Consider the following 56,983-nt stretch of genomic DNA (forward strand, 5'->3'; position numbering starts at 1 on the left):
GGCCTGGCCGCGGCGTTCGCGGATCAGGTTGCCGTAGGCGTCGTAGTCGTAATGCCGGTCGGCGTGGCGCAGCAGGCGGTTGCCCTTGAGGTGCCAGGGGCCGGGGCGGTCGTGGATCAGCAGGTTGCCGGCCGGGTCGTGGCTGAAGTTTTCCGGGTCTTGATCGCGGGCGTGGCGAACGCCGGTCAGGCGGTCGAGCGGGTCGTACTGGTAGTGGCGCTCGCCGTGACGGGTGTCGTTGACTTGTGCGAGGTTGCCGTTGGCGCTGTAGGCATAATCGCGGCGGTACAGCGGACGCTCGGCTTGCCGGACGGCGTAGGCGTGCAAACGGCCCTGCTCGTCGTAGGCAAAGTCGCTGTGCAGCAGGCCTTGTTGGCGCTGGCGTTCCCTTCCGAACTCAAATTGATGACTGCTCAGCCGCGAACCGTTGAGGTCAATGGCCGTCAACGCCCCGCCTTGCGCGCGGTGATATTCAAGACGACTGTTGTCCGGCAGCCGCAAGTGCTGGAGCTGGCCGCAGGCGTCATAGCCGTACCGCAACGTGCCCCAGCCCTGGTGCTCGGTGATCAGCCGGTCATGGGCGTCGTATTCGAACTCTAGCGGGTGATCCTGTCCGTCGTCGACGCTGACCAGTCGCCCCAGCCCGTCGTAGCGGTAGTCGACCTTGCAGCCGTCGGGCAGGGTCTTGACCAACAGGCGTCCGGCCGCATCACGCAGGTAAGCGGTGATGCGCTGCGAGCCGTCATCACCGAACTCGGTTTTTTCCAGCAACTGGCCGTTGAGGTCGTAGGCGTACGCCGTGCGCCGGCCGTCGAACCCCACCTCTTGGCGGATCAAGCCGGTGGGCGTGTAGTCCAGCCGATAGCGCTCGCCGACTTCGTTTTCAATCTCGGTGAGCAACAGTTGAGCGTGGTCGTAGCGGTACTTCAGCTCGCTGCCGTCGGGGTTGATCCGCCGGCTGACCAGGTGCAGATCGTCGGCGTACTCAAAACGCGTGACCCGCCCCAGTTCATCGGTTTCGGCGGTGACCTGGCCGTAGGCGTTGTAGCTGAAACGGCGACGGCCCCCCGTCGGAAAGGTCGTCTGCAGCAGTCGGCCAAGCGCATCCCACTCATAACCCGTGACCGCGCCGTGTTCGTCCTGAACCGTCGTCCGTCGCCCCAACGCATCGTAGGAAAACTGCCGCCGTCCGCCGTCGGGCAAGGTTTCCGCGAGCAGTTGGCCGTGGCTATTCCACTCGAACAGATGGCGGCTGTGATCCGGATAACGAATCGCCAGCAGCCGACCTTGGGCGTCGTACTCGTGATAGGTGCTCTGGCCATCCGGGTCGATCAGCCAGGTGACGTCGCCCTGGGCATTGCGCCGATACGTCCACTTGGCCTGACCGCGATAGCGGGCGTGCAGGAAACCGTTGCGGTACTCGTAGGACGTTGGCTCGCCTTCCGGCGGAATCAGCGCGATCAGCCGTCCGAGCTCGTCGTAGCGGTATTCGGTGACGGCGCCGAGGGCGTCCTGCTCGGCGAGCAAGCGGCCCTGATCGTCATAGGTTTTGCGCTGCTCGCCGCCGTCGGCCGCTATCCGGCACACCAATCGCGCGCGGTCGTCGTGGACGTAGGTTTCCTCGCTGCCGTCGGCATGCTTGAGCACCACACCGCCGTCGTCGTCCCAGGTGTAGCGCGTGTCCATCTGCGCAAACGACGCCCAATGCCGCAGGCAGCGCACCGCTTTACCCGACCGTTCCCACTCCCAGTAAAAACTCGCGCCACCGGCCAGTTGCCGCTGCAGGATGACGTGCTGTTCGTCGTAGTCGTAGCGCTCGCTTTCATCCGCCGCATTACTCGCTTCGATCAGCCGCCAGCGGGCGTCGTAGCGGTAGCTGACCAGCGTCTGCTCGGTGCGCCAGCCCTCGTCGGTCGGGTGAAAACGCTGATAGTCGACAGCGATCAGGTGCTGACGGTCGTAGCGCAACAACAAGCAGCGACCGGCGCCGTTATCGAGCCGTTGAATGCGTCCGGACACGTCGCGCTGTACGCCCAGACGATTGCCGTAGGCATCGCTGATCGCGCTGAGGCCGCCATCACGAAAGTGATAAAACCGCGCCGACTCACCCGCCAGCGCGACGATCAGTTCGTCCGGCTCATCCCCCAGATAAATCGCCGCCCGCGACAAACTGTTGTGGATCGCCGGCCGCGCCACGCTCGGCAACGGAAACGGCGTGCGCCGGTTTTCCGCGTCGATCCACACCACGGATTCGCCATCGATTTCCAGGCGCTGGGCCAGTGAATGGCTCCAGCCAAAGCCGAGGCCGCTGTCGAGTTCAACGGCGCTGGTGCGATACAGGCGGGTGAATTCGAATGGCAGCACACCATCCAGAACACCATCGGTCAGGGTCAGCAGTTCTTCGCCGGTGACCAGCGACACCGGGCAGCCGTGGGTGGCGGTGCGCTCGGCGGAATCGGCGCTGTCGCCGTTGGGGTTTTTTGCCTGGGCCGGGGCGTCATCGAAAGGCTCGTGTTTTTTCAGCGAGGTGTTGTTACGGCCCTTCCAGCGCAACTCCATCCGGCCTTTCTTCAGGCCTGCCGCGACACCCCGTGCGGCCACTTTTTTGTAGCGATCGACATGCCCCATGAAGGTATTGATGATCGCGACCATCGCCTTCACAAAACCCATGACGGCCTGACACAGCTGCGCGCCGTACTTCATCAGGCGCACACTCAGCCATGCGATACCGATGCCCACCATGCTCAGCACGATGCCGATCAGCAGGTCGATGACCACGCCGACCACAACCCTGGAAATGGCCTCCGCCGAGGAGCCTGCGATGTAGGTTGGCGGCAACGCCTCGAGCCACAACGTCGCGGTACGCAACAACAGGCACAACGCCGCTTCATCGCTGGCCAGCAACATGGCCTTTTCGATCAGGTCGGGGGCGCTGTCGGCCAGCGCCGCCAACTCGCCTGCGCTGGCGCCGAGTTTGTCGGCGTAAGCCCGGGGATTTTTCAGAATGTCGCTCAGCTCGCCGAGGCCATCCCAGACAGCCTCGATTGCCGCCCAGCTCCCGGCCAACATGCCATTGCCCACGGCTGCCAATGACGCCGAGGCCGACTGTTGCGACCACTGCGGCTTGAACCTTTGCCACTCGCTGCGCAGCCAGTGCTCCAGCGTCTGCGTCAGCCCGTCGTAGGATTGAAAAAGCTCATCAACCTGCTGCGGCGTGACCTCGCTCTGCACTCGCACGCGGTAGAACTTGCCGGCCTCGCCCTTGAACTGGCCTCGGCCGTTTTCATCCAGCGTGAGCGTCTTCGTTTCACCGCCATCAACGGCGATCACATCGACCTGAATGTTCCCCAGCGGAATGTCATGGACCGACTCGAACTTGCTCTCGATGTGCAGAATCCCGCCCTGCGGACACTGCGCAACCGACGAAAAAAAGTCGTCATCAGCGCTGCTGACTACGGTGCTGGTGTTACCCAGCTTGATCACCCGCTCCATGCCCATCAGCGAAGGCATGTCGGTGGCGTGGCTGACCTTGTCGGCGGTCTCGGCAAACCAGCGTGCCAGCTGCTGGCGATAGAGCGTCAGGGTGTCCGGGAAGCTGTCGAGCTCGTGCTCAATGCGGGCGATGTGATCCATCAGCCCACCGAAACATCAGGAGCCACATAAAAAACCGGGTCGAACATAAGCAATCCTTCGCGCAGGAAATTGGGCGCGATGGACTTTGCGTGGGTTAAGCGGGGAAAGAAGTCAGGGAAGGATGAGGTTGCTGTAGGGCGATTCGCTAAAACGAAAACGCGGCGTAGGGATCAGCCCCTACGTCGCCTGCGGGATCTTCAGGTATATCCCACCACACGTTGTTCATACAGCTGCCGCAACAACGCCAAACCGTTATCGAAAAACTCCGCTGAGCCGGTCATCCCCGCCTCCACCGCCACCCCCTGCAGCTGCGCTCGCCCGGTCAGCCCGGGAATCTCCTCGATACGCTGCAACAACCGAAACGCCAACGGGCTCAAGCCGGAAAATTTCACACTGAAATCCAGGTCACGACGCACCAGTAACAACGTCGGCTGATCCGGGGCCACGTCGGGCTGAAAATCCCGCCCCAGCAATTGCACCGGCCAGGCATAGGCCAACGGCCACGCCAAGGGTGAAACCTGCAACGGACGATCCAGCAACGACGCGCTATCGCCAGGGGGCAACGGCTCGGCCTCGGACTGTTGCAGGGCCATTTCCACCCACTCGTAGTGCGCCAGTTCGACCATGAACGGCGGCCACGATCCATCGACCAGCCCCGCAGGTTCAGACGCAAGAAACTCGACGAACTCCTCGGCGATTTCACCGAATTTTGGCGTGTGGGCGCGGTAGTCGCGCAGGAAGATTCGCACCAGTGCCCGCCACTGTTGGTCGCCGAGAATGCTCACCAGCACCGGAAAAGTCCCACTGATCAACGACGACAGGTTGGCGAACACCAGGTCGCGGTAAACCTGCGCCCGCGCCGGGTCCATCTCGGGCGGCGGCGCGCAGTGGTCGGGATCGCGCAGGTACAGGCCCATGCTGTTTTGCTGTTCGTGCAACGAGCGCTTAGCCACGGTTCACCCCCTCGTTCTGCAACCGGCGGATGGTGTCCAGTTCGGCAACCAGTTCGGAAAACGCCGGAAAATTGAAATCCCGCTCCAGCAGGGTCGGTTGCGCGCCGAAACGGGCGTAGGCCTCACTCAGCAACGACCACACCGCCGGTTTGACCGATGCACCGTGGGTGTCGATCTTCAAGGTATCGGACTCATCGAAATGCCCGGCGATGTGCATCGCCACCACGCGGTTCGAATCGATGCCAGCGAGGAACGTCTGCGGGTCAAAACCATGGTTGATCGAATTGACGTAGACGTTGTTGACGTCCAGCAACAGGTCGCAATCGGCCTCGCGCAGTACCGCGTTGGTGAACGTTACTTCGTCCATGTCCTGCTGTGGCGCGGCGTAGTAGGAGACGTTTTCCACCGCCAGGCGTCGACCGAGGATGTCCTGAGCCTGGCGGATGCGCGCGGCGACGTGATGCACCGCCTCTTCGGTGAAGGGCAACGGCAACAGGTCGTAGAGATGACCGTCATCGCTGCAGTAACTCAGGTGCTCGCTGTACAGCGGCACGTTGTAGTGATCGAGGAAACCCCGCACCTCTTGCAGAAATCCGACGTCCAGCGGCGACGGCCCGCCCAGGGACAGCGACAGGCCGTGACAGGACAACGGATAACGCTCGGCAAGGGTTCGCAACGCCGCGCCGTGGGCGCCGCCAATGCCGATCCAGTTCTCGGGCGCGACTTCGAGAAAGTCGAAATGGCCGGTCGGGGCGGCCAGCAGGTCCTTCATTAAACCGCGACGCAAGCCTAGCCCGGCGCTGGCCTTGGCGTATGTGGTGGGGGTTTTCATGATGTCGGTCTCAAAGGTTGTCAGTGCGTCATCACAGTTAATCGAAGTGGTGTATCGGGACTGTGTTGCGCACTGACGGAAAACGGCACAGCGTGTATCGCCAGCGGGTCTGTACACGTTCGAATACAAACCCGCCGGGCAGGGTTACGCCAGGTCGTACTTTTCGCGCACCAGATGGCCTATGCCGATGCGATCCAGCACGTCCATCGGGCACAGGAACGTCACACGCACGGTGCCCGGCAGGCGACTGATGTCGATGGAACCGGTGATAGTGGCGCGGTTGAGCACTTCGTCGTACGGCAGACCGGTGACGGAAGCGGCGCGTTGCAGGCCGTTCTCTACCGCCAGGTTGAGGTTTTCGCCGCTGCCGAGGAAGGTGATCGGGCCGCTCTGCTCGATCTCATGCTGCCCCCACCGCTCGCCCAGCTCGCGGACTTTGGCCCGTTGTTCGGCATTCATCGGGCGCGCCATCGGTGGCAGGTCATCGAGGTTTTGCAGGAGGATCGGCCCTTCCAGTGTCAGGTTTTTCACCACCTGCACCACCACTTCGGTTTCCCCGGAGCAATCGGTGGCGTGCCCGGCGATTTCGCCGTTGCCCTGCTGGGCGTGCATGTCGCCCATGTACACCCCGGCACCCGGTACTTTCACCGGGCAGATCAATACGCAGCCTTCGCGGATCGAATTGGTGTCCATGTGGCCGTCGGTCTTGGCCGCGTGCAGTTCTTCGCGGGACATGCCGAAACGGTGTGGTGCGTTGATCAGGTATTGGCCGAAATCAGCGCAGTTGTGCGAATCGGGAAGGTCACGGGACGGCAAAGTGCCGATGTTGCCGAGGAACGGCCGCATGTGCGCCGCGACGCCGGGAATATCGGCACGGGCCAGGGAAAGGATCGAGTGCTGCGCGGCGAACGCCGGCAGGGCCGACATTTGCGAGGCGTTGCCGGCCAGTTGATTGGCGATGTCCTGGTTGACCGTCAGGCTGACCTGGTGCTGCGCATCGAACACGATCACATAGCCGTGACTGAAGCGAAACGCGCTGACTTCGGCATTGCAGTTGTTGCAGCGAATGGCGTCTTCGCCAATGCCTTCGACATGGCTGGCCGGATGCTCGGTGCCGCATTTGGAACAAAATTTGGCGACGAACGGATCGCCGTTGTAGCGCCCTTCAACGAACTTCATCACGCCGGAGGACGTTGCCAGTGACGTCACGCGCATGCTTTTGATCTTGATCGCCACGGCATCGCCGATTTCCGCGCCGACGATGGCTACCGGTTGCGTCACTTCATGGCCACCTTCAAACGCTGGCGTGATCATCGGCCCCCAACAGCCCGGCGGTGTACCGGTTATCAGGGTACCGCCGTCGGCCAGTGGCCCAAGCATCGGCTGACTCGGGCCGATGATGCCGTTGGTGTAGTGATCGACCCGCAGGCGATTGACCGGCGTAGCGTTGAGAGTGGATTCAGGCGCAAGTGTTGTCATTGTGGTCCCCTACAGGGTCAGGAGCGAACGGCCGCCTGATGCGACGACCTGGAAGTGGCGTTGACGCGCGTTTGCAGGCGTCTGCGGTCTTCACAGTTCAGCGCAGGTTTGTATCTGGTCTGTGTTCGGCGGTGGCCATGAATTGCGGGGGACTGTATCGAGAGGCCGGTTAGATACAGTGGGATACAGGCGCAGGTCCTGCTTACCAAAAACCTGTGGGAGCTGGCTTGCCAGCGATAGCGGTATGTCAGACAAAAAATGTGCTGGATCTGCCGACCTTATCGCGGGCAAGCCCGCTCCCACAGGGTTGCGTGTCGAACTAAACTTAATCCACACAGGGCATCCCGATGTCCTGTCCATTCCCACGACCACCGCCCAGAGGCGTATGCCCAGGCAAACGAAGCCTCTGGACCGTGATCCTTTCTGAAGGAGCACACGTGATGGACGAGGCCAGACTCAACGACTTCATGGGCAAACTGGTGAATGACATGGGCGGCGCGGCGATGCTCGCCAACGTCATCCTCGGCGAAGAACTCGGCCTGTACCGGGCCATGGCCGACAGCCAGCCGATCAGCCCTGAAACACTCGCCGGCAAAACCGGCTGCAACCCCCGCCTGGTGCGCGAATGGCTCAGCGCCCACGCCGCTTCCGGCTACATGGAACACCGCGACGGCCAGTTCCGCCTGCCTGAAGAACAAGCCCTGGCATTGGCCATCGAAGACTCACCGGTGTACATCGCCGGCGGTATCGGGGTGGTTGCTTCGTTCTTCCACGACAAGGACAAACTGGTCAACGCCATGCGCGGCGACGGCGCCCTGCCCTGGGGCGATCACCATCCGTGCATGTTCAGTGGCACCGAACGGTTCTTCCGCCCCGGCTACAAAGCTCACCTGATCGCCGAGTGGCTGCCGGCCCTCAGCGGCGTAGTGGCCAAACTGGAGGAAGGCGCCAAGGTCGCGGACATCGGCTGCGGCCATGGCGCGTCGACGGTGATCATGGCTCAGGCGTTTCCCAATTCGCAGTTCGTCGGTTTCGATTACCACGCGCCCTCCGTCACCGTGGCCACCCAACGCGCTGAAGAAGGTGGCGTGTCCAGCCGTGCGCGGTTTTTCCAGGGCACGGCGAAAGGCTACCCCGGCGATGACTACGACCTGATCTGCTACTTCGACTGCCTGCACGACATGGGCGACCCGGTAGGCGCGGCGAAACACGCATACGCGTCATTGAAAGCGGATGGCTCGGTGCTGCTGGTGGAACCGTTCGCCAATGACGCGCTCGATGACAACATCACCCCGGTCGGCCGGTTGTTCTACGCCGCCTCGACCTTTATCTGCACACCCAATTCGCTGTCCCAGGAAGTGGGCCTCGGTCTCGGTGCGCAAGCGGGTGAGGCGCGGTTGCGCAAGGTATTCACCGAGGCGGGGTTCAGCACCTTCCGGCGGGCGACCGAAACCCCATTCAACCTGATACTCGAAGCACGCAAGTAAGCACCAAACCCGCAGGAGCCGGCTTGCTGGCGATGGCGTCCGCAAGATCGCCATCGCCAGCAGGCCGGCTCCTACAGGGGCTAGCGGCAAAATGCTAATCTGCTTGCACTCGTTGCCCATGCGGAGTGCCGAACATGCTCGACAGCCTTATCCACGAACAACTCGACCGGCTCCAGCACCTGATGGCCGACAAGCCGTTCGTCGTCCTGACCGGCGCCGGCATCAGCACTCCGTCGGGCATTCCGGACTATCGCGACAACCAGGGTGTGCGACGTGGCCGGCAACCGATGATGTATCAGGAATTTCTCTCCACCCCGGAGTCCCGTCGACGTTATTGGGCTCGGGCGATGCTCGGCTGGCCGCGGGTGCGTCAGGCGCAGCCGAACGTGGCCCACGAGACACTGGCCTGTTTGCAGAACACCCGGCAGATCAGCGAGCTGATCACCCAGAACGTCGACACCCTGCACGATCAGGCCGGCAGCCACGACGTCATTGAACTGCACGGCAGCCTGCACCGGGTGCTGTGCCTGGACTGCGGAAAGCGCAGCGAACGGGATTCGATCCAGCGTCTGATGGAATGCCAAAATCCATACCTCGCGGGCGTGGACGCGGTGCAGGCGCCGGACGGTGACACCCTGCTCGACCCGGCGTTCGAGGCTCGCTTTCAAGTGCCGCATTGCCCGCATTGCGCCGGCGAGCGGATGAAGCCGGATGTGGTGTTCTTTGGCGAGAACGTCGCCCAGGAAACAGCCGCCAAAGCAATGGCATCGGTAAAAAAAGCAGCGGGTTTGTTGGTGGTTGGCTCTTCGCTGATGGCGTACTCGGCCTTCCGCCTGTGTCGGGCGGTAGTGGATCAGGGCAAACCGCTGCTGGCGATCAACCTGGGCAAGACGCGGGCGGATGACATTCTGGATATGAAGATCGAGATGTCCTGCGAGCAGCTTTTGCCCCTGTTGGCCCAACGCCTCTGCTCCTGATTAACCACCCTGCAGGATTGGGGTCATCCGCAAGGTTGTCGCGGGCTCCAAACGTGGACCCAGGCTTTCTTCCTTGAGAATATCGAACAGCGCCTGCGCCGCCGCCGACAGTTCCCCCCCAGGATTGGTCAGCACGCCCAGCGCCCGCTCCACCACCGGATCACCCAACGTGATGCAATGCGCACCCAACTCGCGCATCTGTCCGGCACACAACGCCGGCACCGCGCTCACGCCCAACCCGCTGGCGACCATCCGCCCGACCGTCGCCAGTTGATGGCTCTCGAACTCCACCGGCAGCTTCATGCCCCGTGCCTGCAAGTGTTCCTCCAGCATCACCCGCACCGTCGATGGGCGTTGCAAGGTGATGAACGGCTCCTTGAGCAACGTCTGCCAGTCGATTTCATCCCGCTCCACCAGCGGCGAATCATGGGGCACCACCGCGACAAAACGGTCGATGTACAACGGCGTGAATTGCAGCGACGAACTCTGGGTCGGCTCGAATGCCACGCCCAATTCCACCTGGCGGTCCCGGACCATTTCCAGCACTTGCTCATTGATCACATCGTTGACCGTGACGTTGACTTTCGGATACCGGGCGCGGAATGTCTTGAGGATCGGCGGCAGCAGGTTGCCGGCAAACGATGGCATGGCGGCCAGGGTCACGCGACCGCGCTGAAGGGTAAACCGTTGGCGCAATTCGTCCTCGGCATTGTCCCAATCGGCAATCAAGCGGCGCGCCAGCGGCACCAGGGACTCACCCTCGGCAGTCAACGCCACGTTACGTGTGTTGCGCGTGAACAGCCGACCGCCCAGCCCCTCCTCCAACGCCTTGATCGTCAGGCTCAAGGCCGATTGCGAAAGGTGCAGGCGCTCGCAGGCCACGGCGAAACTCAGGCTCTGGGCCACGGCCAGGAAGGCGCGGATCTGCTTGACTGTCATAATCGTTGCCTCCAAAGCGGTGCATTATTGAGATTTATCTATCAATCAACATCAAAAATCAACTTAACAAATTAATCTCACAGCGCGACACTCAACCCCATTCGGCTAGCCAGCCGCCCACAAAGAATAAAAGAGGTGCATATGGCAGGTTTCGACAAGCGTGTGAGTTCCTACGAGGAAGCTCTGGCAGGTCTTGAAGACGGCATGACCGTGATCGCTGGCGGCTTCGGCCTGTGCGGGATTCCGGAAAACCTGATCGCCGAGATCAAGCGCAAGGGGACTCGCGACCTCACCGTGGTTTCCAACAACTGCGGCGTCGACGGTTTCGGCCTTGGCGTGCTGCTGACCGACCGCCAGATCAGCAAAGTCGTCGCCTCCTACGTCGGCGAAAACAAGTTGTTCGAAGAGCAACTGCTCAAGGGCGAAATCGAAGTCATCCTGACCCCGCAAGGCACCCTCGCCGAAAAAATGCGCGCAGGCGGCGCCGGCATCCCGGCTTTCTTCACCGCCACCGGCGTCGGCACCCCGGTGGCCGAAGGCAAGGAAGTACGCGAATTCAATGGCCGCAAGTACCTGATGGAAGAGTCCATCACCGGTGACTTTGCCATTGTCAAAGGCTGGAAAGCCGACCATTTCGGTAACGTGATCTATCGCCACACCGCCCAGAACTTCAACCCGCTGGCGGCCACCGCCGGCAAGATCACCGTGGTCGAAGTCGAAGAAATCGTCGAACCCGGCGAGCTGGACCCGTCGCAGATCCACACCCCTGGCATCTACGTCGACCGGGTCATTTGCGGCACGTTCGAGAAGCGCATCGAACAGCGCACCGTGCGTAAGTGATCCCCTGCCCCCGGACCGAATGAAGGAATAACAACAATGGCACTTTCCCGCGAACAAATGGCTCAACGCGTCGCCCGCGAAATGCAGGACGGCTTTTACGTGAACCTGGGCATCGGCATTCCGACCCTGGTCGCCAACTACATCCCCGAAGGCATGGAAGTCATGCTGCAGTCGGAAAACGGCCTGCTGGGCATGGGTCCGTTCCCGACAGAAGAAACCATCGATGCCGACATGATCAACGCCGGCAAACAAACCGTGACCGCCCGTATCGGCGCTTCGATCTTCTCCTCGGCCGAATCCTTCGCGATGATCCGCGGTGGCCATGTCGACCTGACCGTGTTGGGCGCATTTGAAGTCGACGTCGAAGGCAACATCGCCTCGTGGATGATCCCGGGCAAACTGGTCAAGGGCATGGGCGGCGCGATGGATCTGGTGGCCGGCGCCGACAACATCATTGTCATCATGACCCATGCGTCCAAGGACGGTGAGTCCAAGCTCTTGTCCAAGTGCAGCCTGCCGCTGACCGGTGCCGGTTGCATCAAGCGTGTGCTGACCGATCTGGCTTACCTGGAAATCGAAAACGGCGCGTTCATTCTGAAAGAGCGCGCACCGGGTGTCAGCGTCGAAGAGATCGTCGCCAAGACTGCCGGTAAACTGATCGTGCCGGACCACGTGCCGGAAATGCAGTTCGCTGCCCAGTGAGGAATCATTCCATGCAAGAAGTCGTCATTGTTGCCGCCACGCGCACCGCGATCGGCAGTTTCCAGGGTTCGCTGGCCAATGTGTCCGCCGTCGACCTGGGCGCGGCCGTTATCCGCCAGCTACTGGCACAAACCGGGCTCGACCCTGCGCAGGTCGATGAAGTGATCATGGGCCAGGTGTTGACCGCCGGCGCCGGGCAGAACCCTGCGCGCCAGGCCTCGATCAAGGCCGGCCTGCCCTTCGCCGTACCGGCCATGACCCTTAACAAGGTCTGCGGCTCGGGGCTGAAAGCCCTGCATCTGGGCGCCCAGGCGATTCGCTGCGGCGACGCCGAGGTGATCATTGCCGGCGGCCAGGAAAACATGAGCCTGTCCAACTACGTCATGCCCGGTGCGCGCACCGGTCTGCGCATGGGTCACGCGCAAATCGTCGACACCATGATCAGCGACGGCCTGTGGGATGCGTTCAACGATTACCACATGGGCATCACCGCCGAGAATCTGGCCGAGAAATACAGCCTGAGCCGTGAGCAGCAGGACGCCTTCGCCGCCGCCTCGCAGCACAAAGCCGTGGCCGCCATCGAAGCCGGGCGCTTCGTCGATGAAATCACCCCGATCCTGATCCCGCAGCGCAAGGGCGATCCGCTGTCCTTCGCCACCGACGAGCAACCACGGGCTGGCACCACTGCCGAATCCCTGGGCAAACTCAAAGCCGCCTTCAAGAAGGACGGTTCGGTGACCGCCGGCAACGCCTCTTCGCTGAATGACGGCGCGGCGGCCGTGATCCTGATGAGTGCGCAGAAAGCCAAGGCCCTGGGCCTGCCGGTACTGGCGAAAATCGCCGCTTACGCCAACGCAGGCGTCGACCCGGCAATCATGGGCATCGGCCCGGTGTCGGCCACTCGCCGTTGCCTGGACAAGGCCGGTTGGTCCATCGATCAACTGGACCTGATCGAAGCCAACGAAGCCTTCGCCGCGCAATCGCTGGCCGTGGCCAAGGACCTGGAATGGGACTTGAACAAGGTCAACGTCAACGGCGGCGCCATCGCCCTCGGCCACCCGATCGGTGCCTCGGGTTGCCGCGTGCTGGTCACCCTGCTGCATGAAATGCTCAAGCGTGACGCCAAGAAAGGCCTCGCCACCCTGTGCATCGGTGGTGGCCAGGGCGTGGCCTTGGCGCTCGAACGAGCTTAAAGCGTTCAACAGGCTGCGCGGGGACCCACGAAGAACCGCTGCAGTCTGGTAACACCCCCCGGTTCCGTGGCGAGATGGCATCTTTGTAGGAGCCGGCTTGCTGGCGATAGCGGCATGTCAGTCGACATCATTGTTGACAGATGCACCGCGATCCCCAGCAAGCCGGCTCCTACAGGGTTGTCCCCGCGCTTCAGACCGGGTTCTTTTTGCCGGGTCCGCGCGCTTGCGATGAGGCCAGAACATTCACCCCAGAAACTGCAGAATCAACCAGCTATTCGCCCCACTGATCAGCACAAACAACCCCCACGCCAACACCCGCGTTGTCTGCCTGTTCACCAACGGTCCCATCAACTGGCGGTCATTGGTCATGCGAATCAGCGGATACAACGCAAACGGCAGCTGCAAACTCAACACCACCTGACTCAACACCAGCAACTTGCCGATCGCATCGTCGCCCATCAGCCAGACGCCGATGAATGCCGGGATCAGCGCCAGTCCGCGGGTAATCAAACGTCGTTGCCAGCACGGCAGGCGCAGGTTCAGGAAACCCTCCATGATCACCTGGCCGGCGATGGTGCCGGTGAAGGTCGAACTCTGCCCTGAAGCCAACAGTGCGACGCCGAACAGCACACTGGCCAACGCCCCGCCCACCAAGGGATCGAGCAAGTGATAGGCGTCCTGGATGTCCACCACATCGCTATGCCCTGTCTGGTGAAAGGCCGCCGCCGCGAGGATCAGAATCGCCGCGTTGACCATCAGCGCCAATGCCAGCGAGCCGATGGTGTCGATGCGTGCCAGCTTCACCGCATCCTGCTTGCTGGCCAGGTCCTTGCCGATCAACCGGGTCTGCACAATCGAGGTGTGCAGGTACAGGTTGTGCGGCATCACCGTGGCCCCAAGGATGCCGATGGCCAGGTACAACGGCGCGGCATCACTGATGGCCGACAACGATGGCTTGAAGCCTTGGGCGACCTCTGGCCAGTACGGTTTGATCAACAGCAACTCGACAAAAAAACAGGCGCCGATGGTTGCCACCAGCACCAGCATGATCGCTTCAAGTCGACGGAAACCGCGGTTTTGCAAGGCCAGCACCAGCAAGGTGTCGAAGGCCGTGAGGGCGATACCGAAGGTCAGCGAACAGCCCAGCAATAAATGGAACGCCAGGGCACAACCGAGCACCTCGGCAAGGTCGGTGGCGATGATCGAGATTTCCGCCAATACCCATTGGGTGCGTGCGGTCCGTTTGCTGTAGCGCTCGCGGCACAATTGCGCCAGGTCACGCCCGGTGGCAATGCCCAGTCGCGAGCACAGGCATTGCACCACCATCCCCGCCAGGCTCGCCAACAGCACCACGAACAACAGGCTGTAGCCAAACCGTGATCCGGCCTCGATGGCGGTGGCCCAGTTGCCCGGGTCCATGTAACCGATGGACACCAGCAAGCCGGGACCGGCAAAGCGTAGAACCCGCTTGAAGAATGACGCGCCGGGGTCCACGGCGACGGAACCCGCCACTTCCGGCGGGCAAAACGGCGCTGTGCCGATTTTGGGCAAACTGAATTTCACACGATGATCCATCAACAGGTGGGAAGGCGCAGGGTTGCCGGTAGATCATCGCAAACTTTATGGGGCGATGCCCAGCAACTGCTGGCGCAGTTCGGGTTGCCGGGCGCGCGGATCGAGCCAGATGGCGAAAAACGCTTGAGCCAATTGCAGAAAACTGGTGATATTTTTGTATACAAAATCACAGAATATATAGCGCAATCTCATCACTGCAATGTTACCGTTGCTACCTCACACCGATGGAGATGTGCGCGTGTTGATCCTCAAACTGCTGGTGATTCCGGGTTTCCTGCTGCTGATATCCCTGGCCGGAAAACGCTGGGGACCCAGCGTGGCGGGTTGGTTGTCCGGGTTGCCGGTGGTGGTCGGGCCGATCCTGTTTTTCCTCGCCATTGAACAAGGCGAGGCATTCGCCGCCCAATCGGCCATGGCAGCCCTGTCGGCCATGTTCGCCATGATTGCCTTTTGCGTGACCTACGCGCAGGTCTGCCAACGCACGGGATGGCCGCTGGCATTGACGGTTTCATTAATAGTCTGGGCTGTGATTGCCGTGGTGTTGTCACTGATGACGCCGTCGCTGCTGTTATCAGTGCTCGCCGCCACGACCGCTCTTTTGGCCGCGCCTTACCTGTTTCCTGCCGTGCAGCCGGTCCTTGCCGGCCCGGCACCGAAGTCCGACAAATTGCTGTTGCGCATGGTCGCCGGCGCCCTGCTGACCCTTGCTGTTACCTGGTTGGCCAGCACCGTCGGCGACCGCTGGAGCGGCCTGCTCGCAGTCTTCCCGGTGCTGGGCAGTGTGATGGCGGTGTTCTCCCAACAAACCCGCGGCCCGGCATTTACCGCCGTGCTGCTGCGGGCGACGACCACCGGCATGTATTCGTTTTCGGCGTTCTGCCTGGTGGTGACATTGACCTTGCCCAGCATGGGCATGATCGGCTTCGGCCTCGGTGTCGCCGTCTCGGTGGCCATGCTCGGGGTCACCCGGCGCCTGCTGGCAAAACCGGTGCACAGCGCCACTCCTTCAACAATTTCAAACGAGTAGAGCAACGGCCCCGTACGTCAATCGAACGGGCTCGCCCATCATCGGCCTCAGTTCAAACCACGCGACCGTCCGTTACCCCGCACTGGAATGCCTCACAACCTCCATGGGATGATCGCCCCCCATCGCGCGACCATCCCCGGAGATTTCGAATGTCACTGTTGAGTAAAAAAGCCGTTGTCCTGTTGCTGGCAGCGGCTGCCAGCCTGGGGGCTTTGAGTGCGCAGGCGGCCAAGGCGCCCGCCAAAGACGCGGCGCAGACGCAGAAGGTCTCGATGCTTGGCGGCAAGTTCACTTTCACCCTGCCCAAGGGTTTCGTCGCCAATGCGCTGCCAACCAGCCCTACCGGCGCAAGCGGCACCATGTACGCCAACGAAGCCACCAAAACAGTGGTGATCGCCGCAGAAAACAACCTGCCAGAAGGCGTCAAGGTCAAGGATAACGACGGCGAATTTCTGGACGGCACGGCGGCCGATTTCGACTCGGCACAACGCAAGGCGCTACCGGATTACAACAAGCTGAGTGAGAAAAGCCTGACCCTGAAGAGCACTGGCCTGGGCCTGCGTCAGGTGGACAGCACCGCCACCCAGGGCGGCGGCCAGACCCTCAATACCACTCTGATGGCTGCGTCCGGCAGCCGCATGACCGTGGTTCAGGTCATTTCCCGCCCGGGTGACATGGCCGCCCACGAAACACTGATCAAGCAGATCGTCAGCGGCAAGTAAGTATCAGGGGTTGAGGCGCTGCAGCCAGGCGTTCAGATCCTGAACCTCTTCGGCACTGATGCTATGACCGACACCCTGGTAGGCGTGAAACTCGGGCTCGAGTGAAATGCTCTGCAACAGGCTGTTGGCTTCGGTGCCGTCGCTATAAGGCAGGCTTTTGTCCGCCGTGCCATGACCGATGAAAATCGCCAGCGACTGACGCTTTTCATCCGGTATCAATTCAGACCGGAGCACCGGCAGAATCCGCCCGCTCAACGCGGCAATCCCGCCCACGGTATCGGGATGGCGCAGGGCCACCTCATAAGACATGATCGCGCCCTGGCTGAACCCCACCAGGAACACCTTCTCCGGTTGTGTGTGATATTTCTCTGTCGCCTTGCTGACGAAATCCAGCAACACCTGGCCGCTGGACTTCAGATCATCAGTCTCGCCGTTGTAGGCACCCTCACCTTTCTTGCGAAACCACTGATAGCTGCCTTCCTGCATCACCCTCGGCGCCCGCACCGACAGGTAGGTGTATTGCTTGGGCAATTCATCCTTGATGCCAAACAGATCCTGCTCGTTACTGCCGTAACCGTGGAGGAAAATCACCAGGGGTTGATCGCGGGATTCGGGGGTGGCCTGCGCCAGGTATTTGAGCGGCAGATCGGTTTGCAGCGGGGTTTGAGCGTGAACAGCGGCGGATGCCAGCAGCGTGAGCAGAGCGAGAATCTTCAACATAAGCCTTCCTTCACAGTGCGCAGGATTCGAGGAAGAGCCTAACACTGTGAAGCAGGCCGAAGCATCCCGGGTGTGGCGATGAGGCCTTTTGTGGCCCCCACGAACATCCTGCTCAATCGTTGATCAGCTTGCCCGCCCGAATCGGCTCCCGCCCCGCCACTTTCGCCTGCCACGTCCCCGGTTGCGTATAACGCCCGCGATCAATGGCAAACAACACACCACGGGTGCCTGCGCGCACGGTGGTGACTTTATCGTTCAACGGGTCAACCACTTCAAACAGTGCATCACCCTTCTCCACCCATTCTCCGGCCTCGCGCAGGAAACTGACCACCCCGTGATGCGGTGCGAACAGGTACTCGGTGCCTTCAAACGGCATGCCTTCACAGCACTCGCCCGGCGCCGCCGGCCATTGACCCTGGATGAAGCCTTGTTCGGCGAGAAAGCCCAGAATCGCCTCACAATTGGCTTGCGCCTGCTCAACCCGAGTGTCGCCCATGCTGCCCAGCTCCAGGGTGGTCGCCAGGTTTGCCGGTGGAATCGCCGCCTCAGGGAACGCTCGGGCCAGGCGCAACCATGGCGAAGAACAAGACTCGTCGAATGAACTGCCGCCGGAGTCCTCGCACAGCAACGCTACGCCCGCCTTCAAACGTGCGGCCAGGGATTGCCACTGCGGCCAGTGTTGGGGCAGCGCATACACATGAATGGCCGCCTCGAAATCGCAATGCAGATCGAGGGTGATGTCAGCATCGCAGGCATGGCGCAGCAACAGACGATGCAGGGCTTCGAGCTGTGAAGCCGGCGCCGGCAAACCATCGAGCACCTGGCCCATGGTCTGGCGGATCAGTGCGATGTTCGCCTCGGCATCACTGCCCAGGCGATCACCGATCAGCTGCGCCACCGGTGCACTGAGTTCGACGAACGAACGGTTGAAATTCTTGCCGCTGCCCAGTTCGAAGCGGCCCATGTGACTGCCTTGCAAGTGCTGATCGAGCCCAATGGGGTTGGCCACCGGCACCAGTTCGATCACGCCTTGCAGTTGGCCCTGGCGCTCAAGTTCAGCCAGGCGCTTTTTCAGTTCCCAGGCCGTGCGCATGCCCGGCAGTTCGTCTGCGTGCAGGCTGGCCTGGATGTAGACCTTACGAGCCCCCACGCCATAACGAAACACACTGAGGGTGCGCTCGGTACCGAGGTGGCTCCAGGGCAGTGAGTGGTCGATGCGTTGCATGGCAGGACTCCAGAATTAAAGCCATTGAGATCACTGTGGGAGCAAGCTGGCTCCCACAGGTTTCTCGTTTCACGAAAAAGAGCGCGTAAAAAAGTGGCCACCGCGTCAACGGGGCCGCTTTTCTCTACGGCGTATTAATGGCCGTAAACGTCAAAGTCGAAGTACTTGTCTTGCACTTGCTTGTACTTGCCATTGGCGCGGATTTCAGTGATGGCGGTGTTGAATTTGTCCGCCAGCTCTTTATCACCCTTGCGCACCGCAATACCGGCGCCGCCACCAAAGTACTTGGCGTCTTCATAGGTCGGGCCGACGAAGGCAAAACCTTTACCGGCGTCGGTCTTCAGGAAACCGTCGTCCAGGTTGACCGAGTCGGCCAGCAGCGCGTCAACACGGCCGGAGACCATGTCCAGGTTGGCTTCCTGCTGGGAACCGTAACGCACCAGCTCAATACCGGCCGGCACCAGCACTTCGGTGGCGAAGCGGTCGTGGGTACTGGCGCGCAGTACACCCACCTTCTTGCCTTTGAGTTCGGTCAGCGGATCCTTGATGTCGGTGCCTGCCTTCATCACGAAGCGCGCTGGCGTGTGGTAGTACTTGATGGTGAAATCGACGTTCTTCTTGCGATCGTCAGTGATGGTCATGGACGACAGGATCGCGTCGATTTTCTTGACCTTCAGCGCCGGGATCAGGCCGTCGAACTCTTGCTCGACCCAGGTGCACTTCACTTTCATCTGCTCGCACAGCGCGTCGCCGATGTCGACGTCGAAGCCAGTCAGCTTGCCGTCAGGGGTTTTCATCGAGAATGGCGGGTAACCGGCTTCGATACCGATGCGGATCGGCTTGGCGTCTTCGGCCACGGCGGTCAGGGACAACATCGACAGTGCCAGGGCACCGAACATCACTAGCTTCTTCATTTATAACTCCTGTGTGCGGAGGCTTTTATTGGCAGCTTCGAATGGCAACTTTCGGTCTCAGCGTGTGGCTGACAAGGACCGAAGTGGCCGGCAGTCTATGGTGGCTTCAGCCACGTCAATTATTTCGAAGCGACAAATAAATACAGAAAAAGGCCAGGATGTTGCGGTGAGGCTGGATGGCTATTTAAAAGATCAACACTCGCAACCGATTACGTCGCTCACCGGGCGCGCCGTCGTCACATTCAACGCGAAACCTTCATCCAGCCAGCCACTCACGCCGCCGATCATCTCCTTGACCGGGTAACCCAGCGCCGCCAGTTTCACTGCCGCCTTGTTCGCGCCGTTGCAGTGCGGGCCGGCACAATAGACCACGAACAGGCTGGTTTTTGGGTAAGTCGCCAGGCGCCCGGCGTTGAGCAGTCGCCCCGGAATGTTGATCGCCCCCGGCACATGCCCCCGCTCGAACGCCAGCGGGCCGCGCACATCGACCAGAACAAAATCCACCACGCCAGCCGCCTGGCTGCCATGAACGTCGGAACAATCGGTTTCAAAGGTCAGACGATTGCTGAAGTGCATCAGGGCAATCGCCGAGGGGGCTGCAGGAATTTCACGGACCAGGCTGGTCATGGGTTGTGCTCCAGAGTTTTGGGGGGTGAACAGACTTTATCTGCCTGTCACTTGCGGCTAAAGTGGCGCACAAGACACTCACCGGGAACTTTCCGCCAAATGCAACCCACCCCTGGATTGGTCGCGATTCTGGCCTACGACGGCCTCTGCACCTTCGAGTTCGGCATCGCCGTGGAGATCTTCGGCCTCGCGCGGCCGGAGTTCGATTTCCCTTGGTACAGCCATCAGATCGCAGCCGTCGATCAAGGCCCCATGCGCGCCATGGGCGGTATTCAAGTGCTGGCCGATGGCGGCCTGGAATTGCTGGAGCAGGCGCGGACCATCATCATTCCCGGCTGGCGTGACCGCAACGCCGCCGTGCCCGACGCACTACTCGCCGCCCTGCGCCAGGCCCACGCCCGGGGCGCACGTTTGTTGTCGATCTGTTCGGGCGTCTTCGTGCTGGCTGCCACCGGTTTGCTCGACGGGCGTAGCGCCACCACCCACTGGCGCTATACCCGCGAACTGGCGGAACGTTTCCCTGATATTCTGGTGGACCCGGACGTGCTGTATGTCGACTCGGGCCAGTTGATTACCTCTGCCGGCAGTGCAGCCGGCATCGATGCTTGCCTGCATCTGGTGGCGCGGGATTTCGGCACGCAGGTGGCCAACTCGGTGGCGCGGCGTCTGGTGATGTCACCGCAACGCAGCGGTGGCCAGGCGCAGTTCATTCCGACACCGGTCAGCCCGACCCCACGCAGCGATCTTTCCCGCGTCATGCAGTGGGCGCGCGAGCGTCTGCATGAACCTCTGGAAGTGCGCGACCTGGCCAGCGAAGCGGCCATGAGTGAACGCACATTTTTGCGGCGCTTCAGCGAGGCCAGCGGGCAGTCGCCGAAAACGTGGCTGCAACATGAACGGTTGGGGCGTGCGCGTGAGTTGCTGGAAAGCACCGACCACACTACCGAGCAGATTGCCCTGCGCTGTGGTTATCGGTCGGTGGAAAGTTTTCGGGTGGCGTTCCGCAGTGTCGTCGGAGTGCCGCCGTCGGTGTATCGGGAGCGGTTTGGCCGGCAGACAAAGGCCATTTCCTGAGGTCGCCCAAAACCGCCTCGGTTCACTCGTCCGAACCCTCCCCCTCAGGCGTCACTCTGTTCTGCGTCAGATAACGATCCAGCGTCTCATTCTGCACAGGCTGCGAGTTATCCCCGGCAACCTGCCACAAACGCCGCTCGATACCCTGCGCCAGCAAATGCCCCACCGCCGATTCGATCGCCGACAGCACACACAGTTGCGCCGGTTCGTTGGTGGTATAGCCGACCTCGGCCTCGAGCAGTTTCTTGAACTCGATGAACTTGAACACGCCGGCACTGCGGCCCACGGAGTAGATGGTCTTGCTGGTCATCACGTTGGCCAGTATCTGCCCGCTGCGTACGTCCACCGCCCGCAGGTTCACGGTCACCTGATCCACCCGATACTCGCGGGAAATGTCGATGCCCAGGTAGCGCGCGCCTTCCCCGCCGCTCTTGACGTTGGTGTCGTAGGCGATGATCCCGCCTTCGAGCATCATGTTCGCCGCTTGCAGCGGTGGCAGTTCAGCCTGGATGTTCACGGGTGTGTTCGGCTTTTTCTGCGACGCGCGGATGATCTTGCGTTCGGTCAGCAGGTTCTGCAGCCCTTCCCGTTCCAGCACCACGAACCAGCCGCTGGCCTGCATGGCGTCCATCAGCATGCTCGCCGCGCCCTGGGTGACGCTGGTGGAAAACGAGCTGGCAGGGGTCGGCTTGTATTGTCCGGTCTGGTCACGGAAACCATACACCACCGCCATCAGCCGGCCCTTGGGCCGCGGCATGTTGATCAAGTCGTAATAGGTCGACGCCCGGGGTGTCAGGGTCGGCGTTTCGGTGTCCTGCTCGGCGCCGACCGGCTCGCGCAGGCTGCAGCCTTGAAGTGCTGCCAACAGCATCCCTAGCAAAATTATCTTTTTCATATCCGTCGCTCCCCATCAGCCCAAATGCCCGTCAAGGGGCCAGGCCATTAACCTTGATTTCAGACACTTCACCGGTCGCTCGGTCGGTCACTTCAATCGTCAGTTGCCCCGAGTCGTCGAGGACGTTGACGATGAAAGCGTCCGTGGACAGGCTTCCGGTATTGCCGGTGGAGATGTTGTCCAGCAGTTGCCCCAGCAATCGCGATTGCAACTGGCTGCTGAAGCGTTCCAGGGCCGAAGTGCCGGTCAGGGCGGCGCGGTCCTTCAAGTCAGGGTCGTCATAGTCGTTCTGCGCCTGGGCGTTGTTGAGCAGCCAGGTGCCATTCAACGGGTTGCCGCCAAACGATGGATTGATCGGCGTGTAGACCAGCTCCGTGGCCTGGACCAGACCATGACTGCCGAGGCCGAGCAAGCACAAACCGGTGCGCTGCAAGAACGTTTTCGTTTTCATAGTTCGTCCCTCTCAAGGTCCGTTGTGTCCTGCAACAAGGCTTCCAGCTTGCGCTGGACAATCTGCCCGCGTACCCAGTCGGCGGCGTCATAGGCCTCGTCCTTGAGCTCCACGGTGTTCGGCGGCAGGAAGCGCCGATAGACCAAACGCTGTTGAAATTCCACGGTCACCAGGCTGCCCCAGCGAGCCGATGGTCGTTCGCGAACCACCAGGTTGAAATCCATCGGGCTGGTGGCGCGCAGGCGTTCACTGAACGAGTAATAAAAGTCGTGGCCGATGTGCGAGATCGTGTCGTCGATGATGAAACCGAGCATCTCGTCCTCTTCGCTGGCCGAAGCCGCAGAGGTGCACAGCACCAGGATGAACGCCAGGCAGAATCTGTTCATGGCTGCGCCGCCTGTGGCTGTTGCGACAAGCCTTTGGCCGGGCCGGAAGCGCCGTCGATAAAGGCTTTCTCGGCCACGAACTGCCAGTCCTTGTAACTGGCCATGCCGTTGAAATCCGACCATTGCGCGGGAAAATCCGCCTGCTTGAGCGGCTTGTCCGTGGACGGGCTGCTGATGCCGGTGATGCGTCCGTCGAAGCCGCGCATCAGGAACCATTCGCCGCCGCCAATCGGGTCGGGATACAGCTGGCGGATGTGGTGTTTGGCACCGGGAAAACGCTCGTCCTGCAACAGGTCGGCGAGTTCTTTCGGGTACTGCGCCAGGCCTGGCGAGCTGCGGTAATAGCTGCGCAGCGCCTGGGCGTACTGGGTACCGACCCACAGCAACTGGCGCTCGCGGTCACGGCGTGAAGCGGTGGACCACAACTCGCCGGCACTGGCCAGGCCCATGCCCATCACCATGATCAGGAACAGCACACCCAGGTAGGTGAAGCCGTCTTCTGACGCCGGCTTACCACTCGGAATAAAGGCTGCCATCACGCGCCCTCCCTGTGGAACCGCTCTTGATATCGGCGACGCCGCCGGCCACGCCGTCAGGCGGTGCAACCATGACCCAGGCATCTTTGCGCTCGGCAATCGGGTCCATCGGTGAATTGCGCAGGTAACGCTGCTCGACCAGTTGATCGATGGAATCGGGATAACGCCCGGTGTCGCCGTAGTACTGATCCAGTGCCTCACGCATGGCCGACAGGCTCTGGCGCAAGGTGGTCTCTTTCGAGGCCTCCAGGCTGTTGAAATAACGGGGCAAGGCGATGGTCATCAGCGTCGCGATGATTGCCATGACCACCATCAGTTCGAGCAGGGTAAAACCCTTTTGCCGGCGCATATGCTCACCACTCCCGGTACGCGATGCCGTTGAGACCCTTGCCCCGGGCCTTGGAATAAACGTCGAAGACGTCTTCACCTTCACGCGGGTTTTCAGCCGTGCTGTCGTAGGAGCGCACGCCCCAGCCGCCTTCGTCGTCACGCTTGACCGGCGCCAGCGGGTCGTGGGGCACGCGCCGCAGGAAATAGAACTTGGCCCCCTTGGCGCTGCGCACGTCCCGTACGCCTTCGACCAGTACTTGCAGGTTTGGCGGGTAGCCGCTGCTGTTCAGCGATTTCTCGATGTAACCGGCGTCGAATGCACGCTTGTAGGCATCGATGGCATCGCGGATCTGGTACAGCGAAGTACGCAGTTCCTGCTCTTTGCCCCGGCGCACCACGGTCTCGGTCAGCGGCGCGGCCATGCCGGCCAGCAGGCCGATCAGGGACAGCGTCACCACGACTTCGATCAAGGTAAAACCGCGTTGCGAGGCGTTCATGATCAAGGCTTCCCGACGGTGACTTGCGTGGTGACGTTGGACGCCACCGGCCGATCGATACGCTCAGGCTGGATCGCGGCTTCCATCCGACGGTCGGGTGCCTGGATGTGCATGCTGGTTTCGGTGCCGGTAGCGAATTCCATGTCCGACGGGCTCTGGTAAGGCAGGTTGCGCACGATCCGCGGGGTGATCGAGAGCACCAGTTCGGATTTGCTGACGTCGTCCTTATTGCTGCCGAACAACCGGCCCAGGCCAGGAATGTCACCCAGGCCAGGTATCTTGTTGCCGGTGCTGCCATGGTCGTTGCGCATCAGGCCGGCGAGGATCTGGGTTTCGCCGTCGTGCAGACGCAGTGTGGTCTGCGCGTTACGGGTATCGACCTGGACCGGAATCGTGCCCTGGCGGGTCGGTTCCAGTGGGGTGGCGTTACTCACCTCCAGCGCGACCTTGATCGCCACTTCGTTGTTCAGGTGCACGGTCGGCTGCACTTCCAGTTTCAAACCGACGTCGAGATAAGTCACGCTTTCGGTGATCACCGGCCCCTGGGTCGAAGGCACCGAAGTGGCGCTGATGATCGGTACGCGCTGACCGATGTGGATACGCGCCTGCTCACGGTTGCTGACGCGGATGACCGGGCTGGCCAGAGTGTTGATGTCCTTGTCCTGGGCATTGATCTTGGCTTGTGGCGAGGGCGAGATGGTGATGCGACTGGAGTTGATGCCCTTGAGTTGATCAAGAATGGTCACCGCCGAGCCGTCGCTGTTGACCACACCGAAGGTGTTCGGCCATTGCAGGCCAAGGTCGAGAATCCGCTGGGTGGCGACTTCCATCACTTCCACTTCCAGCACCACTTCCGGGTTGGACTGATCCTGCGATTGCAGGAGTTTCTCGGCCATGCGGATCGCGTCACCGGTGTCACGCATGGTCAGGGTGTTGAGGCGTTCATCGACGAACACGTCGCGGGTCTTGAGCATGGTCTTGATCATGTTCAGTGCGGTGTTGGCATCGATGCTGGTCAGGTAGAAGGTGCGCATCACCAGCTCTTGATAATCCTTGAGCTTCTGCGGCGAGTCCGGGTAGATCAGCAAGGTGTTTTCGTTGACCACTTTCTGATGCAGCTGGTTCTGTTGCAGCAGCAGCTCCACCGCGTCTTCGATGCGCACGTCACGCACGAATATCGTGGCTTTCATGTCCGGGCGCAGGTCTTTGTCGAAGATGAAATTCAAACCGGCCACCTGGGACAGCACTTCGAAAATGGTTTTCAGGTTGGCGTCGCGAAATTCCAGGGTCACCGGTTTGTCGAGGCGGGTACGCAGTTGCGGGTAAGGCACCACGTTGCGGCTTTGCACCAGTCGAATATTGCCTTGCAGTTCCAGCGCGCCCTCGTTGTTCGGGTCCAGTTCGAGGATCTGCCGCACCTGGCGCTCGGCCCCGTAGATGTCGCCCCGACGCAGGTCACCACGGGCCAGTTCGAGTTTTTCATCGAGGCTGCGCATGTGTTCCAGCTGACGCATGGCGTCCTGGGCGCGACGGTTGTTCGGTTCGATGGTCAGCACCCGGCCGTAGCCCATGCGCGCCGAAGCAAAATCACGTTGCGTGCGGTCCATGTCGGCCTGGGTCAGCAGCGCGGTGATCGCGCGGGCACGGGCACTGTTGAGCGCGATGTGCAGTTCGGTGTCGCGAGGGTTTTCGCGCAATCCTTCCTCGATCCGGGCCAGGCCGGCTTCATACTGACCCTGTTCGATCAGGTCAGAAGCCTCTTCCTTGGCAACCTGCGCCGAGCTGCACGCGGCCAGCCCTGCACAGAGGCAAAGGCTCATCAGCAAACGGGATTTGTTCATTGCGCGCTCCCCACAGACAAGGTCTGGGACAAATGCAGAGGCAAATAGACCAGGCTCAGTTCCAGATCGGAAATCCCCTCGATCTTCCATGTTTCGTCGATCACATCCCCCTTGCGCACGACGTAGATTTTCTCGCCGCTCTGCAAAAACACTTGCAGGTCAGTGCGATCATCGATCCGGCCAATGAACTGGAAAGGCATCGGCGGTGCAGTGGGGGCCTGCACGACCGGAGCAACGTAGACGGGTTGTTCGGTGACGCTGGCGAGCTTTGGCGCCGACTTCCAGCTACGGGCGGCAAACAGGTCGCCGGCCGGGCTCAAGTCCCTGATCGGCGCGGGCGCAGCGGAGGCTTTCGCCACTTGCCGCGCCTTGCCCTCAGCAGGCGTGGCGACGGCAGCCACCCCGACATCAGTGTCGTCGGCCTGCTTGAAATACTCGGGCAACCCGGTCAGCGCCGCTGCGACACCGAGGAACGCCACCCAACCCACAACGCGTTTGCTGTTCATCATGACCTCGACAGGTAAAGGGTCATGCGGATCCGGCCGTTCAGGTCGGTGTCGGCGATTTTTTTGCGCTGCAACTCCAGGTCCTCGACCACCACCGCCGGCAACTGGCGGAGCAAGGCGTGCATGAAGCGCCGCAGTTGCGGGTAGCTGCCACGCACCGGCAGCAGAATCTGATAGCGCGCCAGGTGCGTCTTCGGATCGATGCCCAGCGAGTACTCGCCACGGGACAGGGTGATGCGTTCCTGGGCAGCCAGCGCGTAGATCTTGTCGATGGCGACCGTGGCCTGCGGCTGGGTCGGCAATTTGCTGCGGAAATCATCGAGCTGACGCTGCGGCACCACCGGTGCAGCGACGCTGCCCTCCTCGACCCTGGCCAGATATTCACTGGCCTCGCGGGTTTGCTGGCTCAGTTGCTGCAGCGATTGCCAGTCCGGCAGCAAACCACCCAGGCCCCAGGTCAGCGCCACCACCAGCATGACCATCCCTGCCAGGCCGGGCACACCCAGGCTTTGCAGGTATTCGTGGACGATCAATCTAGGGATTTGCATCGCCGATCTCCCAGGTAGCCGACAGGTTGAAGCGGACCGGTTGTTCCGGCACGTTGGCGACGATTTCGTGGCTGAGCAGCGACACGTCGGTCAGCTCGTCGCTGGCTTCGAGGCGCCGGTGGAAGTCGAGCATCGCGTCCAGATCCCGCGCCTCGGCGCTGATCCGTACCTGGCCCTTGCGGGCGTCCGGGGTCAGGGTCAGCAAGGCGATGTTGTCCCGGGGCATCGATTCGAGCGTGGCGAACAGGCGCTCCCAAGGGCGGCGCAATTGCTGCGAGACCTTGCGCATCTCGGCCAGATTCTGCGCCTGCTCGCGGGTTTCGGCCGGGGTCAGGCTGACCTTGGTGCCGGTGTCGCCGGTGAGCACGCGTTGGGCGGTTTGCAGGTGACCTTGCTGTTGCTCGGCCTCCCCGCTCAGGTGTTGCTGGATCAGGATGCAACTCAGCGCCAGCACCGCGCCCCCGGCCAGCAGGCTCCAGCCCAGAGGGCTCGAGCGGCGGCGCGGCTGGAAGTCGAGCATCAGCGGGCGCATGTCAGGCCACCGCCCGAGACATGACGTACAGGCAATCGCGTACGGCAGTCCGGTCCTCTTCAAGGGTGCGCACGTGCACACCGGCCACTTCTGGAGGCGAGTCGATGCGCGCCGGGGCGTGCAGGTAAACGTTCAGTGGCCGTTCGCTGGTGGAGGCCTGCAATTGGCTTTCGCGACCGATCAGCGCGGTCAGTGCTGCATCGCTGTCGCTGCTGCCCACCGAACGCACCGCCGCCCAGCGACCTTCGCGGGCCAGCAGCAGCACGCTGCGCACCGGCTCGGCGACAACGAACAGGAAGTCGCCGGCGTCGAAGCTTTTATCGAAGTGGTTGAACGCCGCCATCAGGTAAGGCTGCACCGAGCGCAGACGCAGGCCCCGACCGCTGACCAGCGTCCGCAGGCGGTCGAGCAAGTCCTGCGGCAGTGCGGTGGCGATGCGGTCGTAGCCGGCCGGCTCGGCGGAGAGTACCAGGCTCCAGGGTTGGCTCACCGCACCGTAGAGGTCTTCGAAACACAGCTGGGCAAACCCGCGAAGTTCTTCCGGGCTGCTGATCTGCTCGCTCCAGGGCACCAGGCAAAAGCGGCTGAAGTGCCCGGAAACCACCACGGTCAATTCCGCACCGGCGCGGGTGTGTTCACACAGCAGATGATCGAGGGTTTCCAGGGCCACGGTCCAGGCCTGAAAGCCTTCGTCGATGTAGCCGACGCTGCCCAGCCACAGGGTTTCGCTGCCCCGACGCTGGCCGAGGCCGACACCACTGGCGCCGAGTACGGCGACATAATGCTCACGAGATAAAAGTGACACGATTGATCTCCTCGAGAGTGGTCCTGCCTTGTTGCACCAGTTCCAGGGCTGACTCGCGCAACAGGCGCAAACCACGTTTGCAGGCATGCGCCTTGATTTTCGAGATGGGTTGGCGCTCGACGATCATCTGCCGCAGTTCGTCGTCCAGGTGCAGCAGTTCGGCGATCGCACTGCGTCCGCGGTAACCGGTGCCGCGGCAGTGGCCGCACCCCTTGCCGTGGACGAACCGGTAGTGAGCGACCTGCTGTGGATCGAGCCCCGAGGTTTCCAGCTCTTCTTCGCTCGGGACATACGCGCTGCTGCAACTGGTGCAGACCAGGCGGATCAGGCGCTGGGCCAGGACCGCGTTGAGGGCGCTGACGAGGCTGTAGGGGTCGATTTCCATCTGGGTAAACCGGCCGATCACGTCGAACACGTTGTTGGCGTGGATGGTGGTGAACACCAGGTGACCGGTGAGTGCCGATTGCACGGCAATTTGCGCGGTGTCCGGGTCGCGGATTTCACCGACCATGATCTTGTCCGGGTCGTGACGCAGAATTGAGCGCAGGCCCCGGGCGAAGGTCAGGCCTTTCTTTTCGTTGACCGGAATTTGCAGCACGCCCGGCAGTTGATACTCGACCGGGTCTTCGATGGTGATGATCTTGTCCACGCCGTGGTTGATCTCGGTGATCATCGCGTACAGCGTGGTGGTCTTGCCGCTGCCGGTGGGGCCGGTCACCAGCACCATGCCGTAGGGTTCGGCCGCCAGTCGGCGCAGTTGGCGCAGGGTTTCTTCTTCGAAGCCCAGGGCCTGCAGCTGCACGCCGCAGACCTTGTCGGCCAGGTCCTGTTTATCGAGCACCCGCAGCACCGCGTCTTCACCGAAAATGCTCGGCATGATCGATACCCGGAAGTCGATCTGCCGACCACTGATGCCGATCTTGAAGCGACCGTCCTGGGGCACGCGCTTCTCGCCGATGTCCAGCTCGGCCATGACTTTGACCCGGGAGATCACCTGTTCGGCAAACTCATTGCCCTGGATTTTGCTGATGTTGTTCAACACGCCATCGATGCGGTACTTGATCACCAGACCGCTGCCGGTGGTGCCCAGGTGGATATCGCTGGCGTGCATTTTCAGCGCGTCATAGAGGGTCGAGTTGACCAGCTTGACCACCACGCTGGAATCTTCGCTGATGCTGGTCAGGGACAGACTTTGCAGGTTATCGATCTCGGCGCCGGTGTCGCTCTGAGCGTTGAGCGATTCCACCGCGTGGAAGCTCTCTTCGTGGCGCGCCAGGTAGGCTTTCAGGTCGTCGGCATGCACCAGGTACAACGCCGCGCCGTGCAGGCAGTCGTCGATCCAGGCCAGGCGTGCGGTGTCGAAGGGGTCGGCAAACACGCCGATGACCGCGTCGTCTTGACGCAGCAGGGTGAATTCGCGCTTGAGGCATTGGGCCAGAGTGACCCGGTCGAAAACAGGGGTGGATTGAAACAGGCTGTCGGTGTCGAGTACCGGATAGTGCAACGTGGCGCCAAGGCATTGGATGAACGGCATCGGGGCCAGTTCACTCAGTTCTGCAAGAGTCTCCAGCATGCGTTCGCCGGAAGTGGCGGCCAGTGCCCGCGCCTGGGCCAATTGCTCACTGGTAAACCGGGTCGGTACACAATCCAGCGGCGCAGCATCGACGACAATTGATAGACGGTCCATGGCTTGCTCTCCAACGCCCGGGGCTTTGAGCCCTGTCGGCGCGGCGAGCCATTTCGGTGGAGGCCGGAACGTCTTGTCGCGCCACTACTCCCCGGTGAGCAATTGTTCGTCGTCTGGCGCTGTCGAGACCGTGGAACTTCGTCGGCGATCTGCAAGCACCCAACTACCGTCGTACAACTGCAGCGGGAAACTTTCGGTCCTGCTCTGGCGTCGTTCGACGAATCCTTCGGAAATGCTCGCACCTGTTCTGGGTTCGCGCTTCCTGCCTAGAAGGTCCAGCACTGCCCGGGCCAATTCCGCCAACGGAAACGGTTTGAACAGGATGTGGCTGACTCCCAGTTGGTGCGCCCGTTCGCAAACTTCTGCGGTGGGGTGCCCGGTGATCAGCACAAAATGACAGTTCCTGTTCTGGCGGACGGCATCAAGCACCTCAAAGCCTTCCATATCGGGCAAGCGGTAATCGAACACCATCACATCGGGTGCGAAATCGTTAGCTTCAGCGATTCCTTGTGCACCGTCGTGAGCAATCCGGACGTCCAACTCTTGCGCCTGCAGGTAACCCTGGAGGTTTTCTGCAAGAAGTTGTTCGTCGTCAACAACCAGTACTTTGTTTAACAAGGTGGACTCCTTGAAACCGCAGGTCCGAATACCGAGCCTGATGGAGTGCGCGCCTTGATAGGTCTAACGCACACTTCATGCCAGGCTGAGCGCCGGTAATTTTATGCATTCATGTCCTTGAATTTAAAAGCAATGCCATTACGCCCACAGGCCCCACCCCCCAAAAGCGGGGAAAAGCGAACGGATGTGCATTGATGCTTTCCCCCACTGTTGGGGAATGCTCAATCGTCGTCAACCCGTTCGATTCGATTGCTGGAACGCAGCTGTGCCAGTACTTGCAGGCGAGCCTGGACCTGTTTCTGTCGGGCAAGGTAAGCCCGAACCATCTCAAGTCCCTGCTCTTGTGTGACATCGGTTTCCTGCATTCGGTTCTGTACATAAATCAGATGCCATCCCACCGCTGTGCGCACCGGCTCACTGACCGCTCCCGGCGCCAGGGCAAAGGCCGCGGCCTCGAACTCAGGCAGCATGCGCCCCCGCGAAAAATAGCCCAGATCACCGCCCTCGCTGGCCGAAGCGTCTTCGGAACCGGCCCTGGCGACACTGGCAAAGTCTGCCCCGGCATTGATGCTCGTTCGCATTGCTTCCAAGCGTAGCCTTGCCGCCTCAACTGTGGAAGGCTGCGCTCCCTGAGGCACTTTGATCAGGATATGCCTGGCCTGAACTTGCTCGGGCCGGTTCATTTCGGCGCGATGCTCGGTAAAAAACGCCTGCACCTCTTTCTCGTCCGGTTCGCTGACTTTGGTCAGTTCGGCAAACATCTGCTGGGCCGCCAGGTCACGGCGGGTGTATTCGATGTAGGTCGCTTCATCGAAACCGGCGTCCTCCAGGCGTCGGGCGAATACCTCGGCACCACCGAAGGCCTGACGTGTCTGATCGACCTGGCTTTGCACCGCGGCATCGCTGACCACCACGCCGCGCTTGACGGACTCCTGCCAGAGCAATTCTTTGTCGATCAAGGCATCCAGGGCGGCCTTGCGCAATTGCTTGTACGCCTTGGGATTGCGGATGCTGCCCAGTGCGCGCCCCTGATCTTCCAGGTACTCGACGAAATACCGCTCCAGGCGCAACTGGGAGATTTCCTCGCCATTGACCCGTGCCACGGCCGGCCCATTGCTGCAAAACGCGGCGGGAACCCATAACGTCAACAGCACCAGCAAAGTCTTGAGTGTCATGTTCGGCCTCCGGTCAGGGCATGGCGGCGATGGGTTTGTACGGTGCAACCAGGTAAAAGCGCTGGTCCGGCAGGTCCACGGTGACAATATGCGCGCCGCTCAGGCCCAGTCGGCGACCCGGTCCGAAGCTGATCAGCGGAGTCAGGCCGGTATCGAAGTCATGCAGGCCTTCAAGGGCCGTGATCAGTTTCTCGCGGCTGGCATCGCGCCCGGCCTGCTTCATGCCTTCACTGAGCAACATCATCGAACTGACCGCGCCGACCTGCAGGACCGCGTGTTCACCACCGAGCTTTTGCCGTTCGCGCAACTGGGTCAGGGCCAGGCGTCCGGCAATTGTCCAGTCGCCGGGCACAAACGGATAAGCCAGAAACACCCGTCGTGAAAAACCGCTGGGCACTTGCAACAGGTCGCCCGCCACCTGATTCGACGCGGCAAACAGGTAGGGCACCTGCCCCGCCGTTTGCAGACGCTCGGCCAGTTGGCTGAAACCGCCGCTGCTGCCCATGTAGAACACCGAACGCGAGCCCAGGGGCAGTTCGTCCTGCGACGACGCGTAGGGTTGCAGGCGCACTTTCTGCCAGGCGTTGTCTTGCAGGTACTGCGCGAGTGTTTCCGCCGCCTGCCGCTGGCCGGGTTCGTCCGGATAGGCGATCAGCGTCGGCCCTTGCAATACCCGCAGACTGGCGGCGGCGTAATTGGCCAGGGCGATCATTTGTTCTCGCAGCCCCGGCAGCGGTTCGAAAATCTGCCGACTGAGCCGGGCCGGGCCTTGCAATGACAGCGGTCCGATCAGTGGCACACCGGCCTGCTCCAGGCGCGGCGCCAACTCGTTATCCAGCGCCGGCACCAACGGTGCGATCAGGGCGAACACCTGTTCCTGGTCGATCAGTTGGTCCAGCGCCTGCTCGGCACTGGCACGGTCCGGCCCGGGATCGAGAATGGTCAGGCGCAACTGTCGACCGTGTATCCCGCCTGTTTCGTTGATCCGCGCGACGCTGCCCCGCAGCACCGCCGCCACGGTCGCGCCCTCCTCGCTCAAGGGCCCGGTGCTGGGCAACAACGTGCCCAGATGCAGACTGTCGGGGCTCAGACCCGGATCGCGCTCATCGGCCAGGCGCTTGAGGTACGCCGTGAGGTTGCGTTGATCACTCATCGACAGCACGAACCGCGGCATCGCCGGGTCGAGCCGATTGTTGCCCGGGTCGCGCCCTTCCTGGATCGCCCGGGCCAAGGTGCCTTCGGTATACGCCGGGTAAGCGCGGCCGTTGATGTGCTGCTGGCCATAGGTGCTGGTCAGCCGCGACCAGGTCAGGTCCGGCGGTCGTACGCCACCCTCGGGTCGGCCCAGGCCATCGTTGCCGTGACAATTGGCACACGGCAGGCTGCTGGCCGGCAGCAACATGCCGGACGCCCCGACCCGGGCCATGATCGGCTCACCGCTCGCCGACACCCCTTCGCGGTACAGCCGCTTGCCCGCACTTTCGCCGGGCGTCAGCGTCAAGGCGTGGGTGGCGCAGCTGATGCCACCGAGGAGGAACAGGCCGAGGATGAGGGCGTTTTTCATGGCGCGTACTCAACGGCCGGCCACGGGCATCGTCAGCAACTGCAAGCGTTGGGCAATGGCAGCGGCCGGGGCATCAGGGCGGATTTTACTCCAGCGTTTGTTGGCCACATCGCCCACGATCAACTGGGTGGAGTGCTGCTCGGGGCTCGGGATGACCTGGCCGATACGTCCCAGAACGAGGTCCATTTGCGCTTTGTCGCCGGTAAGAAAAAGCCAGTGGGGCCCATCGACGCCCTGCTTCAAGGTGTAAGCCTTGAGTACCGCCGGTGTATCGCGCAGCGGATCACTGGTAAGGGAGATAAAGGTGATGCCGTCCGCCTTGTCGCCCAGCGCTTCACGTACTTCCTTGAGCTTTTGGGTGATCAACGGGCAGGCATCGGTGCAACTGGTGAAAATCACATTGAGCAGCACCACGCGGTTTTGCAGGGCATCGCTGTAGAAGCGCAGGGTGTTGCCGTTCTGGTCCTGCAACGGCGTGTCGGTGAACCAGGTTTTCGCATCGCGGGTGCCGCTCGCCGGTTGCGCCGCGGCTGTCGCGGTAGCGGGTGCCGGTTGCTCATGTCCCTCATGGGAAAACGCCAGAAAACTGATCAGGCAAAAGCACATGGTCAGGAATATCAAGGCGAGCGCTTTCATGGCTGATGCTCCATGGCGATGGCGGTGTGTTTGGCATGGGCGTTGCGTTCGCCGCTGAGTTTCTCGACTTCACGGCTCAATACCATCGGATCGGTGAAGCCGTAGTAGCGGGTCCAGTGGCGACTGTTGCCGTCACCCACGAGGATCAACGGCTGGTGACTCTTGAAGTCACCGCTGAACGAGCCGAGGCCCTTGAGCGTTTCGCTGACCGACTGCGGTGAGCCGGTCAGCCAGCTCCAGCCCGGCCCTTTCTGGAATGTGCGGGCGTAGTCGTTCAGGCGTTTGGCATCGTCGCGCTGAGGGTCGATGCTGATCGACACCAGCTGCACCTCGGTGCCGACCCGCGCCCCGAGCTGTTTCTGCACCTTGCCCATGATCGAAGAGACCACCGGGCACACCGTGGTGCAACTGGTGTAGATGAAGCTCATGACCACGATCTTGTTGCTGATCAGGTCTTGTTCCAGGCGTACGCTCTTGCCGTTCTGGTCCACCAGCGCCACGTCGGCGAACTTGACCTGGGCGCTCTCCGAACTGGCGCTTTTGGCCGGCATGGTGTGCCCCGCGTGTTCATCCGCCGAGTGGGCCAGGGCCTGTCCGATACCGACGGCCAACAGGCAGAGTGTCAGCAGTCCACGATGTGCAAATCGGTTCATGTCGAAGTCCTCTTCAATGAGCGGCGTCGGGCAGCACCCGGACGCTGGCAAAAGTCTGGTCGCCGAATTCCGCGCCCAGGGACGCCGCACGCACGTGCAGGTACCAGGCGCCTTTCTGGTCAAGGGTCACCGGGGCTTCATACACCCCGTTGCCGACGTCCAGTGCCGCAACGGTCTGAGGCCGGGAGGACGGTGCCAGGAAGTAACGCACCTGAACGTCCTTGACCCCGCTGCGCTCAACCTTCTGCTTGCCCTGCACGATGCGGAAACGCACCACGTACGGGCTGCCCAGGGTGGCGGTGGTTTTGTCGAGCAGGAACTCCACCTTTTCGGTGCCCATTGGCTGAGCGATCGCCGGGTTGGCCTGCACCACGGTGTTGAAGCAGTGGATGATGTTCGGCTGATTGAGCAGGAACGCCACGTCGAAGCGCCCTGCCGACGGCAACTGGATCCTCGAGCTGTACAGTCCCGGCTCGACTTCGCGCAGGCTGCGGTCGATCACCATCGCCGCCCGCGCCACTTGCCCGCGATTGGGGTAGCCGGACATCGGCGCGTTCATGCCTTCGGCGTAGAAGTACGTGGTGTTGTCGGTCGGGTTGACCACAAACACCGCGTTGTCGTCCCGCGACACCGCCAGGCTCGACGCCAGCGGCAAGTCACCGGCCAGCCGTGGCGGCTTCGGCCCGGCTTCGAAGCCCTGGGTGATCGGCTTGCGGCCTTCGCCCAGGGAGGCCATGTTGATCATCGTCACCTTGGGCGAGGCCAGGCCGCGGATGTAGGCGTAGGCTTTGGTGAAGACCACTTGATAGGGTTCGGCAGCCACTTCGAGTTCATGGATCAGCGAATCGTTGGCCGCGTCGATCACCGAGGCCTGGTTCTCCAGGGTGTTGAGCACAATGCCGAACCGGCCATCGGCGCTGAACCCCATCGGACCGAGCCCCTGCTTCACCTTGATCACCCGGCGCACCGCCTGGCTCGAGGCGTCGACCACGGTCACCGTGCCGTCCTTGCCATCGGCCACATAGGCCGCACCGGACAGCGGCGAGTACGCCACCGACAACGGGTGCGAACCAGTCTTGAGCTGTTTGCTGATGGTCAGGCTGGCGATATCGATGATGCTCAGGGTGCCGTCGTCGCGGTTGGTGACGAAGGCAAAACGGCTGTCCTTGCTGAAGGCGATCTCGTGATGGCCGCCTCCGGTGGGCAAATGCTTGAGGGTCTTGAGGCTGCCGGTATCGATCACCGTGACCCCGGATTGCCCGGCGTCCCTGGCGTTGTTGCCCACCCACAGCAGGCGCTCGTCCGGTTGCAGCACCACGCGCACCGGGTTGCTGCCGGCGGCAATCGAGTCGATCACCTTGAATTGTTCGCTGTCGATCACCGCCACTTCACCCGCGCCCGGCATCGAGACGAACACGCGCTTGTTATCGCGCGGGGTCACCCAATCCATCGGCGCTTGCTTGATGTCGATGCGCGCCATGGTGCTGGTGATGCCGCCCACCGACACCGACGGGTCAACCACCGAAATGCTCGCATCGCGGTTCATCACCAGCAGAAAGTAGCTATTGAGGTCGAGTAACGGCCGTGCACCGATGCTCGACTTGAGGAACAGCCCGACCCGGGATTTGCAACTCTTGTCACGCCCCTGGGCGAGGTCGGCGGCCACCGTTTCCGGGTCCAGCCAGGCGCCGGGCGCGACGCCCGACAACGGTTGGCCGGAGGCCTTGTCGGTGACCCGGAATTGCACGTCAGCGAACTCACCTTCGCGCAGTACGCCATCGTCGGCCAGTGGCCGTACCTGCATGGCCACCGATACGCCGTCCCGTTCAAGTGTCTGGCCGGTCCAGGTGTCGGGCAGCGCCACTTCGCTGAGCAGGGTTGGCGGTGTCGTACGCGATACTCCGAGCCAGATCAGCGCCCCTGCGACAACGAGGGCACAAGTGGCGAAAGTGATGGTCCTGTTCATAACAAACTCCCCTTCAGATCCTTGTCTGCCTCACCGCTCTCCTGAGGGAGCGGGCTTGCCCGCGATGAGGCCGGCACATCCCGTAATGAAGTGCCTGACACTCAGCCATCGCGGGCAAGCCCGCCCCCACAGGTATTGCGCGTCTTCTCTGCCCTACGGCGCCGGCGCCGGTTCCGGCTCGTTGGTCACTCGCAACAGCCCCCACAACCCGGCGGTATTACCGAAGGAAGCGTTGTCGCGGTACAGGTAGTCCCCCGCTATCGCATTGCTGCCCCCGGCGCTTGGGTGCATGAAGCTGAAGTGCGCCGCCGGCAACACGCTTTCCCGGGCGCCGATGTACATCGACATCGGGTTGAGCCCGAACCTCACCGAGCCCACGCCTGGCTTGCCCATCGGGTAACCACCCAGATCGCTCTTCTCCGACTGGAACGGGTTGACCGACCAGACGTGACCGTCGAGCTGGAAGGTCGAGCCGCGACTGCCACCGGACGGCATCAGGATGTGCGTGCGGAACGGTTGTCCCGGTTTGACGTAGAACACCGGGGTTTGCGGATCACCCCCCACCAGGGCATTGCTGTAGGCCATGTGCGCGTTTGGCACGTCGCCGAAGGTGCCGGGGCTGCCGGCGTGACCGAACGGCGCATCCGGGGCCAGGCCGAAGCGGAACCACATTGGTTCGATCTTGTAGTTGATGGCCATGCTGGCGTTGTCCTTCGGATCGTTCGGTACACCGTTGCCTTCCGCGGCAATGCCTTCCACCGGCCGGCCATTGGCCCAACGCGTATTCAAGGCACGCTGCCAGACCATCGCGAAATCGCGGTAAGTGGTCTGGCCCGACGCGGTCACCGTGGCCGAAGCGCGCTTGGCATCTTCAACCCAGGTGGAACCAATCGGCAGGACACTCATCGCACCGCCCAGGCCTTTTTGCGGTTGCTTGATCACGTCCGCCGGGGTGAAGTTCAAGCCGCCGAACTCCACCGCCGTGGCGTTGATGTTGTCGACGTTGCGCCCCAGTTGAGTGATCGGTTTGCCTTCACGCTCCAGGTGCCCGGCGTAGTACTGGTAGGTACGGGTCGGGTACGCGCCGGTGGTGCCGACGCGCGGTGGCACGGTCTGGGTCGGGTTGGCGCCGACGTTGGCACCGTCGGATTTGGTGATGTCATAGGCCAGCAGTTGTGCGTGCAGGCCGACGTGGCTCGATGGCCGCAACAGGTTGTTGTTGAACGTGGTCGAGCCCATCCCGTCGTTGCGGTCACGCTTGGCCAGGCCTTGCATGATCGCGGTCTGGGCCAGATCAGGCATGACGCTCGGCAGACGGTTTTCCAGGGTGATGTTGATGCAGTCACCCGCCGCTGCACGCAGGATCAGCGGTTCGACAGGCACACCGGGTTTCAGCTTGCCGGTGACCGGGTCGAGGTCGCCCTTGCGCACATACAGGATGGCGGTCGGGTCGTGCAGAGGGCCACTTTGCCCGCCGATGGTGAAGGTCTCGCCATCTTCAGGATCGTTGATCGTGACCTGCGGGATGCTCATCGGCCGCGAGTTCAGCACCAGGGTACCGCCCGCCGGTTTCAACGGCCCGCCAACATGCTGGCCGATACCCGCCGGGTCATCGATGGACAGGCCCAACGGATTGCCGAGGATGTCGTTGGCCAGGGCCGCGACCACTTCATAGTTGCGTTGCACGGTTGGCCGGGTGCCGATGCCGTTCGGGTTGGCGCCATAGCGTGGGCAGATGCCGTCGAACGCCACGGTGTTACGCATGCCGGTCGGTTTCGGATTGCTCGGCACGGCGAACAAGTCGCTGCGTTGCGCGGTGTAGTTGCGCATCACACCCCAGATGCCGTTCCAGTAACCCTCGATGGACGCGTCCATGGTGTACAGGTAGTCACCGGTGGTCGCCGCCGCACTGGAGATCATCGACACCGGCGCATTGAAGCCCATCTGCTCGGAGATACCGACCATCTGCGACGCGCGCCAGCCGGAGTTGGAGCTGTTGCCGAAGCCGGAACCGCTTTGCAGCCATTTCACGCCGTGCAGGGTGACGTTGTGCTCCTCTTCGTGGCCGCCGGCATGCACCCGTAGCCGCACGTTGTCACCGGTGTAGGTGCGCAGCATCGGCGTGAACGGATCGCCCGGCTCGGCGCCGCCCTTGTTGATGTGCGGCGGGAACAGCGTGGTACCGCCGGTTGGGCCGGTGGCCGCGGTGATCAGGTTCGGCGCCAGGTTCATCGCCGGGATCGCACGGTCGGTACGGCTTTGCATGGCGTACGCGAGGTCGCCGCCCAGGCCGTCGGCCTGCATGCCGCGCTTGCCGTCCGGGCCGACCTTGTTCGGGTCGTACACCCGCAGGGCCAGCGGTTCGTTGCGATAGTTGACGACGAACATGCCTGGGTCATCCACCGAGATCGCTTGCGGGCATGGCCGGCTCGGGCAGAGCGGTTTCACACCGCCGCGCAGTTCGACCACCGCTTCGAGCAACTCGCTGGTGTTGTCGCGTACCGGCGGGTTGATGGCGTAGCGGAAGCTGTCGGCCGTGGCCGGGAACGCTTGCGGGTTCGGCACGCCGTCAGGGCCGGCGCCAACGTACACACCGGCTTCATAGGCGTGCTGGAAGTCGCTGTATTCGAGGAAAAACTCGCGGAAGCTGTCGTTCTTGCCGTCGCCATCCAGGTCACCGGTAGAAACCACCGCTTGCCACGAGGTCGGTCCGCCGTCCTGCCGCGCGCCGCTGTACAGCGGCTCGCCGGTTTCGGCATGGAACCAGGTGGATCCGGCCGGCTCAGCCAGAACAGTGGCGTACAGGCCAATCTGTTGGTGCGTCGATGGGCCGAGGTGGTCGTGGGTGAAGATGGTGCCCAGGCCGCGGTCGACGCCATAGGTGTTCACCACCGGATCGACGAACCAGCGCTGCATCGCCGTACGCGCCCCCACCCAATCGGCCCGGCCATATTGACCGAAGAACGGGTGATTCTTGGCTTTCGGACAGGCCGGTGTGCCATCGCGCGGATCGGTGCCTTCGCACTGGTTGAACTCGCGAATGGCTTCGATGCGTTCTTGCACCGCACCTGGGGAAAGAACGCCGTCCTCATAGTTCCAGCCGTTGGATGAACCATCGGCGGCCACCAGATCCCACTTCGGCAGGTGAATATGCTGGCCGATCACGTCGGTCGGCGTGCGCACTTGATAGTCGTCCATCTCATAGGTGGCCGGCACCAGGTTGGTTTGCTGGTACTGCACGCAATCGAAGGTGTTCATACGCATCACCAGAGGCTCAGGCGGACGCTGCTTGGTGATCACCGGCCAGGCGTCTTCCCACAACGCCAGGATGCGCGCTTGCGGGAAGTGATAGCCGACCTTGTTGTACACCGCGTCGAACTGGATATTCGCCGCTTTGTAGACCCGTGGACGGTCGGCGGTGAAGGTCGAGGCGCCGATGAACGACATGCCGTCCAGACGCTCGCCACTCATGAACTCACCAGTGCCGGCGCTGCTGGTCAGGCGTTTTTGCCGGTCATCCATGCACGGTTCGTAGTACGGCGCACCGGCCACCGGCAAGGCGCCGTTGGTGCGGAAGTTGCGCGCCACGATCTGGTTGCCGGGCAACAGGGCGAAGCTTGGGTGGTCTTTCTTCGCGTGGAAAGCCATGGCTGCCTGTTCGACTTCGGTGCCCTCCTCAGGCAGGTAAATCGGCTTGGCCCGTGTCACTGACTTGGAGAAATCCAGCGACGTGGTGACCGTTTCGGCTTCGCCACCCTCGGACACACCGCCCAGGGCATGGCGCGGCAAACCGCCGTCCCAGCCACCGGACTGATTGGGGTCGAGGTCGGCCCACAGCGCTTTGCCACTGGCTTTCAAGGCTTGCGCGGTGGCGGCATCGAGCATGTCCAGCGGTGGAGTCGGTGGGCGTTGGCCGACCGAACTTTCCATGCCGCCGATCCAGAATGGATAGCCAGGGTTTTTCAGGGTGCCATCGGCGTTGCGGTTGGCTTCGCTACGATCGACCAGCGCCAGCGAACCAATGGCTCCGGTCACACTGCCGCCATGATGCTCGCCGTCGTCGTCGCCTTCTTCTTCATCATCGTCATCGTTGGCAGCCACCAGGGTTTCGCCGATTTTCGGCACGACCGCGACTTTGCCGGGCATGGGCGGCATGGCTTTGCCTGGCAGCGGGACCACTGCCGGGATTGGCGTGCCGGCAACAATTTCACCATCGGGCAACGCCCGTGCATCCACCGCCGGTTTGCCGCTGCGCAGGGCATACGGCTCGCTGTGGAAACCATCGGCGCCCTGTTGCGACACTTCGAGCTTGGTGCCTTCTTCAAACACATCATGCACGCGCCACATGGCCCACATGCCCTGGGCGAAGTGCGGGTAGAAGTGGCAGTGATAAATCGCGTCGCCTGCCACCCGGTTACGGTTACCCGAACCGCCGTTGGCGATTTCATAGGTGTAGCCGGCGCCCGGCCCGATGCCTTGGGCATCCACGTAGTCGGAGTTGTCGTCGTTGGGGTTGAACAGCCACTGATGGCCGTGCAAGTGGAAGATGTGGTGCTCGTAGCCGTTGTGCGTATTGCGGAATTTGACGAAGTCACCGATGTAGCTGTGGGCGACGTTCGAAGGCTCCGACGGATACAGCGCCGTGGTCGCCTTGATCCCGACCTGGTCGGCGTTCGGCGTCTGGCCGGGGGTGATGCCTTCCAGCCCGGCGTTGGCCGGTACGTCCACCAGCATCGCCACGTCGCCGACGGTGTGGGCACTGAGGAAGAACTCTTCATAGGCGCAGGACAGGCAGTCGTGCATCGGCCCCACGCCCAGGCGGTTGGCGAGCACCTCGGCGCCCATGCCACCGGCGCCATAGTTGATCATGAACGAGTCGCGGGTCGGCTCCAGCACATGGGCCATCACCGGGTCTGCAAAGTAAGCGGGGAACGCTTGGGTCACGGCGGTTTCATCCTGGAACTGCGCGGAGAAATCGCGGAACGGCTCCAGCCGGTTGGGGATCGCCGGGTTGCGTTTGCCGAGTGTTTCCAGTGGGTAAGTCGAAGCCGGGAAACTGCCGTCGGCGTTGCTGCCCATGACGATGGCATCGGCTTCGCTGGAGACGATTTCATTGCCGTCGACCATATTGATGATCGGCTTGCCAGCCTTGCCTTCACGGATCCACGGCTCGCGCTGCGGGTAGCGCGCCTGGTAATCGACTATCGGTTGACCGGCCGGTGTGCGCCCGGTAGTGGCCAGGCGCATCTCTTCTTCGGTGAGGGTGTTGCGGTAACTGCGACCGCCCTTGGGCATCACCGCCACCTGGCCGAACAGACCATTGGCGTTGTTGCCGGCCGCGCCTTCGCCACCGAAGGTCGCGCCACGGCTGCTCACCGTGAACGCGCCTTCGCGCTCGGCGTACAGGGTGTACGAGCGGCTCGCACCGGGGGCGACCAGGCTGTTGGCGTTGCGTCCGGTATAGGACGAGATGTCATCGATGCTGTTGACTGCCTGCATGCCGTTGACCTGGAAACCGACGTGGCGGTCAGCCACTTGCTCATCGGCCTTGAACTGCTGTTGGCCGCCACCGATTTCGATGCCTTCCTCCTCTTCACCCTCCTCCTCTTCGCCACCGTTGCTGTGGGAACCGGGGTTGGCCTGGTAGGCCAGCAGGTTTTGCAGGTTGACGGTCAGGCAGTCACCGGCAGCCACCCGCAGCGTCAGCGGACGCGGACGCTTGTCAGGTCGCAATGACACTTTGCCCGGCACGGCCGCGCCTCCTTGCTCCAGGGACACCTGGCGCTCATCGACCACATCGCGGCGCAGGGCGAACATCATGCCGTTGACGTTCTGCGCACCGAGGCGGTTGAACATCAACGGCTGGTCCAGCGCCACGACGTTGGCCACCAGGTTGCGTTCACAGCGCACAGCTGCTTCGGACATTTCGATACCGAGCATCGAAGCGACCAAAAGCAACCAGGGAAGGATTCGTGGAGCGTGGTAAATGCCGGTCATGATCACGGGCCTCACTGTGGGTGCTCACAGGGAATAATTCTCGACAATTCCCATTGAGCAATCTGCATGCCATAAAAAAATCGCTGGCTTTTCAATCACTTGTGTTTATCGCTTCACACGTCGGGGGAAATCCCCCACTTATTCCCCACTTTTTCGCCGGGGCCGGTATGCCCCAATGTCGGGGAACCATTGCGGTGGCCCTGATCACAGCGGGGCATCCACTGCCAGCCCCTGCAGCCGCCGGTACTGACGCAAAACGCTCGGCACGTAACGCTGGGTTTCGGCGAACGGCGGGATCACTCCGCCACGGCTGAGCACCGCTTGCGGCCCGGCGTTGTAGGCCGCCACGGCAAGGGCGATATCGTTGTCGAACAAGGTCATCAGGCGTTTGAGGTAACGGGCGCCGCCCTGGATGTTGGCCTTGGGGTCGTAGACGTCCTTGACCCCCATTTCGCGGGCCGTGTCGGGCATCAACTGCATCAGCCCGCCGGCGCCCTTTGGCGATACGGCGCTGGCGTTGTAGCTCGACTCGGCCTGGATCACCGCGTGCAACAACGCCGCCGGCAGCTGGTTGTCCGTGGCCGCCGCCGCCACCAGTTCGGCGTAGGGCCGGGTGGCGATCATTTGCGGTTGCTGGTCGAGGCTGACGACCGCCGCCTCGGCCTCGCGAATCACCCGCTCGTATTGGCGACCGGGGCGGTGGACGTTGGACAGGACAAAGTTGCCCTTGGCGTCCACGGAGACGAATACATCAGCCTGAACAGCGCCAGCCAGCAGCATCAAACCGAGCATTGCTGTGGTGAGAGTCTTCATGGTTCCTTCTCCCCTGCCCGGCCCCGAAAAATGGGGGTAATGCCCCAATGGCCGGTCGTTTATCAGCCATACGCAAGCACTGTGCCGAAAGCGCGAGAGGCCGTATTACGGGGGTTACAGAAGCAAGCCAGACCTTATGCAGACCTTTGCATGGCAATTGCATAAGCCTTGTTGCGACCCTTCTGCCGACTGTGTGAGGTCATCATGAAACAGCGTTCGCGTGTCTTGGCTCCGCGTACTCAACGCGGGTTCACCTTGCTTGAACTGTTGGTGGTGCTGGTGGTGCTCGGGCTGTTGGCCGGCATCGTCGCGCCGAAATATTTCGCTCAATTGGGACGTTCCGAAGTGAAAGTCGCCAAGGCGCAAATAGAAGGCCTGGGCAAAGCCCTCGATCTTTATCGCCTGGAGGTCGGCCATTACCCGTCGACCGAACAGGGCTTGCAGGCACTGGTCACCGCACCCAGCGACGAAACCCGCTGGACCGGCCCGTACTTGCAGAAAAAATTGCCGCAGGACCCATGGGGCCGTAACTACGCCTACCGCTATCCCGGCGAAAACGGCGAGTACGACCTGTTGTCGATGGGCAAGGATGGCCAGCCCGGCGGCGAAGGCGAAAACGCTGAAGTCACCAGTTGGCAATGACGGATATGGCGACCATGCGTTTTCACCTCAAAGCGGTTGGCAAGGCCGGTGTGGTTTCAATGACCGTTGAAGCCCCCGGCCACAGCGAAGCCCGGCGCATCGCCGAAGACCAGGGCCTGCGGGTAGTCAGCCTGCACGCCGAGCGACACTGGCGGGCATTGCGCCTCAAGCAGCGCGAAACCTTCAACCTGGTGTTGTTCAGCCAGGAACTGACCACGCTGCTCAATGCCGGCCTGCCGCTGATCGACGCGCTGGAAAGCCTGGCGGAAAAAGAATCGGCGCCACAGGCCCGTAAAACCCTGAGCGAATTGGTGCGCCTGTTGTATGAGGGCAAATCGTTCTCCCAGGCCCTGGGCCAGTTGTCGGCGGTGTTCCCTCCACTGTATGTGGCGCTGGTGCAGTCCAGCGAGAAAACCGGCGCGGTGGGTGAAGCGTTGGGCCGTTACGTCAGCTATCGCCAACGCATGGACGAGGTTCGCCAGAAGATCATCAGCGCCTCGATTTACCCGATGCTGTTGCTGGTGGTGGGCGGTGGCGTGGTGTTGTTCCTGATGGGGTATGTGGTGCCGCGCTTCAGCCTGGTGTTCGAAGGGCTGGGGTCGAGCCTGCCGTGGTTGTCGCAGATCCTGATGACCAGCGGCATGTTTCTGCACGCGCACCAGGGCGAATTCTTCGGCGCCTTCATGGCCTTCATCGTTGCGATTGCCCTGCTCCAGCGCCAGCCGTCGTTTCGCCGTGGCCTGGATCGCCTGATCGAAAAACTCCCGGCGGTGCACCAGCGCATCTTCATGTATGAACTGGCGCGTTTCTACCGTTCACTGGGCATTTTGCTGCAGGGCGGCATACCCCTCGTCACCGCCATGGGCATGGTGCGCAACCTGCTCACCGTCGCCTCGCGATCGCGTCTGGACCAGGCCTGCGAGCGTGTGCGCGAGGGCCAGTCATTGTCGGCGGCGCTGGAACTCAATCACCTGGTGACCCCGGTTTCCCTGCGTCTGCTGCGCGCCGGCGAACAGTCCGGCAACCTCGGGCAGATGATGGAGCGCAGCGCCGACTTCTACGACGAAGAAATCAGTCGCTGGATCGAATGGTTCGTGCGGCTGTTCGAACCGCTGCTCATGACCTTCATCGGTTTGTTGATCGGGGTGATCGTGATTCTGATGTACATCCCGATTTTCGAGCTGGCCTCAAGCATTCATTAACCCCTCTGGAATGGGGGCTGGCTGCCGCTCGCGGAGTTTTTCGACGGACTGACTGAATAAATCGCCGCCGTGGCGTGTTCACCTTCCGAATAGGCCAGCACGTTGCAATGTTCATCCACGTTCCAACCTGAACAAGAAGACGGAGAACGACATGCACATCAACAAGCTTTTACTTGCAGTTGCTATTGGCGCGGTTTTGTCGGCGTCTACCGTACTGATCCCGGACAGCCTGTCCGGGGTATCCAGCGCACAGGCACGAGATGGTGGTAGTGGCGGTGGTGGCGGTGGTCATGGGGGTGGCGGCAGCGGTGGCGGTGGCGGCGGTCATGGGGGTGGTGGCGGCAGCGGTGGCGGTGGCGGTGGTCATGGGGGTGGCGGCGGCAGCGGTGGCGGCGGCGGTCATGGGGGTGGCAGCGGTGGCGGTGGCGGCGGTCATGGGGGCAGCGGCGGTGGCGGTGGTCACAGCGGTGGCGGCAGCGGTGGCAGCGGCAGTGGTCATGGCGGTAACAGCGCCGGCAGCGGTCACAGCAGCGGTGACCATGGGTCATCACACTCCGGCAGCACAGCGTCGAACTCCGGACGCAGCAGCAACCATTCCGAACCGGGTGACGATCACGGCGTCCATCGTTCGGGCGACGACAATGGAGTACATCGCTCAGGTGATGACAATGGCGTACATCGCTCGGGTGACGACAATGGCGTTCATCGCTCAGGCGAAGTCGGCGACGATCGTGGCATGCACGCTTCGGGTGAACCGGGTGACGACAAACGCGTCAACTGACATGCACTGTTCCCACAATGAATGTGTGGGGTGAACTCACATCCACTTACAGCGCAAAACCCTGCAGGAGCAAGCTTGCTCGCGATAGCGGAGTGTCAGACAACAGCAATGTTGAATGCCCCGCGCAAACGCGAGCAAGTGGGTTCCTGCAAAGGGCAATGTCAATCGGGCAATGCATTCACAAGCCACCCTGCGCTGTATCCAGCCGCTCACGCAAGAACCCGATCAACGCCTGCACTGGCCGCGACGACTGGCGATGCTGCGGATACACCGCCGACAACGTCAGCGGCTCTGGTCGAAACCCATCGAGCACCGGCACCAGCCGGCCATCCTTCAAGGCCGAGCCGACGATAAACGTCGGCAAATAGGTAATGCCCATCCCGGCAATCGCCGCGTCCCTGAGCAACTCCCCGTTATTGACCCGCATCCGCCCGGTGACGTTGACGGCCAGTGGTTTGCCCTGCCCCGTGAACCGCCACTGCACCTGACGACCGTGGCCGTACGGCAGGCAGTCATGCTTGAGCAAATCTTCAGGTTTGTCCGGCGTGCCGCGCTCGGCCAGATAAGCCGGACTGGCGCAATACACACGCTCGATCGAGGCGATGCGTCTGGCAATCAGCGTCGAGTCTTCCAGCGTGCCGATGCGCAAGGCCAGGTCGTAGCCTTCACCGAGCAGGTCCACCGGGCGATCGCTCAAATCCACTTCCACGGTAACGTCACGATAACGCTGCAAAAACACCGGCAGCAGACAGCCCAGGTGCGCCAGTGCAAACGACAGCGGCGCGCTGACGCGGATGGTGCCGCGCGGCTCGGTGGTCTGCCCGGCGATGCCCTGCTCCACATGCTCGACGTCTGCGAGCAGGCGCAAGGCGGATTCGTAGTAACTCTGGCCAAGCGGCGTGACGTCCAGGCGCCGGGTCGAGCGATTAAGCAGGCGCACGCCGAGGCGTTCTTCGAGTTGCATCAGGCGGCGGCTGACGAATTGTTTGGACAGGCCCAGCTGATCAGCCGCAGCCGTGAAGCTGCCAGAATCCATCACCTGGCAAAAAATACGCATGTCTTCGAACGGGTTCATTGTCACGCCTTGGTTGACGGTCCAGCACTTTATACCAAGGAGCACGTCGAGCAGCCGACGGTTTTTTATGCGCGAGCGAGCCTGCTCGCGATAGCCGTTTCACATTCAGTACGTGTACCGGATGATCCAACGCCATCGCGAGCACGCTCGCTCCAGGTTTTGCGTTTGAAGATTACTTCGCGGTAAACGTGGTGTAGCTGTTGATCAGGTTACGGTAGTTCGGGATGCGTTCAGACAGCAGGTTGGCCAGGCCTTCCATGTCGTTGCGCCAGTCGCCTTGCAGCTCGCAAGCCACGGAGAACCAGTTCAGCAGCTGTGCACCGGCCGCCGACATACGCGCCCACGCCGCTTGTTGCACGGTGGTGTTGAAGGTGCCGGAAGCGTCGGTCACCACGAATACTTCAAAGCCTTCGGCCAGTGCCGACAGGGTCGGGAACGCCACGCACACATCGGTCACCACGCCGGCAATGATCAGTTGCTTGCGACCGGTGGCCTTCACTGCCTTGACGAAATCTTCGTTGTCCCAGGCGTTGATCTGGCCAGGGCGCGCGATGAATGGCGCGTCCGGGAATTGCGCCTTGAGTTCCGGCACGATCGGGCCGTTCGGGCCGCTGTCGAAACTGGTGGTGAGGATGGTCGGCAGGTTGAAGAACTTGGCGATATCGCCCAAGGCCAGCACGTTGTTCTTGAATTCGTTGGGCGAAAAATCCTGAACCAGCGAGATCAGGCCCGTCTGGTGATCGACCAACAACACAACGGCATCGTCTTTGTTCAGGCGTTTGTAGGGAACGTTGCTCATGAAAAAACTCCTTGGTGGATGGATGTCGCTTGCAGCGCCGGTCCGCACGACCGGCGCTGTTTTTATCTGTCAGAAGGCAAAACACGAGCAGCCGAAGGCGCCCCAGAAACCGGCGAAGTCACTGACCGGGGCATTCGACAGGCGCGCGCGGTCATGGCTGTGCGCGTGCACCGTGCAGGGTCCACTGCACTGGTGAACCTGCGCCTGCAACGGCGAATTCGGCCGCCAATGCCCGGGCACTTTCACCACCGGCGACCAATCCGGCAGCACCGGTACACTGGCCGGCCCGAGTTTTTCGAAATCACCGGCGGCGTAAACCACCTTGCCGCCCACCACGGTCAGCACGGATTCGATCCACTTGATCGCCTCTTCATCGACGCTGAAAAAGTCCGCACTCAATGCCGCGACGTCCGCCAGTTGCCCAACCTTGATCTGGCCCTTCTTGCCCTGTTCGGACGAAAACCAGGCGCTGCCGTGGGTGAACAGTTCCAGCGCGGTCAGGCGCGACAAGCCCTCGGCGTGCAACTCCAGACCGCCGACGGTGCGCCCGCTGACCATCCAGTACAGCGAGGTCCACGGGTTGTAGCTCGACACCCGCGTCGCGTCGGTGCCGGCACCGACCGGCACCCCTTCGGCGAGCATGCGCTTGATCGGCGGTGTCGCTTCAGCAGCCTTGGCGCCGTAACGCTCGACAAAATATTCGCCCTGGAACGCCATGCGGTCCTGAATCGCAATGCCGCCACCCAGCGCCCTCACCCGCTCGATGTTCTGCGGGGTGATGGTTTCGGCGTGATCGAAGAACCAGGGCAGGCCATTGAACGGAATGTCGCGGTTGACCTTCTCGAACACATCGAGCATGCGGCTGATGGATTCGTTGTACGTGGCGTGCAAACGGAACGGCCAGCGTTGTTCGACGAGGTGGCGCACCACCGGCTCCAGTTCGTCCTCCATGCTTTGCGGCAGGTCCGGGCGCGGCTCCAGGAAGTCCTCGAAATCCGCCGCCGAGAACACCAGCATTTCCCCGGCGCCGTTGTGCCGCAGGTAATCGTCGCCCTGGTGCAACTTGACGCTGCCGGTCCAGTTCTTGAAGTCGGCCAGTTCTTCCTTGGGCTTCTGGGTGAACAGGTTGTAGGCAATGCGCACGGTCAGTTGCTCATCCTTGGCCAACTGCTCGATCACCTGATAATCGTCCGGATAGTTCTGGAAACCGCCGCCGGCATCGATGGCACTGGTCAGGCCCAGGCGATTGAGCTCGCGCATGAACTGCCGCGTCGAGTTGACCTGATACTCCAGCGGCAACTTCGGCCCCTTGGCCAGGGTCGAGTAAAGAATCATCGCATTGGGTCGCGCCACCAGCATGCCGGTGGGGTTGCCGTTGGCGTCGCGAACAATTTCGCCACCCGGCGGGTTCGGCGTGTCGCGGGTGTACCCGGCTACCCGCAGTGCGGCCCGGTTGAGCAAGGCACGGTCGTACAAATGCAGGACGAACACCGGCGTGTCCGGTGCGGCCTGATTGAGTTCTTCGAGGGTCGGCATGCGCTTTTCGGCGAACTGGAATTCGTTCCAGCCACCCACCACCCGCACCCACTGCGGCGTCGGCGTACGGTCGGCTTGCTCCTTGAGCATGCGCAGCGCATCGGCCAGCGACGGCACGCCTTCCCAACGCAACTCGAGGTTGTAATTCAATCCGCCCCGGATCAAGTGCAGGTGGGAGTCGTTGAGGCCGGGAATCACGCAACGACCCTTGAGGTCGATCACCTGCGTATTCGAGCCGCGCAAGGCCATGGCTTCGGCATCGCTGCCGACCGCGACAAAGCGGCCATCGCTGATTGCCACGGCAGTAGCGAACGGGTTTTCGCGGTCAACGGTATGAAATTGGCCATTGAACAAAATCAGATCGGCGTTCATCGCGTTTCCTTTGGCAAATTAGAGGCGGACAGCCACGGCGCGAACAGACGCGTCGCCATGGGCATGAAGACGTACACCACCGACAGCACGATGGTCAGGGTGATCAGGAACGTGGCAACCACGTAATTGGCAAGGAACGCGTTGAGTTGCAGCAACGGCCCCCAGATCAGGGGCACCAGCAGTGTGTGCGGCAGGATCACCAACAGCGTGACCACTGCCTGCTTCCAGCGTGGCGCAGGCGCTTCGTTTTCGCTCTGCGGCGTAAACCAGAATTCGTTGACCGGGTTGACCTCGGTCTGGTCGCCATCAGCGAGCATCGGCACGGCTTCGTCGACCAGCGCCTGGCGTTGCGGCGAATCGAGCCAGCGCTGCATCGACTCAGTGGAGCAAAAACGCAGCACGCAGGTGTAAGTGTCGAGGCCCGCGTGCTTGCCGCGCACCACATCCACCCCCAAGTGCCCCACGCTCTGCCCCGCCACCTTGACGATATTGCGCAGCCAGGCTTCATAGGGCACTTCAAATCCGGGCTTGACCCGATGCTTGACGACCAACGTGACCACTTCGTCGAACCCGGGTACTTGCGTGCTCCGGGACTGGATTTGTGACATGACGAAAGTCTCCGGCTGAACAAGTTGGATAACGCGTCAATGGTGCCGGTGGCGGGGAGGAAAAAATTGGATGTACGTGCTCTTTTTGCAGAGCGTGCCGCTAGGGCTTGCGCAATAAATAGGTATCCATGATCCAGCCATTGGCCATTCTGGCCGCCTTGCGCACCCGTTCAATCTCCTGCGCCACGTCCTTGAGCTTGCCGCTGATCAGGATCTCATCCGGCGTCCCGAGGTAGGCTCCCCAGTAAATCTGCGTTTCCAGATCTGCCACCTGCTGATAGGCATCCTGCGCATCCAGCATGACCACCAGCGTATCGGCATCGCTCACCTGACCGGCGGCCAATCGCCGGCCCGTGGTGATTTCCACCGAACGACCGATCTGATTGAGCGTCACCTTGTGCTGCGCCGCCAGCGCCTGGACGCTGGTGATGCCGGGAATCATTTCGAACTCGAACGTACAGGCGCCTGACGCGAGAATGGCCTGCAGGATGCGCAGCGTGCTGTCGTACAGCGCCGGGTCGCCCCATACCAGGAACCCGCCGCACTGGCCGTCAGCCAACTGCTCATTGATCAAACGCTCGAATGTCCGCTGCTTGGCAACGTTCAACTCATCGACGCTCGAAGTGTAGTCCACATTGCCACGCTCGCGTTCCGGGCTCACGGCTTCGACAAAACGGTAATCGTGGTGGCTGATGTAGCGCTCACAGAGGTCGCGGCGCAGGTCGATCAGCTTGTCTTTGCTCTGGCCCTTGTCCATGAGAAAAAACACGTCAACCCGATTCAGCGCCTTGACCGCTTGCAGGGTGATGTAATCGGGATTGCCGGCACCGATGCCGATGACCAGTATTTTTTTCATCAAGACCCCCCTTCACGATCAATGCCCGGTAAACGCAAACGCCAGCAACCATTGAACCGCAGTTCGATGGCCGACAACGGCTCGACATCGATCAGGTTGTACGCCGGACTTTGCAGGACGTGGCTCAGCGCGGCGCGAATGATAAATGGATGGGTCACGGCGATGACATGTCCAGGCGTGGCTTGCAGCGTCATCAGCCACGCGGCCGTTCGTTCACAGACTTGCGCCACCGACTCGCCATCATGTGGCGCTGAATCCGGGTCGGCGATCCAGCCCGCGAGCAATTCAGGCTCAGAGGTCTGCAAGTCATTGATCCGTGCGCCGCGCCAACGCCCGAAATCGCAATCCCTCAGCGCTGCAACGACCTCAAACGTGCTGCCGAACAACTCGGCGGTTTGGCGGGTGCGCAACTCCGGCCCGCATAACAGCTTCGGTGTGCCCTTGAACTGCCTGCTGCGCGAACCCCGCGCAGATTGCCAATCCATCTCCACTGGCTCGTCCGTAGGAAAACACGCAAGTTTTTGTGCGACGGTTCGGGCGTGGCACATCAAGGTCAAACGAGTCGCCTGCACGGAGGATTTCTCTGTCGGGTGGAAGAGATGAACGGCGTCTGACCGCCAGAACTTAACCATTGTGCCGTAAGAAAGGGCATCGGGGGTGTTTCGCTTGAGCCGTGGCCTCGGACAGCCAAGGGCTTTTTTCTGTCACAGGATCAGCCATATCTGACTGCACTTTAGGCGATGGCCTACAAGGCGGATGGACTTCCCCGTAGCCGCCATGCACCGCTATAGAGCACCGTTACCGGGCGTTGAAATCGCGCACGAAAATTAGCTAGACATCGAGTGCGGCTTAAATAAATACTGCCTTCAACGGATTACTGATAGCCCACATCCAGCAGGAGCCCGGATGCCTTTGTTGAAAGACCTGATCATCGATTCCGGTCTGGGTTCCGATCCGTACGAACACAAGACGTAAACACCACGACCACCCTTTTGCATGTCTGCAGCGGGCACGGGTAGTGCGTGTGGTCATACCGGTAACGACTGAAAAAAGAGCGACGCCCTACGAGGCTACCGCCGATGAAACGCGTGGAAAACCGACAGTGATTGTCAGGCTGGGTGCCCGCCACCGAGCCCATTGAGACAGGAGTGCATCCATGCTGGTCTTGCGTCCAGTGCAGTTAACCGACCTGCCCCAGTTGCAGCGCCTTGCTCGTGAAAGCCTGGTGGGCGTGACGTCTTTACCGGACGACAGCGAGCGTTTAAGAGAAAAAATTCTCGATTCCTCTACGTCATTCGAGCAACGCGTGCAGAGTCCCGGGCCGGAGAATTACTTCTTTGTCCTGGAGGACCTGACCACCCGCTCCTTGGTGGGCTGCTCGGAGATTCTGGCCACTGCCGGGTATGACGAACCGTTCTACAGCCTGCGCAATCGCCACTTCAACAGTGCCTCGCGGGAGTTGAACATCGATCACGGTGTACCTGCGTTGTCGCTGTGCCACGACCTCAGTGGCCACACGTTGCTGCGCGGCTTCCACATCGATGCGGCATGGGTGCGAACCGCCTCTTCCGAACTGTTGTCGCGAGCGCGCCTGCTATTCATCGCCGCCCATCCCCAGCGTTTTTCCGACACCGTGATTACCGAAATCGTCGGTTACAGCAGCGATGAGGGCCATTCGCCCTTCTGGGATGCCGTGGGCAAGCATTTCTTCGACCTGCCCTACGTTGAAGCGGAACGCTTGTGTGGCCTGGAGAGCCGGTCGTTTCTCGCCGAACTGATGCCGCAATATCCGATCTACGTGCCCATGCTGCCCCAGGCGGCGCAGGACTGCATCGGCCGCGTCCACCCCGACGGCCAGGAAGCGTTCGATATCCTTGAGCGCGAGGGATTCGAAACCAATAATTACGTCGACCTCTTCGACGGCGGCCCGACGCTGTATGCCCGCACCGCCAACATTCGCTCCATCGCCCGCAGCGAAACCACCCCGGCCAGCCCCGGTGGGTCCATCGACGCCCGGGGACGTTATCTGGTCAGCAATGATTCGCTGGAGAACTTTCGCGCCATCGTCGCAGAACTGGACTACATCCCCGGGCAACCTGTCACCCTCGATGCCGCGATGTGTGCAGCGCTGAAGGTGAGCGAAGGCCGACAAGTGCGGTTGATCGCCCTGTGAGCAGTGTCAAGCGCGGTGCCCGACAACCCTCTCTGAACAAGCTCGAAGCAGGAGCGGCATCATGATTGTCCGACCGGTCCAGGTGACCGACCTGCCCGCCCTGCTCACACTGATTCGGCTCGCGGGCCGGAGCCTGACGACGTTGCCAGCGGACGAGGAACGGTTGAACTACCGTTTGCGATGGGCGAAAAGAACGTTCGCCGAACAGGTCGAACGCGCCGATGCGGACTACCTGTTCGTGCTTGAAGACGATGACCAGCAAGTGGTGGGCGTCAGTGCCGTGGCGGGCGCCGTGGGCTTGCGCGAACCCTGGTACAACTACCGGGTCGGTTTGACCGTCAGTTCATCCGAGGACCTGGGCATCCAGCGGCACATGCCGACCTTGTTCCTGAGCAATGAAATGACCGGGCAATCGGAACTCTGCACGTTGTTCCTGCGCCCCGATCAACGCCAGGGCAGTCACGGGCGTTTACTGTCTTTGAGCCGATTGTTGTTTGTGGCGGAGTTCCCGCACTTGTTCGGCGACAAACTCATCGCCGAGTTGCGCGGCAGTGCCGATGAACAGGGCTGCTCGCCCTTCTGGGACAGCGTGGGCCGACACTTTTTCAAGATGGATTTCAGCCATGCCGATCACCTGTCCGGACTGGGCAACAAGTCGTTCATCGCCGAACTGATGCCCCGCCAGCCCATTTACACCTGCCTGCTCACCGAACAGGCGCAAGCGGTGATTGGCAAACCTCACGCCAACAGCGAAGCGGCACTGAAAATCCTCAGCGCCGAGGGTTTTTCCCATAAGGGCTACATCGATATCTTCGACGCCGGCCCGGTGATCGAAGCCCCGACGTCCGGCATTCGCACCGTGCGCGACAGTCAGTTGCTGGAGTTGGCGATTGGCGCCCCGGACGACCAGGCGCCGATATGGTTGATCCACAATCGAAGGCTGGAAAACTGTCGCATCACCGCTGCCCGCGCGCGACAGGCCGGGTGCAGCCTGATGGTTGATCGGCTCACCGCCAAGCGCCTGCAGTTGCAACCCGGTGATTCTGTCCGGGCCGTGCCACTGCTCAACCAACAGCAACAGGCGGTGGCGGCGTAACCCGTCACCGGGTTCATCATGTCCCGCTTTTTACTTGAATCAAACAATGGCATACACCAAAAGGCAGCAATCACGGCAAATTCGTCATCATTCTTGACTCCCCAGCGTGATAGCCTTTTACATCTTCGGCGTTGACACTTTTGCTCAAGCCCTTCCATTTCCATTGGTGGAACTCATATGTCCAGGCTGTCTCATCAAGATTTGCGCCGCAATTTTCGTCAACTCTTCGCGTCCAACACCTGCTACCACACCGCATCGGTCTTCGATCCGATGTCGGCACGCATCGCCGCCGATCTGGGGTTTGAGGTAGGCATCCTGGGGGGGTCAGTTGCCTCGTTACAGGTGCTGGGCGCGCCCGACTTTGCCTTGATCACCCTCAGTGAGTTCGCCGAACAGGCCACCCGCATTGGTCGTGTCGCCCAGTTACCGGTCATTGCCGACGCCGACCACGGCTACGGCAACGCATTGAATGTGATGCGCACCATCGTCGAACTGGAACGCGCTGGCATCGCGGCCCTGACCATCGAAGATACCCTGCTGCCGGCGCAGTTCGGCCGTAAATCCACCGACCTGATCACGGTCGCCGAGGGCGTCGGCAAGATCCGCGCGGCGCTGGAAGCCCGCTGCGATTCGGAAATGGCAATTATCGCCCGCACCCACGCGGGGATTTTGCCGGTGCAGGAGATCATCAGCCGCACCCAGCAATACCAGCGCGCAGGTGCCGATGGCATTTGCATGGTCGGCGTGAAGGATTTCGACCATCTGGAGCAAATCGCCGAACACCTGAGCGTCCCGCTGATGCTGGTGACTTACGGCAACCCGCTGCTGCGCGACGACAAACGCCTGGCCGAACTCGGCGTGCGCGTCACCATCGACGGCCATGGCGCCTACTTCGCCGCGATCAAGGCGACCTACGACAGCCTGCGCGAACAGCGCCAGATCTTCACCCAGGCCTCGGACCTGAGCGCCACCGAACTGACCCACACCTACACGCAACCGGAGGAATACATCCGCTATGCGGAGGAGTTCATGAGCGTCAAGGAGTGATGGGTAGCCCGTCCGCCGGCGCCTGACACGGCGCCTTCGCGGGCAAACTCGCAAACGGGGTCAAACGGAATCCAGCAGTTGCTGATGCGCCCGCCCGTCACCGCAGCAGATCACCCGATTGCGCCCTGTGCTTTTGGCCTCATACAACGCCTGATCCGCATCATTGAGCCACAGCGTCGCCTCCGTGTGCCCAGGATTGAACGCCGCAAGGCCAATACTCAGGCTGACTTTCAGCGCCGGATTCTGTTCATACCCCAGCGTGGCGAAGCGATCCCGCAGGCCCTCCATGACCACAGCGGCGCTGTTCAGGGGCAGGTCCGGAAGGATCACGCAGAACTCGTCCCCCCCATAACGCCCGGCGACATCAGTGGCCCGCAGGTTCTGCTTGAGGATCTTGCTCAGTTGCCGCAACACGATGTCACCGGCGACGTGGCCGTAGGTGTCGTTGATGCTTTTGAAATGGTCGATGTCGATCAGGGCAATCGCCGCGCCCTGCTGTTGCCGTTGGCAGCGCTGGAATTCGACTTCCAACTGGTCCTTCCAGGCGCCGTGATTGAGCAGCCCGGTCAGGCTGTCGGTGCGGCTCAGGGCCAGTAACTCGCGCTTTTGTCGCCCGAGGGTATGCGCCTGGCGATAGCAGATCAAACCCAGCGCCAGCGGATAAAAACACATCAGTGGCAAGCAGGCGTAGAGCTGCAGCTGGCTGGTTTCAGACACAAGCACGGGCCTGAATATCAGCCAGCCGACGCCGATCCCGAGCACCTGCGCGGCGCTGCCCGCCAGCAGAAAACGCAAGCCGCCGATGGCGGCATTGTTCATCGCCATCATGGAAATGGTGGTGGCGCTGGGCAAAGGGTTGAAGTGCATCGCGACCACCCAAAAGCCCCCCATGAAGGCGTCTACCAGCAGGTTACGGTGTTCCGCATGATAGGGGCGCGCAGCGCGGCGCGCCCATTGGAAAGCCAGGTGCGGCCAGAGCAAGCCGTTGAATAGCATGAGGCCCCAGACCCAGGGCGCCGGATTGAGTGGGTACATCGCCACACCCACGCATAACAAACCCAGCACGAGGCCGAGGATGCGCGATGTGTAGAGCCTCCTGGCCAGTGAAAGTCCATTTCCTCCCATCTTTCCCATTGGGACCTCTGCCACACGGAACGAAACCAGATAACACCGGGCTTGCAGGTACGTTTGGAGTCTAACAGGGCAACGTTAAATAGCCATCACCGGCTGGCAGCCCGCTATGGCAGGACAGCCAGCAGGCTTCTCAGGCGCCTTCAATCTCAGATGCAATGGCCCGGCGTTTGGCTATACATGAAGAAAGGCATTGCCTGAAAACGATAAACAAGGAGACGCATGCAGACCTTTCAAGTGCTGATCATCGGCAGCGGTTTTGGTGGCCAGTGCGCCGCCGTCAATTTGCTCAAGGCCGGCATCACCGACT

Annotated in this window: 52 protein-coding genes and 1 pseudogene (1 of these 53 cut by a window edge); 15 read left to right on the plus strand and 38 right to left on the minus strand. The window is 61.8% G+C overall.

The genetic code is table 11. The annotated features are described in order from the left end of the window. The 4 genes from M5G20_RS21000 to M5G20_RS21015 all read right to left on the minus strand — a co-directional run. Window positions 1-3,633 (minus strand): DUF6531 domain-containing protein (locus M5G20_RS21000; RefSeq protein WP_273920654.1); only part of this gene is annotated, 3,633 nt, incomplete at its 3' end. A 197-nt stretch (window positions 3,634-3,830) separates the two neighbouring features. Then, the gene (locus M5G20_RS21005) at window positions 3,831-4,586 is read right to left on the minus strand and encodes an HvfC family RiPP maturation protein (protein WP_273920655.1); all 756 of its coding nucleotides are present in this window, start codon (window positions 4,584-4,586) and stop codon (window positions 3,831-3,833) included. Next, entirely contained in the window at window positions 4,579-5,418 is an 840-nt protein-coding gene (locus M5G20_RS21010; protein ID WP_273920656.1) for an HvfB family MNIO-type RiPP peptide maturase, read from the minus strand. Before M5G20_RS21010 ends, M5G20_RS21005 begins: the two co-directional genes overlap by 8 nt. 144 nt (window positions 5,419-5,562) lie before the next feature. Next, on the minus strand, window positions 5,563-6,897 hold the full coding sequence (locus tag M5G20_RS21015) for an acetamidase/formamidase family protein (protein ID WP_273920657.1): 1,335 nt from the start codon (window positions 6,895-6,897) through the stop codon (window positions 5,563-5,565). A gap of 440 nt (window positions 6,898-7,337) precedes the next feature. Here M5G20_RS21015 and M5G20_RS21020 point away from each other — a divergent pair, with 440 nt between their 5' ends. Both M5G20_RS21020 and M5G20_RS21025 read left to right on the plus strand, forming a co-directional pair. Further along, window positions 7,338-8,384, plus strand: coding sequence for a class I SAM-dependent methyltransferase (locus M5G20_RS21020; protein ID WP_273920658.1), 1,047 nt, complete (start codon window positions 7,338-7,340; stop codon window positions 8,382-8,384). Window positions 8,385-8,518: 134 nt separating this feature from the next. Then, the gene (locus tag M5G20_RS21025; RefSeq protein ID WP_273920659.1) at window positions 8,519-9,361 is read left to right on the plus strand and encodes an NAD-dependent protein deacetylase; all 843 of its coding nucleotides are present in this window, start codon (window positions 8,519-8,521) and stop codon (window positions 9,359-9,361) included. On the opposite strand, the gene M5G20_RS21030 is transcribed toward M5G20_RS21025, so the two are convergent. Beyond that, complete coding sequence (locus M5G20_RS21030; RefSeq protein WP_273920660.1) at window positions 9,362-10,300, minus strand: LysR family transcriptional regulator; 939 nt, start codon at window positions 10,298-10,300, stop codon at window positions 9,362-9,364. 141 nt (window positions 10,301-10,441) lie between these two features. On the opposite strand from M5G20_RS21030, the gene M5G20_RS21035 reads away from it, so the two are divergent. From M5G20_RS21035 to M5G20_RS21045, 3 genes are read left to right on the plus strand one after another with little or no spacing between them, the layout of a single operon-like run. Further along, a complete protein-coding gene (locus tag M5G20_RS21035; RefSeq protein ID WP_075949246.1) occupies window positions 10,442-11,140 on the plus strand; it encodes a CoA transferase subunit A in 699 nt (232 codons plus the stop codon). Between the two features lie 36 nt (window positions 11,141-11,176). Further along, window positions 11,177-11,842 carry a CoA transferase subunit B gene (locus tag M5G20_RS21040; RefSeq protein ID WP_054051104.1) on the plus strand — a complete coding sequence of 222 codons (666 nt, stop codon included), beginning with the start codon at window positions 11,177-11,179 and terminating at the stop codon, window positions 11,840-11,842. Window positions 11,843-11,853: 11 nt separating this feature from the next. After that, window positions 11,854-13,035: an acetyl-CoA C-acetyltransferase gene (locus tag M5G20_RS21045; protein WP_273920662.1), complete on the plus strand. Its 1,182-nt coding sequence runs from the start codon at window positions 11,854-11,856 to the stop codon at window positions 13,033-13,035. 243 nt (window positions 13,036-13,278) lie between these two features. Here M5G20_RS21045 and M5G20_RS21050 read toward each other — a convergent pair whose 3' ends face one another. Together M5G20_RS21050 and M5G20_RS30360 are read right to left on the minus strand one after the other, a co-directional pair. Further along, entirely contained in the window at window positions 13,279-14,598 is a 1,320-nt protein-coding gene (locus M5G20_RS21050) for an Nramp family divalent metal transporter (RefSeq protein ID WP_273920663.1), read from the minus strand. A gap of 57 nt (window positions 14,599-14,655) precedes the next feature. After that, window positions 14,656-14,739: pseudogene (locus M5G20_RS30360) on the minus strand (chalcone isomerase family protein); the annotation flags it as partial. 109 nt (window positions 14,740-14,848) lie between these two features. On the opposite strand from M5G20_RS30360, the gene M5G20_RS21055 reads away from it, so the two are divergent. Both M5G20_RS21055 and M5G20_RS21060 read left to right on the plus strand, forming a co-directional pair. Further along, window positions 14,849-15,637, plus strand: a complete 789-nt coding sequence (locus M5G20_RS21055; protein ID WP_273920664.1) for a hypothetical protein — start codon at window positions 14,849-14,851, stop codon at window positions 15,635-15,637. A 149-nt stretch (window positions 15,638-15,786) separates the two neighbouring features. Beyond that, on the plus strand, window positions 15,787-16,359 hold the full coding sequence (locus tag M5G20_RS21060; RefSeq protein ID WP_273920665.1) for a hypothetical protein: 573 nt from the start codon (window positions 15,787-15,789) through the stop codon (window positions 16,357-16,359). A gap of 3 nt (window positions 16,360-16,362) precedes the next feature. Here M5G20_RS21060 and M5G20_RS21065 read toward each other — a convergent pair whose 3' ends face one another. The 4 genes from M5G20_RS21065 to M5G20_RS21080 all read right to left on the minus strand — a co-directional run bounded on the left by M5G20_RS21065 (window position 16,363) and on the right by M5G20_RS21080 (window position 19,845). Continuing rightward, window positions 16,363-17,079: an alpha/beta hydrolase gene (locus M5G20_RS21065; protein WP_273920668.1), complete on the minus strand. Its 717-nt coding sequence runs from the start codon at window positions 17,077-17,079 to the stop codon at window positions 16,363-16,365. A gap of 112 nt (window positions 17,080-17,191) precedes the next feature. Next, window positions 17,192-18,304: a M14 family metallopeptidase gene (locus M5G20_RS21070; protein WP_273920669.1), complete on the minus strand. Its 1,113-nt coding sequence runs from the start codon at window positions 18,302-18,304 to the stop codon at window positions 17,192-17,194. A gap of 134 nt (window positions 18,305-18,438) precedes the next feature. Continuing rightward, complete coding sequence (locus M5G20_RS21075) at window positions 18,439-19,218, minus strand: ABC transporter substrate-binding protein (protein ID WP_095193484.1); 780 nt, start codon at window positions 19,216-19,218, stop codon at window positions 18,439-18,441. A 192-nt stretch (window positions 19,219-19,410) separates the two neighbouring features. Beyond that, window positions 19,411-19,845 carry a rhodanese-like domain-containing protein gene (locus M5G20_RS21080; RefSeq protein WP_273920671.1) on the minus strand — a complete coding sequence of 145 codons (435 nt, stop codon included), beginning with the start codon at window positions 19,843-19,845 and terminating at the stop codon, window positions 19,411-19,413. Window positions 19,846-19,944: 99 nt separating this feature from the next. Between M5G20_RS21080 and ftrA the strand changes: the two genes are divergently transcribed. Further along, a complete protein-coding gene (ftrA, locus tag M5G20_RS21085) occupies window positions 19,945-20,919 on the plus strand; it encodes a transcriptional regulator FtrA (protein ID WP_273920672.1) in 975 nt (324 codons plus the stop codon). A 22-nt stretch (window positions 20,920-20,941) separates the two neighbouring features. Here ftrA and M5G20_RS21090 read toward each other — a convergent pair whose 3' ends face one another. From M5G20_RS21090 to M5G20_RS21185, 20 genes are all read right to left on the minus strand, one after another. Further along, complete coding sequence (locus M5G20_RS21090) at window positions 20,942-21,814, minus strand: CsgG/HfaB family protein (protein ID WP_273920673.1); 873 nt, start codon at window positions 21,812-21,814, stop codon at window positions 20,942-20,944. Between the two features lie 31 nt (window positions 21,815-21,845). Next, on the minus strand, window positions 21,846-22,265 hold the full coding sequence (locus M5G20_RS21095; protein WP_075949257.1) for a curli assembly protein CsgF: 420 nt from the start codon (window positions 22,263-22,265) through the stop codon (window positions 21,846-21,848). Next, window positions 22,262-22,651, minus strand: a complete 390-nt coding sequence (gene csgE, locus M5G20_RS21100; RefSeq protein WP_273920674.1) for a curli production assembly/transport protein CsgE — start codon at window positions 22,649-22,651, stop codon at window positions 22,262-22,264. The genes M5G20_RS21095 and csgE overlap by 4 nt, the downstream gene beginning before the upstream one ends. Then, the gene (locus tag M5G20_RS21105) at window positions 22,648-23,187 is read right to left on the minus strand and encodes a type II secretion system GspH family protein (protein ID WP_212624959.1); all 540 of its coding nucleotides are present in this window, start codon (window positions 23,185-23,187) and stop codon (window positions 22,648-22,650) included. Before M5G20_RS21105 ends, csgE begins: the two co-directional genes overlap by 4 nt. Further along, on the minus strand, window positions 23,162-23,536 hold the full coding sequence (locus tag M5G20_RS21110) for a type II secretion system protein (protein WP_273920676.1): 375 nt from the start codon (window positions 23,534-23,536) through the stop codon (window positions 23,162-23,164). Before M5G20_RS21110 ends, M5G20_RS21105 begins: the two co-directional genes overlap by 26 nt. A gap of 4 nt (window positions 23,537-23,540) precedes the next feature. Beyond that, window positions 23,541-24,014, minus strand: a complete 474-nt coding sequence (locus M5G20_RS21115) for a type II secretion system protein (protein WP_075949261.1) — start codon at window positions 24,012-24,014, stop codon at window positions 23,541-23,543. 2 nt (window positions 24,015-24,016) lie between these two features. Then, the gene (locus M5G20_RS21120; protein ID WP_150733574.1) at window positions 24,017-25,855 is read right to left on the minus strand and encodes a secretin N-terminal domain-containing protein; all 1,839 of its coding nucleotides are present in this window, start codon (window positions 25,853-25,855) and stop codon (window positions 24,017-24,019) included. After that, the gene (locus M5G20_RS21125) at window positions 25,852-26,361 is read right to left on the minus strand and encodes a hypothetical protein (RefSeq protein ID WP_273920679.1); all 510 of its coding nucleotides are present in this window, start codon (window positions 26,359-26,361) and stop codon (window positions 25,852-25,854) included. Before M5G20_RS21125 ends, M5G20_RS21120 begins: the two co-directional genes overlap by 4 nt. After that, window positions 26,361-26,909, minus strand: coding sequence for a GspMb/PilO family protein (locus M5G20_RS21130; protein ID WP_273920680.1), 549 nt, complete (start codon window positions 26,907-26,909; stop codon window positions 26,361-26,363). The genes M5G20_RS21125 and M5G20_RS21130 overlap by 1 nt, the downstream gene beginning before the upstream one ends. Beyond that, on the minus strand, window positions 26,896-27,441 hold the full coding sequence (locus M5G20_RS21135; RefSeq protein WP_075949265.1) for a PilN domain-containing protein: 546 nt from the start codon (window positions 27,439-27,441) through the stop codon (window positions 26,896-26,898). The genes M5G20_RS21130 and M5G20_RS21135 overlap by 14 nt, the downstream gene beginning before the upstream one ends. A 1-nt stretch (window position 27,442) precedes the next feature. Then, window positions 27,443-28,246, minus strand: a complete 804-nt coding sequence (locus M5G20_RS21140; protein ID WP_273920681.1) for a hypothetical protein — start codon at window positions 28,244-28,246, stop codon at window positions 27,443-27,445. Next, window positions 28,227-29,933 (minus strand): GspE/PulE family protein, encoded by a 1,707-nt coding sequence (locus M5G20_RS21145; RefSeq protein ID WP_273920682.1) that lies wholly within the window; start codon window positions 29,931-29,933, stop codon window positions 28,227-28,229. The genes M5G20_RS21140 and M5G20_RS21145 overlap by 20 nt, the downstream gene beginning before the upstream one ends. An 84-nt stretch (window positions 29,934-30,017) precedes the next feature. Continuing rightward, entirely contained in the window at window positions 30,018-30,551 is a 534-nt protein-coding gene (locus M5G20_RS21150; protein ID WP_273920683.1) for a response regulator, read from the minus strand. A 221-nt stretch (window positions 30,552-30,772) separates the two neighbouring features. Beyond that, window positions 30,773-31,726: a peptidylprolyl isomerase gene (locus M5G20_RS21155; protein ID WP_273920684.1), complete on the minus strand. Its 954-nt coding sequence runs from the start codon at window positions 31,724-31,726 to the stop codon at window positions 30,773-30,775. A gap of 13 nt (window positions 31,727-31,739) precedes the next feature. Beyond that, window positions 31,740-33,290 carry a cytochrome c/ABC transporter substrate-binding protein gene (locus M5G20_RS21160; protein ID WP_273920685.1) on the minus strand — a complete coding sequence of 517 codons (1,551 nt, stop codon included), beginning with the start codon at window positions 33,288-33,290 and terminating at the stop codon, window positions 31,740-31,742. A gap of 9 nt (window positions 33,291-33,299) precedes the next feature. Next, window positions 33,300-33,926, minus strand: coding sequence for an SCO family protein (locus M5G20_RS21165; RefSeq protein WP_075949271.1), 627 nt, complete (start codon window positions 33,924-33,926; stop codon window positions 33,300-33,302). Continuing rightward, the gene (locus M5G20_RS21170; RefSeq protein WP_273920686.1) at window positions 33,923-34,579 is read right to left on the minus strand and encodes an SCO family protein; all 657 of its coding nucleotides are present in this window, start codon (window positions 34,577-34,579) and stop codon (window positions 33,923-33,925) included. The genes M5G20_RS21165 and M5G20_RS21170 overlap by 4 nt, the downstream gene beginning before the upstream one ends. A gap of 13 nt (window positions 34,580-34,592) precedes the next feature. Beyond that, on the minus strand, window positions 34,593-36,545 hold the full coding sequence (locus M5G20_RS21175) for a cytochrome D1 domain-containing protein (protein WP_273920687.1): 1,953 nt from the start codon (window positions 36,543-36,545) through the stop codon (window positions 34,593-34,595). A gap of 153 nt (window positions 36,546-36,698) precedes the next feature. Further along, a complete protein-coding gene (gene mnxG, locus M5G20_RS21180) occupies window positions 36,699-42,542 on the minus strand; it encodes a manganese-oxidizing multicopper oxidase MnxG (protein ID WP_273920689.1) in 5,844 nt (1,947 codons plus the stop codon). Window positions 42,543-42,746: 204 nt separating this feature from the next. Next, complete coding sequence (locus M5G20_RS21185; protein WP_273920690.1) at window positions 42,747-43,355, minus strand: lytic transglycosylase domain-containing protein; 609 nt, start codon at window positions 43,353-43,355, stop codon at window positions 42,747-42,749. A 204-nt stretch (window positions 43,356-43,559) separates the two neighbouring features. Here M5G20_RS21185 and gspG point away from each other — a divergent pair, with 204 nt between their 5' ends. The 3 genes from gspG (at window position 43,560) to M5G20_RS21200 (ending at window position 45,980) form a co-directional block, all read left to right on the plus strand. After that, a complete protein-coding gene (gene gspG, locus M5G20_RS21190; RefSeq protein WP_150733562.1) occupies window positions 43,560-43,997 on the plus strand; it encodes a type II secretion system major pseudopilin GspG in 438 nt (145 codons plus the stop codon). 14 nt (window positions 43,998-44,011) lie between these two features. Then, window positions 44,012-45,199 (plus strand): type II secretion system F family protein, encoded by a 1,188-nt coding sequence (locus M5G20_RS21195; RefSeq protein ID WP_150733561.1) that lies wholly within the window; start codon window positions 44,012-44,014, stop codon window positions 45,197-45,199. A gap of 151 nt (window positions 45,200-45,350) precedes the next feature. Further along, window positions 45,351-45,980: a hypothetical protein gene (locus tag M5G20_RS21200; protein WP_273920691.1), complete on the plus strand. Its 630-nt coding sequence runs from the start codon at window positions 45,351-45,353 to the stop codon at window positions 45,978-45,980. Window positions 45,981-46,158: 178 nt separating this feature from the next. On the opposite strand, the gene M5G20_RS21205 is transcribed toward M5G20_RS21200, so the two are convergent. The 6 genes from M5G20_RS21205 to M5G20_RS21230 all read right to left on the minus strand — a co-directional run bounded on the left by M5G20_RS21205 (window position 46,159) and on the right by M5G20_RS21230 (window position 51,798). Beyond that, window positions 46,159-47,055: a LysR family transcriptional regulator gene (locus tag M5G20_RS21205; RefSeq protein WP_273920693.1), complete on the minus strand. Its 897-nt coding sequence runs from the start codon at window positions 47,053-47,055 to the stop codon at window positions 46,159-46,161. Between the two features lie 172 nt (window positions 47,056-47,227). Then, window positions 47,228-47,854: an isochorismate family cysteine hydrolase YcaC gene (gene ycaC, locus M5G20_RS21210; RefSeq protein ID WP_273920695.1), complete on the minus strand. Its 627-nt coding sequence runs from the start codon at window positions 47,852-47,854 to the stop codon at window positions 47,228-47,230. Between the two features lie 69 nt (window positions 47,855-47,923). Continuing rightward, on the minus strand, window positions 47,924-49,762 hold the full coding sequence (locus M5G20_RS21215; protein WP_273920697.1) for an amidohydrolase: 1,839 nt from the start codon (window positions 49,760-49,762) through the stop codon (window positions 47,924-47,926). Continuing rightward, window positions 49,759-50,370 carry an antibiotic biosynthesis monooxygenase gene (locus M5G20_RS21220; RefSeq protein ID WP_273920698.1) on the minus strand — a complete coding sequence of 204 codons (612 nt, stop codon included), beginning with the start codon at window positions 50,368-50,370 and terminating at the stop codon, window positions 49,759-49,761. Before M5G20_RS21220 ends, M5G20_RS21215 begins: the two co-directional genes overlap by 4 nt. Window positions 50,371-50,470: 100 nt before the next feature. After that, the gene (gene cobF, locus M5G20_RS21225; RefSeq protein ID WP_273920699.1) at window positions 50,471-51,226 is read right to left on the minus strand and encodes a precorrin-6A synthase (deacetylating); all 756 of its coding nucleotides are present in this window, start codon (window positions 51,224-51,226) and stop codon (window positions 50,471-50,473) included. After that, window positions 51,226-51,798, minus strand: coding sequence for a histidine phosphatase family protein (locus M5G20_RS21230; RefSeq protein WP_273920700.1), 573 nt, complete (start codon window positions 51,796-51,798; stop codon window positions 51,226-51,228). Before M5G20_RS21230 ends, cobF begins: the two co-directional genes overlap by 1 nt. A 584-nt stretch (window positions 51,799-52,382) precedes the next feature. Between M5G20_RS21230 and M5G20_RS21235 the strand changes: the two genes are divergently transcribed. The 3 genes from M5G20_RS21235 (at window position 52,383) to M5G20_RS21245 (ending at window position 55,542) form a co-directional block, all read left to right on the plus strand. Next, the gene (locus tag M5G20_RS21235; protein ID WP_273920706.1) at window positions 52,383-53,399 is read left to right on the plus strand and encodes an arginine N-succinyltransferase; all 1,017 of its coding nucleotides are present in this window, start codon (window positions 52,383-52,385) and stop codon (window positions 53,397-53,399) included. Window positions 53,400-53,460: 61 nt separating this feature from the next. Then, window positions 53,461-54,495, plus strand: coding sequence for an arginine N-succinyltransferase (gene astA / locus M5G20_RS21240; protein ID WP_273920707.1), 1,035 nt, complete (start codon window positions 53,461-53,463; stop codon window positions 54,493-54,495). 177 nt (window positions 54,496-54,672) lie between these two features. Next, window positions 54,673-55,542 carry an isocitrate lyase/PEP mutase family protein gene (locus M5G20_RS21245; protein ID WP_150733551.1) on the plus strand — a complete coding sequence of 290 codons (870 nt, stop codon included), beginning with the start codon at window positions 54,673-54,675 and terminating at the stop codon, window positions 55,540-55,542. A 60-nt stretch (window positions 55,543-55,602) separates the two neighbouring features. On the opposite strand, the gene M5G20_RS21250 is transcribed toward M5G20_RS21245, so the two are convergent. After that, window positions 55,603-56,676 carry a diguanylate cyclase gene (locus tag M5G20_RS21250; protein WP_273920708.1) on the minus strand — a complete coding sequence of 358 codons (1,074 nt, stop codon included), beginning with the start codon at window positions 56,674-56,676 and terminating at the stop codon, window positions 55,603-55,605. Window positions 56,677-56,895: 219 nt separating this feature from the next. Here M5G20_RS21250 and M5G20_RS21255 point away from each other — a divergent pair, with 219 nt between their 5' ends. Beyond that, window positions 56,896-56,983, plus strand: the start of a protein-coding gene (locus M5G20_RS21255; RefSeq protein ID WP_273920709.1) for a flavin-containing monooxygenase. 1,364 nt of this gene lie beyond the right edge of the window; only the first 88 of its 1,452 coding nucleotides appear in the window; it begins with the start codon at window positions 56,896-56,898; the stop codon falls past the right edge of the window.

This window comes from Pseudomonas sp. TNT2022 ID1044, from assembly GCF_028656895.1.
GTDB lineage: Bacteria > Pseudomonadota > Gammaproteobacteria > Pseudomonadales > Pseudomonadaceae > Aquipseudomonas > Aquipseudomonas reinekei.

Bases quoted from the DNA above. Each gene is read 5' to 3' on its own strand.
- M5G20_RS21010 (WP_273920656.1), bottom strand. From the start codon at position 5,418: ATGAAAACCCCCACCACATACGCCAAGGCCAGCGCCGGGCTAGGCTTG.
- M5G20_RS21015 (WP_273920657.1), bottom strand. From the start codon at position 6,897: ATGACAACACTTGCGCCTGAATCCACTCTCAACGCTACGCCGGTCAAT.
- M5G20_RS21020 (WP_273920658.1), top strand. From the start codon at position 7,338: ATGGACGAGGCCAGACTCAACGACTTCATGGGCAAACTGGTGAATGAC.
- M5G20_RS21025 (WP_273920659.1), top strand. From the start codon at position 8,519: ATGCTCGACAGCCTTATCCACGAACAACTCGACCGGCTCCAGCACCTG.
- M5G20_RS21030 (WP_273920660.1), bottom strand. From the start codon at position 10,300: ATGACAGTCAAGCAGATCCGCGCCTTCCTGGCCGTGGCCCAGAGCCTG.
- M5G20_RS21035 (WP_075949246.1), top strand. From the start codon at position 10,442: ATGGCAGGTTTCGACAAGCGTGTGAGTTCCTACGAGGAAGCTCTGGCA.
- M5G20_RS21040 (WP_054051104.1), top strand. From the start codon at position 11,177: ATGGCACTTTCCCGCGAACAAATGGCTCAACGCGTCGCCCGCGAAATG.
- M5G20_RS21045 (WP_273920662.1), top strand. From the start codon at position 11,854: ATGCAAGAAGTCGTCATTGTTGCCGCCACGCGCACCGCGATCGGCAGT.
- M5G20_RS21060 (WP_273920665.1), top strand. From the start codon at position 15,787: ATGTCACTGTTGAGTAAAAAAGCCGTTGTCCTGTTGCTGGCAGCGGCT.
- M5G20_RS21065 (WP_273920668.1), bottom strand. From the start codon at position 17,079: ATGTTGAAGATTCTCGCTCTGCTCACGCTGCTGGCATCCGCCGCTGTT.
- M5G20_RS21070 (WP_273920669.1), bottom strand. From the start codon at position 18,304: ATGCAACGCATCGACCACTCACTGCCCTGGAGCCACCTCGGTACCGAG.
- M5G20_RS21075 (WP_095193484.1), bottom strand. From the start codon at position 19,218: ATGAAGAAGCTAGTGATGTTCGGTGCCCTGGCACTGTCGATGTTGTCC.
- M5G20_RS21080 (WP_273920671.1), bottom strand. From the start codon at position 19,845: ATGACCAGCCTGGTCCGTGAAATTCCTGCAGCCCCCTCGGCGATTGCC.
- ftrA (WP_273920672.1), top strand. From the start codon at position 19,945: ATGCAACCCACCCCTGGATTGGTCGCGATTCTGGCCTACGACGGCCTC.
- M5G20_RS21090 (WP_273920673.1), bottom strand. From the start codon at position 21,814: ATGAAAAAGATAATTTTGCTAGGGATGCTGTTGGCAGCACTTCAAGGC.
- M5G20_RS21095 (WP_075949257.1), bottom strand. From the start codon at position 22,265: ATGAAAACGAAAACGTTCTTGCAGCGCACCGGTTTGTGCTTGCTCGGC.
- csgE (WP_273920674.1), bottom strand. From the start codon at position 22,651: ATGAACAGATTCTGCCTGGCGTTCATCCTGGTGCTGTGCACCTCTGCG.
- M5G20_RS21105 (WP_212624959.1), bottom strand. From the start codon at position 23,187: ATGGCAGCCTTTATTCCGAGTGGTAAGCCGGCGTCAGAAGACGGCTTC.
- M5G20_RS21110 (WP_273920676.1), bottom strand. From the start codon at position 23,536: ATGCGCCGGCAAAAGGGTTTTACCCTGCTCGAACTGATGGTGGTCATG.
- M5G20_RS21115 (WP_075949261.1), bottom strand. From the start codon at position 24,014: ATGAACGCCTCGCAACGCGGTTTTACCTTGATCGAAGTCGTGGTGACG.
- M5G20_RS21120 (WP_150733574.1), bottom strand. From the start codon at position 25,855: ATGAACAAATCCCGTTTGCTGATGAGCCTTTGCCTCTGTGCAGGGCTG.
- M5G20_RS21125 (WP_273920679.1), bottom strand. From the start codon at position 26,361: ATGAACAGCAAACGCGTTGTGGGTTGGGTGGCGTTCCTCGGTGTCGCA.
- M5G20_RS21130 (WP_273920680.1), bottom strand. From the start codon at position 26,909: ATGCAAATCCCTAGATTGATCGTCCACGAATACCTGCAAAGCCTGGGT.
- M5G20_RS21135 (WP_075949265.1), bottom strand. From the start codon at position 27,441: ATGCGCCCGCTGATGCTCGACTTCCAGCCGCGCCGCCGCTCGAGCCCT.
- M5G20_RS21145 (WP_273920682.1), bottom strand. From the start codon at position 29,933: ATGGACCGTCTATCAATTGTCGTCGATGCTGCGCCGCTGGATTGTGTA.
- M5G20_RS21155 (WP_273920684.1), bottom strand. From the start codon at position 31,726: ATGACACTCAAGACTTTGCTGGTGCTGTTGACGTTATGGGTTCCCGCC.
- M5G20_RS21160 (WP_273920685.1), bottom strand. From the start codon at position 33,290: ATGAAAAACGCCCTCATCCTCGGCCTGTTCCTCCTCGGTGGCATCAGC.
- M5G20_RS21165 (WP_075949271.1), bottom strand. From the start codon at position 33,926: ATGAAAGCGCTCGCCTTGATATTCCTGACCATGTGCTTTTGCCTGATC.
- M5G20_RS21170 (WP_273920686.1), bottom strand. From the start codon at position 34,579: ATGAACCGATTTGCACATCGTGGACTGCTGACACTCTGCCTGTTGGCC.
- M5G20_RS21175 (WP_273920687.1), bottom strand. From the start codon at position 36,545: ATGAACAGGACCATCACTTTCGCCACTTGTGCCCTCGTTGTCGCAGGG.
- mnxG (WP_273920689.1), bottom strand. From the start codon at position 42,542: ATGACCGGCATTTACCACGCTCCACGAATCCTTCCCTGGTTGCTTTTG.
- M5G20_RS21185 (WP_273920690.1), bottom strand. From the start codon at position 43,355: ATGAAGACTCTCACCACAGCAATGCTCGGTTTGATGCTGCTGGCTGGC.
- gspG (WP_150733562.1), top strand. From the start codon at position 43,560: ATGAAACAGCGTTCGCGTGTCTTGGCTCCGCGTACTCAACGCGGGTTC.
- M5G20_RS21195 (WP_150733561.1), top strand. From the start codon at position 44,012: ATGCGTTTTCACCTCAAAGCGGTTGGCAAGGCCGGTGTGGTTTCAATG.
- M5G20_RS21200 (WP_273920691.1), top strand. From the start codon at position 45,351: ATGCACATCAACAAGCTTTTACTTGCAGTTGCTATTGGCGCGGTTTTG.
- M5G20_RS21205 (WP_273920693.1), bottom strand. From the start codon at position 47,055: ATGAACCCGTTCGAAGACATGCGTATTTTTTGCCAGGTGATGGATTCT.
- ycaC (WP_273920695.1), bottom strand. From the start codon at position 47,854: ATGAGCAACGTTCCCTACAAACGCCTGAACAAAGACGATGCCGTTGTG.
- M5G20_RS21215 (WP_273920697.1), bottom strand. From the start codon at position 49,762: ATGAACGCCGATCTGATTTTGTTCAATGGCCAATTTCATACCGTTGAC.
- M5G20_RS21220 (WP_273920698.1), bottom strand. From the start codon at position 50,370: ATGTCACAAATCCAGTCCCGGAGCACGCAAGTACCCGGGTTCGACGAA.
- cobF (WP_273920699.1), bottom strand. From the start codon at position 51,226: ATGAAAAAAATACTGGTCATCGGCATCGGTGCCGGCAATCCCGATTAC.
- M5G20_RS21235 (WP_273920706.1), top strand. From the start codon at position 52,383: ATGCTGGTCTTGCGTCCAGTGCAGTTAACCGACCTGCCCCAGTTGCAG.
- astA (WP_273920707.1), top strand. From the start codon at position 53,461: ATGATTGTCCGACCGGTCCAGGTGACCGACCTGCCCGCCCTGCTCACA.
- M5G20_RS21245 (WP_150733551.1), top strand. From the start codon at position 54,673: ATGTCCAGGCTGTCTCATCAAGATTTGCGCCGCAATTTTCGTCAACTC.
- M5G20_RS21250 (WP_273920708.1), bottom strand. From the start codon at position 56,676: ATGGGAAAGATGGGAGGAAATGGACTTTCACTGGCCAGGAGGCTCTAC.